The organism is Deinococcus radiopugnans ATCC 19172 (assembly GCF_006335125.1).
In the GTDB taxonomy this organism is placed as follows: Bacteria; Deinococcota; Deinococci; order Deinococcales; family Deinococcaceae; genus Deinococcus; species Deinococcus radiopugnans.
In genome coordinates this window covers 287999-345669 of record NZ_VDMO01000001.1, presented here as the reverse complement: position 1 = coordinate 345669, position 57671 = coordinate 287999, and the positions used below count along the sequence as shown (strand labels likewise).

The following is a 57671-nucleotide window of genomic DNA, read 5'->3' as shown; positions in this document are numbered from 1 at the left end:
TGACTGGTGACGCTGCCGAGGGGTTCGAGCGGGTGGCCCGCACCTTCCGGAGCGCTCTGGGGGGGCAGCGCTCGCGCGACGTCCCCCGGTGACGGGCCGACCCTCAGGGTTCCTGAACCCTCACGCCCATCGGCCGCCCCGCATCACCGGAACGCGCCGCCCATCTGAGGTCAATGCCGTGACGTCCAGCTCGGGAGAACCCACCATGAAGTCGAGGTGCACCTGACTGTGGTTGCCCCCACGCGCTAGAAATTCGGCTGCCTCCACGTCCGCACCGCCCTTTAACGTCACCGGGTAGGCGCGGCCCAGCGCCAGATGACACGAGGCGTTCTCGTCGATCAGGGTGCTGTAAAAGGTCCGGTGTTCGCGTGACACCCGGCTGTCCTCGCTGACCAGCGCGACCTCACCCAGGCGGGCCGCACCCTCATCGGTGGCCAGCAAGGCGCGCAGCAGGGCCTCCCCCGAAGGACTGTGCAGCCCGGTCACCCGGCCACCTTCAAAGGTCAGGTCCATCGTCTCGATCAGGTGCCCGTGCACCACCAGGGGGCGGGTCATGCGGACCCGGCCCTCGGCCTGCAGGCGGTGCGGCAGCGTGGAAATCTCCTCGGTGGGCATGTTGGGAATGCCCCGCAGGCCCGCGGCGCTCGGCACCAGCGGCCCGAACCATTGATGGCCTTCCGGCAGGCCCAGCCGCAGATCGGTGCCCGGCCCTTCGAAGTGAAGCTCCGTGATGTTCAGGTCGTCCAGCGCCGCGCAACGCTGCATCAGGCGCTCAGCGTGGGCCTGCCAGGCCTCCCGCGGATCCGGGGCGTCCAGCCGCATCAGCCGGGCCAGCACCTGCCACAGCCACTCGAGCGCGTCAGCCTCCGGCAACTCGGGGCGCAGCAGCCTCGCCCAGCTGGCGGTGGCCACCGCCATCACGGACCAGTTGAACAGCACCTTCGAGCGCCGCAGGCCGTATTCCTCCAGCGCGGCGTTCCGGGCGCTGGCCGCCACCGCCGCGCGTGCGTCTTGCTCCCGGCGCGTGTGCGGCTGGGGCGCGTGCAGGCTGAGCATCGGCTGACCCGCGCGGGCGTGGGCCGTCAGGGCGTCGGCGGTCCATGGAGAAAACCTCTGGAGTTGCGCCGTGGCCGCGCGCTGCACCTTCAGGCTCAGCACCTGCGGGTCCTCGTAGAGGATTTCAACCTCGGCGGCCCCAACGTCGTACGCGGCAGCGGCGATCTGCCCGGCCAGTTCGAAGGTCTCGGGAGGACTGACGATCAGCAGGCGTTGCCCTGGCTGCAGCGGCACAGCCACCTGAACGGCCAGCCGGGCGTACCGCTGGTCAAACGCAAGATCTGGCATGGGTGGTGTCCTTTGGGGGGGGCGGCCCGTCCGGGCGAGCCGGACTAGACGATGCGGGGCGGCGTACTCATGGTCAGGATGCGCGCGCGCTCCCTGGCGGCGTTGGCCAGGCAGTGCGGCAGCGCGCTGGGATAGTAGGCACTGTCGCCGGAGCGCAGGGTCCGGGTGGGCGAACCGTGGACGGTCAGCTGAAGCTCGCCTTCGAGCACGTACACGAACTCCTCGCCGGCGTGGCCGGTGTCGTTGCGCTGCTCGGTGGCCGGTTCAAGCACCAGCAAGACCGGCTGGATCTTTTGCAGCAGATCGTTGAACAGCACCTGCACCTGCACGCCGGGCCCGAGTTCCACCACGCGCGGGGCCTCGCCGTGACGCACGATCTTCAGGGCGTCGGTGTGTCCCTCGCCCGGCAGCAGGTCGGCGGCGCTCAGCTCAAAGGCGGCGGCCAGACGCTGCAGCAGCGTGGCCGAAACGTCGGTCTGGCCACGCTCGAGCATGCTCAAAAAACTGCGCGAGCACTGCGACGCCTCGGCCAGTTGCTGCAAGGTCATCCCTCGGGCCTGCCGCAGGGCCCGCAACCGTTCCCCGAGCCGCGACTGGCCGGCGTCTGCCTTACTTTTCACGGGGGTTGAATGTATCACGCAGCCCGTCTCCCAGAAAATTAATCGCCAGGACCGTCAGCAGGATGGCCAGACCCGGCGGAAGCCACAACCACGGCTGCGACTGAAGAACCGTGATGGTGCGGGCGTCCGAGAGCATGTTGCCCCACGAGGCGATGGGTTGCTGAACGCCAAGGCCCAGAAATGACAGTGCGCTCTCGGTCAGGATGGCCTCGGCCACGCCCAGCGTGGTCTGCACGATGATCGGTGCGGCGGCGTTGGGCAGGATGTGCCGGAACATGATGCGCGGGTCACCCGCGCCCAGTGCGCCCGCCGCCTCGACGTACTCCTGATGACGCAGTTTGAGGGTTTCGCCGCGCATCAACCGGTAGGTGGGGACCCAGCTGAGCAGACCAATGATGGTCACCGTGGTCAGGAGACTGGGTTTGACGAAACTGGACACGGTCAGGATCAGGAACAGGCTGGGAAAGGCAGCGACCGCGTCGGTGAAGCGCGACAGGACGATGTCGGTCCAGCCTCCCCGGAAGCCGGCAAGCACGCCCAGGACCACGCCGATGACCAGGGCCAGCAGGGCGGCGCTGATCCCGATGGTCAGCGAGACCCGGGTACCGAAGATCAGGCGTGAGAGCACGTCGCGGCCCAGGGCATCGGTGCCCAGCCAGAACGCCACGCTGGGCGGACTGGTGAACTGGATTTCACCGCCCGGACCGGCGGCCAGGTCATAGGGATCGTAGGGTGAGAGCAGCGGCGCGAACACCCCGATCAGGATGAAGACGATCAGCACCAGCACGCTGATCAGGGCCAGCCGGTGCCGGGTGAAACGCCCCAGGCTCCGCCCCCCTGCCGGACGCAGCGGTACGGCCGCGGCGCTCATCCGTCGAACCTGACCCGGGGATCAATCAACCCGTACAGCACGTCGGCGACCAGGCTGCCCACGATGACCAGGACCGCGGTGATGGTGTTGATCGCCATCGACACCGGGTAGTCGCGGGCGAACACCGAGTCGACCAGCAGGCGGCCCATGCCCGGCCAGGCGAAGATGGTCTCGGTAATGACGGACCCCGCAAAGAACGCAGGCAGCGAGAGGCCCAGCAGCGTGACCACCGGAATGAGGCCGTTGCGCAGCGCGTGCTTGACCAGGATGGCGCGCTCGCCGACGCCCTTGCTGCGGGCCGTGCGGATGTAGTCCTGCCTGAGCGCTTCGCTGACCGAACTGCGCACATGACGCAGGATGCCGGCGATGCCCGTCAGGGTCAGGACGCACACGGGCAGCGCCATGTGCCAGACGCGGTCCAGGAACAGCTCCAGACCCTGATGGTCCGCGCTGTAGCTTTCGAACCCCGAGGTGGGAAACCACCCCAGTTGCACCGAGAACAGATAGATCAGGGTCAGGCCGAAGAAGAAACTGGGAATGCTGATCCCGGCGAACACCAGGGTGGTGCTCAGGTAATCAATCAGCGAGTATGGTCTGGCCGCGCTGTACACCCCGATCACCAGGGCGATGCACACGATCAGCAGGAACGAGGTCGCGGTCAGCAGCAGCGTCGGTCCCGCCCGCTGCTTGAGCAGCGCGGTGACACTCTCCCCGTTGCGCACCGAATAGCCGAAGTTGCCCTGCAGCAGATTCGAGGCCCAACTCAGGTACTGCACCGGGATTGGCTTGTTGATGCCCAGGGCGTTCTCAGCGCGCGTGATCTCCTGCGGACTCATGCGCGGGTTGATAAAGGTCTGCATCGCGTTGCCGGGCGCCAGATTCATCACGACGAAGCTGATGAACGAAACCATGATCAGCAGGACCACGCCCTGGAGCCCCCGCTTGGCGATGAATGGCAGCACGGGGCTACTGCACCCACCAGCGCGTGACGTTGACGTTGACCCCCCGGATGTCCGGCGCGAAGTTGTGGAGCTTGGTCTGGTTGCCGTACAGGGCCTGCGCCTGCGTCAGCGGAATCCACGGCAGCTGATCACGCATCATCAGGCCGAACTGGTTGTAGAGCGACTTGCGCGTGGCCTGATTTACAGTTTCCTGACCCTTGACGAGCAGGTTGCCGCCGGCGGAGTTGGTGTATCCGGTGAAGTTGTAGCCGTTCGGGGGCTGGCCCTCGGCGGTGAAGTACGACAGGTACTCGCTGGGATCACGCTCGATCCCGAACCCCAGGATGAACAGATCGAAATCCGAGGCGTTGACGGCGCGCGGCTGTCCCTTGCCGTCCTTGGGCAGCAGGAACGTGACCAGCGTCGGGAAATCCATGCTCTGCAGGTCCACCTGGATGCCGATCTGGCGCAGATTGGCCTGAATCAGGGCGGCGCCGCGCTCCCGGACCGGGTTGCCCGTGGTGTAGAACATGCGGAACTTCAGCGTCTTGCCGCCCTTGCTGCGCACGCCCCCGCTCATCTTCCAGCCGGCGTCGTCCAGGGTCTTTTGCGCCAGGGCCGGGTCGTACGGAATGGCTTTGACGTTGGCCGGGTAGGCCCAGTGCGACTTGGGAAACAGGGTGTCGACCACGTTGCCGTACCCCGACATCAGGCCGCTGACGATGGCCTTGCGGTTGATGGCGTAGGCCATCGCCGTGCGCACGGCCGGATCGGCCAGCAGCGGGTTGCGCAGATTGGTGCCGACGTAGTCGAAGCTCAGCTGATCGACCACCGTCAGTTTGACATTGGGGCTGCTCTTGACACTCGCCACACTGGGCACCGGCACCGGCGCAGCGTCCACCTCGCCCTTGACCAGCGCGGCCAGCATAGTGTTCGCGTCGCCGAAACGCACGATCAGGCGGTCCAGGCAGGGCCGCCCGGCGAAGTACGTCTTGTTGGCCTCCAGCTCGATCAGTTCGCCGCTGCGGAACTGTTTGAACTTGAATGGACCGCTGCCCACCGGATTGCGGTTGGTGGCGTCCTTCTGCCAGTTTTCCACCGGGATCTTGCCGTAGATGTGCTGGGGCAAAATCATGATGCCCGCCATGGTGGCCAGAATCGGGGCGTAGACCTTGTCGGTGGTCACCGCGACTGTGCGGTCGTCAATGACCTTGATGCCGCTGATGGATTTTGCCTTGCCGTCGTGGTAAGCGCCCGCACCGGTAATCACTTCCACCTGGCTGTAGGCGCCGCCGTTGTATTTCGGGCTGGCGATGGCCGTCAGTGTGAAGGCCACATCCCGGGCAGTGAGCGCCTGCCCGTCGTGCCACTTGACCCCGGGCTGCAACTTAAACGTGATGGTCTTCTTGTCGGCGGAAAAAGTCCAGGACTGCGCCAGATCCGCCTGATAGTCCAGATCGGCGGTGGGCTTGACCAGGGCGTTAAAGACCAGTTCCTCGATGTTGGTGTCATAGGTGGTGGGAAAGATCAGGGGGTTGAGGTTGCCCGGCTCGCTGTTCTGGGCGATGGTGGCCGTGCCGCCGATCTTGGGGCATGCGGCCGTCTGGGCAGAGGCGCTGGCGAGGACAAGGGCGGCGGACAGGGTGAGTAGATGACGCATGGCGGGCCTCCTGGGCGAGATGGACGATGTGGATGAGGGCTGGTTTGAATACACTAGCGGGCCGTCCAGAGGTGCTGCTGACGCTGGCTGAGGTAACGCGCGCCGTCGCCGGTGACCACCACGTTTTCCTCGACGATCATGCTCGGATCGGGACTCATCAAGACGGTGGGTTCGAGGGTAAAGACCATGCCCTCGTCGGCCTGCAGTCTGGGTGCCCGGCGCTTGCCGTCCCACAGCGGTCCGAGAACGGCGCCGCCGTCGTGGACGTGCCGCCCGATCTGGTGACCGGTGGAATGCTGGATTTCCGGATAGCCCCGATCCAGCAGGTGTTGCCGGGCAGCGGCGTCGACCTGATAACCAGGGACCCCCGGTTTCAGCGCCGCGAAGGCGGCGTCGATCGCGCCGTAAATGGCCTGGAAGACCCGCTGTTCGCGTTCGGGCGGCTCGTGTTCGCCGTCCTTCAGAAAGTAGATGGTGCGGGCGATGTCGGAATAGTAGCCCTCAGTTTCCAGCGCGGTGTCCAGGATCAGCAGGTCGCCTGGCTCGATTGCCGTGTCGGTGGGGGCGCGGTGAGACATGCCGACGCGGTTGATCAGCACCAGTGGCCCCCCGAAGTCGCCCAGATCGGGGGTGGTGCCGAGCTCGGCGGCCAGGGTATTCATGCGGGCCTGGATCTGGCGTTCGGTCTGCCCGGCGTGCAGGGTGGGCAACAGGCGGTCATAGAAGGTGATGGTGCGGTCGATGGCCTGCTGCAGGCGGCGCAATTCCTCGGGCGTCTTGATGGCCCTGATCCGGCTGAGCTGCGCCTCGCTGCTCGCGATCCTCGCCTGTGGCAGGGCCTCTCCCAGCAGACGCTCGACGGCGAGGTACTGCCCGTGGGTGAGACCGTCGCAGCGGATGTCGTCCTCACTGAAATTCAGGAGGACGGTGTGGGGGCTTAACTCGCGCAACCAGTCGATCAGATCGGTTTCAAAAGACGTGGAATAACTGCGCGTCTCCAGAAAAGCCGCATGTTGCTCAAAATGTCCGGCGTCGATGCGCGAGACCAAGGCCTTGGGGCCGCTGCCGTGCAGCATAAAGGCCGCCTTGCCCACCGAGTTGGTGCCAAAGACCAGAGGCACGCTGGGGTCGCTGCCCTCCTGAGTCAAAAAGAGCCACAGCTCACCGTCCTGAAGCTGTTCCGTGGCCTGCTGCGCCTTCTGTTCGCCCAGTCCTGACATTCCGCCCTCCTGACTCTGACACCGTGATTTGAGTGGCTCAGTGTTAGCACGGCCGCAATCTGGAGTCAAGATATTGAACTGTCCACTGGAACCTCTGGAGATCAACTGCCTATGATCATGCTGAATTGCATCCAGCCCTGTTATCTCTGATTGAACTAAGTTCAATAGATTGACCCTAAGCGGCAGAGTCCCTACACTCTGGGCATCAATTGACCGGAAATCGCCCCAGGAGGAGACATCACTTTGGATACCCTCGCTCGACAGAAGATCGCTCAGGCCCTCGCCACCTTGCAGCTGCACGAGGTGTGGATCTTCTTTACCCAGGAAGGCAGCGACCCCAGCGTGCCTCTGGTCTTTGGCACGGCCCTGAGCGGGCGGGCCGCCCTGATGCTGCACCCGGAACGCGGCGCGCTGGCCCTGTGCGCCAATTATGACCGGGGCCATCTGGAACACCAGGGGCAATTCGATGAGATTCGCGCCTATACCACCGATTTTGCCGAGGCCTTCTGTGGCTGGCTGGCTGAACTCGCTCCCCGGACGGTCCTGCTCAACTTCAGTGAACACGACCCACTGGCCGACGGCCTGAGTTACGGTCAATACCTCGTGCTGGACCGGCTGATCCGCCGCGTCCTGCCGCAGGTCCGGCTGGAGAGCAGCCAGACGCGGCTGGGCGCGGTGCGGGGTGTCAAGACGCCCGAGGAGATGCGCCGCCTGCAGCAGGCCATCGACCGCACCATCACCTTCTATGACCGCCTGTTGCCCACCCTGCACGCCGGGCAGACCGAACGCCAGATCCAGGCCCGCATGAATACCCTGGCCGCCGAACTCGGCACCACGCCCTATCTGGGTGGGCATGGCGGCCCGCTGGTGTGCATCAACCGGATCGGACTCGCCCACCGCGGCCCCACCGACGAGGCCCTGCGCCCCGGAGATCTGCTGGTTCTGGATACCGGCCTCGGCGTGGATGGGTATTTTTCCGACATCGCCCGCACCTGTTATGTCCGCGCCCCGGGAGAAGATCAGGCGCCTTCAGAGGTGCAGGCCGTCTTCCAGGCGATCCACAGCGCGATCGACGCGGCCTTCGGCGCCCTGAAGCCAGGCGTCCAGGGCAGTGAGGTCGACGCCGCCGCGCGCGCGGCCCTGCGGCAGGCCGGGCAACCGGAACTGAGCCACGCCACCGGCCATCAGATCGGGCGGCACGTCCACGACGGCGGCACGCTGCTCGGCCCCGTCTGGGAACGGTATGGGGCGGCCCCGCACGGCACCGTGAAGGCGGGCGAGGTCTACACGCTGGAACCGACGGTGGTGCAGTCACCGCTGCCCAGCATGATCGTCGAGGAAAACGTGGTGGTCACGGACGACGGGGCGCGCTGGCTGAGCCGCCGTCAGGAGCAGTTGTGGCTGATCTGAGGCCCGACCGCCTGACCGCCTTGCGGGCCCACCTCGCTGAAGTGGACGCCGTGCTGATCACCGCGCCGTACCAGCTCCGCGCGTTCTGCGGCGCTGAGGTGTCGGCAGGAACGCTGGCGCTGACCCCACAGGGTTCTTTCCTCCTGCTGGACCCCCGCTATCACGACGCCGTGACTGCCCCAGCACAGGTTGACATCAAACCCTACGCCAACGGCCCGCAGCGCCTGCAGACGCTGCGCTGGGTGCTGGGGGGTGCGCGGCGTATCGGCGTCTACGCCCAGGCCCTGACCCTGGCTGAGATGGATGCGCTGAGTCCAGGCGACGAGTTGTGCTTCGTCCCCATCGACGGTGTGCTGGACAGGTTGACCAGTCTGCTCACCCACAGCGAGATCGCCAGTCTCCAGCGCGCCGAGACGGTCACGCGGCGCGCACTGGAAGCGGCGTTTGCGGCGCTGCGGGCCGGGGTCAGCGAGCGTGAGATCCGGCAGGTGCTGCTGGGCGTCATCGAGCGGGACAGCGAGGGGCCCGCCTTCGCACCGATCGTGGCCTTTGGCGTGCGCACGGCGCTTCCCCATGCCCATCCCAGTGTGGCCACCCTGCAGCCAGGCGACCTGGTCACCATGGACGCCGGAGCAGTGGTCGACGGCCTGCACGCCGACCTGACCGAAACCCGCATCTTCGGTGCCGCGCCGGGTCAGGACCCACAGGCCCAGGCCCTGCTGTCGGTCGTCCGCTGTGCGCTGGACGCGGCGCGGCGGGCCACCCGTGCGGGAGCCACCGCCGAGGAGATTGACGAATCGGCGCGCGCGCCGATCCGCGAGGCGGGGTTCGATAAGCAGACCCTGCGCGGGATCGGCCACGCCTTGGGCTACCAGACGCACCAGCCTCCGATTCTTCGTGAACACGCCCAGGACCGGGTTCAGGTGGGTCAGGTGCTGGCGCTGGAACCCGGCGTCTACCTGCCGGGTGTGGGCGGCGTGCGGCTGGAAGAGATGGTGGTGGTGGGCGAAACCAGCGCCATGCCCATCGCCGAGTGGCAGAGCGCTGCACACCCGTCAAGCGCCGCCAGAGGTGCGCAGTGAGTCTGAGCCCCGCGGCCTTCCGTGCCCACTTTCCTGGACTGGGCACCTACGTCCACGCCAACAACTGCTCGCGGGGGGCACTCAGCCTGGACGTCGAGGGCGCGCTGGGTGAGTACCTGCAGTCCTGGCGGGCTGGCGGGTCCCCCTGGGGCGAATGGATGGGGGTGTGGGAGGAAGCCCGCGCCGCGCTGGCGCAACTGATCGGTGCCCGGCCTGACCAACTGGCACTGACCGACAGCGCGAGTCACGCGCTGGCCGTGGCCCTGCGCGCCCGGAGCGCGGCGGACGGCCCGGTGGTGATTGAGGAGCACAACTTTCCGAGTGCGTACTATCTGGCCGACGCCCTGCGGCGGGACGGCTACCAGGTGCGCTTCACGGCCGACTTTCCAGGTCAGACCCCCCTCGAGCGGACGTGTGCGGCCCTGTCAGGTGCCGCCACCCTGGTCCTGGCGCAGGTCAGCTTCCAGACCGGCGAACTGCTCGACGTCGCCCGCTACGTGGAAGCGGCCCAGGCGCAGGACTGCCAAGTGATCCTCGACGGCTACCAGGCCTTGGGCATCGTGCCCACCGATGTCGCGGCGCTGGGGGTGGAGTATTACCTGAGCGGCACGCACAAGTACCTGCTGGGCACCGAGGGCTTCGCGTTCCTGTACGCCGCCGGCGGGGGCACGCCCCACGCCCCGGGCTGGATGGCCGCGGACGATCCGATGGTCATGGACCTGATCGGGCGGGACCTGAGTCCGGCGGCGCGCCGTTTCGAGTCGGGAACACCGAATGTGGCCGGGGCCTACGCGTGCCGGGCCTCACTGACCCTGCTCAGTCAGCTCCCCGCGCCGGTGCGGCTGTCGCAGGTTCACGCCTGCGTCTCGGTGGTTCGCCGGGCGTGTGATCACGCTGGACTGGGGGTGGTCACGCCCAGGGAACCGGCCCGCCACGCCGCCATGATCGCGCTCAGGGCCCACGACGCCGGAACAACGGCGCCGGCCATGCTGGAAAGTGGCCTGCTGGTCAGTGCCCGGGGGCCAGTGGTCCGCATCAGTTTTCACGCCTACAACACGCTGGACGAGGCTGGCCGCATCGCCGAATGGGTGGCCGCCCATCCCCACCATTTTCAACAGGAGACTCCATGAAGCAGCATGTCCTGGTCGTCGGGGCCGGCATCATCGGTGCCTGCATTGCGCTGGAACTGAGCCGTCAGAACAAACGCGTCACCCTGCTCGAAGCGGGGGCGCCGGGCAGCGGCATTACCCGCTGGTGTCCGGGCGGGGTGCGCCAGCAGTGGGGCAGCGACCTGAATATTGTGCTGGTCCGGGACAGCCTGCCCTTTTTCAACAGCGTCGAACAGCTGGACGCCGGGCTTCACTTCGAGCGCTGCGGCTACGTCTTTCTCGGCTACAGCGAGGCGGGTGAGCGCTCGGCCAGGCAGCTGGCCGAGCGTCAGCAGCGGCTGGGGGTGAACGCACAGGTGATCGGGGAGGACGCCTTGCAGCGGCTGTGCCCGGACATCGTGACCCGGGGGCTGCGGGCGGCAAGTTACGGGCCGGACGACGGGTTCATCAATGATCCGGTGCGCCTGACGCAGGCGGTCGTGCAGGCCGCGCAGGAGAGCGGCGCGCTGCTGGCTCATGGCCGCGCCACAGCGCTGCGGACGGACGACGGAAGAATCACAGGGGTCCAGACCGAGGGCGGCCCACTCACGGCGGACGTCACGGTGCTTGCGGCCGGCCACGGTGCCGGCGAGCTGGCCTCCAGCGCCGGGCTCAATCTGCCGCTGCATGCCGAGGAGCGCCGGCTACATTACCTGGACCGTGCACCGGCCCAGTACTGCACGCCGTTTCTGGTGTCGCCAGACCACCAGTGGGCCGGCAAGCAACTGGGCCACGCCTTCTACATGAGCGCACTGGGCACCCTGCCTGAAAGTGATGACGTGTTCAAGGCACAGACCTTCGAGCGGGGCGCGCACGTTCTGGCCGACCTGGAGCAACTGCGCAGCACGCACATCGTCCGCGGCTACTACAGCTCCACCCCGGATTTTCAGGCGATCGTGGACGCGCCCATCACCCATCCCGGGCTGGTGTTGAGCGTGGGCTTCAACGGCAACGGCTTCATGATGGCCCCGGCCAACGCCCGACTGGTGGCGTCGCTCGTCACGGGCGACACGCCGGCGTACGATCATGCCGATTACCAGCTCGGCCGCTTCAAACAGCAGGTTCACATGGAAACGGCGGTCATCTGATGCTGGTCTTTACCTTTGCCGCCGGTGAACTGCACGCCCGGCTCGAGCCTGGGCTGGCCCCGGTCACCTGCGCCGCCCTGCGTCAGGCGCTTCGCACGCCCGTGACCGTCCGGGTGCGGCACGCCATGTTCACAGGTCCGGAGATGTCGATGCAGCTCCCCACCAGGCCGCATCCACAGCTGCTCCAGACCCCTCTCGAAGCGGCGGTGATCATGCCCCTGGAAGGACAGGTCCTGTTTACGGTGCTGCCGCCGCATGTGTGGCCGGGCACGACGGACGCGGTCTTTGATCTCGGCATCTACTACGGCCCTTACGGCAGAACCTTTTTCCCGAGTGGCTGGCTTCCGGGCAACGCGTTTGCCCGGATCATCCCCGAACATCACGGGCTGATGAAGAAGATCGGGCGCTCTCTGCTCGAGGACGGCGCGCAGGACGTGACCATCGTCATGCGGGGGCAGGAAGCCGCAAGGTAAAAGAACGGGGGCCATTCCCGGTTGCTCCGGTGAGCGAATGCCGACCCCGGCGTCACACCCCGTCCACAGCCGCGGTAGATCAGTCCTGACGCGCATCGAAGGATCTGGAATGCGTCTCTTCGAGAATCCTCAGGCGTGTCCTGGACCGCCCACCATCAGGCTTCCCCTGCGGACTGCGCCTGCCCAGCTTCGTCAAGGGCCACGGGGTCCTTGATCATGAGATCCGCGACCTCTAGCCCGGAGATCAGGGAGATGGGCAGGCGGTCTTTGGCCTGCGCTTCCATCCGCGCCCCCTCGCTGTACCCACCTGTGGTGAAGAACCAGCCCACCTCGCCGTGCGACAGGCTGCCGCGCAGCTTCTGAATGTCCGGCCGGGAGACGTGGCCCGAGTACCGTTTCACCTGCACGGCCACCCGTACCCGCATGAGCTCCTCGATCACCAGCACGCCGCACACGTCCACCCCGGCGTCGTTGGTAAGCGGCGTCCGGCTGACATCGTGGACTCCGAGGGCCACCAGCAGGCGCTCGATGACTCCTCCGGAGACCATTGGGGAGAGCTTCAAGAGACGCCTCACCAGCGCGGCGCTGCCCGGCCGAGGCCGCGATTTGCCCGGCGCTACAGCATCTGGACGTGTGCTGGCCCGCCGCGCTGAAGGCGCAATGGGCGTGACTTTGGAACCCGTCTTGGGCGCAGCCTTCGGCTCCGCTTTTTTCAAGGCCGGTGACGGTGTTCGACCACCCAGCAGGATGAGATATACGGACTTTCCACGCCAGCCGGGCTTGTGCGTCGTCTTGAACCTGGCGGGAAGCTGCTGGGCAGCGCGCTGGGCAACGTCTTGCTTGACGGCCGCTTCCACCTCGGACGACGTGACCGTGCAGACGGCGCAGCACGTCCACCATCGGCTGGGATCCCGTCGAGGCGCTCATCACGCAGACGAGCACCTCGATCAGCTGCTCGGCCCCGGAGCCTGACCTGGCATCCCCTGCGCGAGAACCCCTCCTCGCCGGCTTCAGGAGTTTCGGAGCGGCCCGGCGAGCCACACGACTTCGCTGGTTTTCCGGAACATGCCGCTCAGCCTGGCGTCCGCCATTCCGCGTGAAGCTGACAAACACGGCAGAACGCCCCCTCCCTGCTGGCCGACTGGCCCCTTCAACCCAGCAGTCCCTCTTCCAAGGAGGCCGGCGGCCACTCGGGCAACTTCAGGACCGCTGTGAACGGGGCACTCCCCTGGACCTGCTCCACGTCGACTGGCCCCAGATAGAAATACAGGCCTGCTCCAACAGGCTGGACGAACAGGTGCAGGGTGTAACCCAGCCGGCGGTGATCGGCAATGGCCTGCCCCGGGCACCGGTCCGGCACCATGCGGTTCTGACTTTCCCAGGAAAAGAAACGCCTGTCCTGCAGGAAGCGGTTCTGGTACTGGTGGCTGGTCTGCACGTCACGGGTGTCCAGTTGCGTGAGCAGCGCGATGTCGCTTCCCATCTGCACGACCCCGGTATTGTGCCGCGCGGGATCGTACTGGACGCCCAGATGGTTGACGATCTCGCTGCGGCGGTAGCCGTGGTACCGCGTCAGGTCGCCGGGCGTCCGCAGCACTCCGCCGTGCCGCTCGGCGTAATCGCAGGCCAGGAGGTATTCCAGGCGGCGTTCGGCCTCCTGGGCGAGCCGTGGGTCGGTGCGCAGCCGGGCTCTCAGCGCCGGAGCGAAGGCTCCACCACGCAGCAGCGCAAGCCGGCCAGGTTTCTTCTCCAGGGTGGTCCGCGCCCGGACCAGATCGACGTCCTGCTCGCTCTGCCACTGCGGGAAACGCACGAAAAACGTGCCCACGCCGTGCGCTGGATCCTCCGGAAAGAACACCACGGCGTATTCCCCGACACGCTGCAGTTGCAGGTTGGTCTCTACCGCCCTCAGCAGCGCGCTGACCAGCGGGTCATGCACCAGGAGCCGCTCCCACCGCAGCGGAACGTCGCCCGCTCCCCGCTCGGCCACGGGTCAGGTCATTCCTCCGGCGCGCCGTCAATGCAGGTATTTCTCCAGGTCAGCTCGGGAGCGCGGCCCCGGAACTTCCGAAGGGAGCGTGCCCCGTGCGGCCACGCGACTGAGGCGGCCTGAAGGGCAGGGCTCGGCGCAGCCTGGCCAGGCCGACCGACGTGCCCTGCCCCACTCTGGCCGAGTTTGAAGGTGCGCTGGACGGGGACTTAGCGGCGCGTGTTCCGGGGGCGACGGCACGCCCTGGCTGAGTAGCCCGCCTGGAATGGACCAGCGGAATCAGCCGTGCTGTAGACAGCGGCTTCACACCGTCCTAAGCTGTGGCTCATTAAAGAAATCCACTTCAGCTTCCCAGGTGAAGGCTTTCCTTTATGGCTGCGGAACGGCTCCGCAGGCATCGGCACTCCAGAGTTGAAAGGCAGATTTCCCGGAGGCTTGACCATGAAGCGAACGAAGACGGCAGTGGGTGGGTTGGTGTTGCTCTCGCTCTTCCTTGGGGCCGGCGCCCAGGCGCAGGACACGATCAACGTCGGGGCCAACATCGGCAACGTGCCCTGGGAATTCCAGGATGCCAGCGGCGCCAACGTGGGGTTCGAGATCGAGCTCGTCACAGAGATCGCCAAGAACCTGGGCAAGAAGGTCAACGTCGTCAACACCCCCTTCAACGGCCTGTTTGCCGCCGTGCAGTCCGGCCGCATCGACGTGGCCATCTCCAGCATCACTGTCACGAAAAAACGCCTGGAAACCGTGGCGTTCACGCAGCCGTATTACGATTCGGACCAGTCCCTCACGGTCGCCAGCGGCAGCACGCTGGGCAACGTCAGCGCCTTTAAGGGCAAGACCGTGGGCGTGGACACCGGCTCGACGGGGGCGATGTGGGCCACCACCCATCAGGCTCAGTACGGGTACAAGATCCGCGAGTACACCGGTCTGAATCCGGCCATGCTCGACCTCAAAGCGGGACGCATTGACGGCTACATCTCCGACATTCCGGCCCTGCAGTACTACGCCAAGGTCACCGGCGGCGTCAAGGTGGCCCAGCGCCTGAAGACCGGCGAGCAGTACAGCATGATGTTTGCCAAGGGCAGTCCGCTGGCCGCGCAGTTCAACGCCCAGCTCGACGCCCTGAAGAAGAGCGGTTACCTGTCTAAACTGCATCAGAAGTGGTTCGGGGCCGTGCCGGAAAAGGACACTTCAACCGTGACCGTCCTGCCGATGCCCAAATAATGGCGTCCCGCTGACGATGGGCCAAAGCAATGAAACTGCTTGACACCTTTTTCAATCTCAATGTCCTGGACTCGGCCCTCCCCGCCCTGCTGCGCGGTCTGCTGATCACCCTCGAACTGGGGGTGGTGAGCGCCGTGGTGGGCACGCTGCTCGGGCTGGTGGTGGCGTTGCTGGGACTGTACGGGCCGCGCTGGCTGAGGATGTTGGTGCGCTTTTACATCGACGTTCTGCGGGCCATGCCGCTGCTGGTCTTTATGGTGCTGATCTACTACGCCCTGCCATTCGTCAAGATCCTGCTCCCGGCCTTCACCTGCGCGGTGCTGGCGATCTCGCTGATCGCCTCGGCGTACGTGGCCGAGATCTTCCGCTCGGGCATCGAGGCCATCCCCGCCGGACAGTTCGAGGCCGCCCGCTCGCTGGGCCTGCACAGCTGGGACGTGATGCGCTCGGTGATCTTGCCCCAGGCCCTCAAGATCGTGGTGCCGCCGCTGACCGGCAACGCGATCTCGATCATGAAAGACACCGCCATCGCCTCGGTGGTGGCGCTGCCCGAACTGCTTCAGCAGGCGACGTCGCAGCAAGCCCTCTCGGCCAACCCGACGCCGCTGGTGGGCGCGGCGCTGATCTACGTGGCGCTGCTGTTTCCGCTGGTGCGCCTCGTCAGCCGCTTCGAGGCGCGGGGCAAACTCCGGTCCGGCCGTTGAGCACGGACCAGCCGCGTTCTCTCCCTGCCCGGACCTGTTGACAAGGAAGGTCTCATGACCACATTGCCCGTCTCGACTCCCTCCACCGTCTCCCCGCTGGAGCCACACCTGGGCTTCATCCGCTCACAGTTTCCCGCCCTGGACAGTCCCTGGGCCTTTTTCGACAACGCGGGCGGCTCCCAGGTGTTGCGCGGCGTGGCCGAACGGGTCAGCGCCTACCTGCTGAGCACCAGCGTGCAGCTCGGGGCCAGTTACGCCGTGTCGCAGGAGGCCAGCGCCCGGGTCGAGGCGGGCGTGCAGGCGGCGGCCAGGTTCATTCACGCCGCCGATCCGCGCGAGGTGGTGCTGGGCGGCAGCTCGACACAGCTCGTCGCCAACCTGGCCTCCGCCATGGGCGAGTGCCTGAAACCGGGCGACGAGATCATTGTCACCGACACCGATCATGAGGCGAACGTGGGGGCCTGGACGCGGCTGGAGTCGCGCGGGATCCACACCAGGATCTGGAAGGTCAACCCGCAGACGCTGCACCTTGACCTGGAAGCGCTGGACGCCCTGATGACAGAACGCACGCGGCTGGTCTGCTTCACCCACGTCTCGAACGTGCTGGGCACCATCAACCCGGTGGCGGAGATCACCCGCTTCGTTCACGAACGCGGCGCGCAGGTGTTCGTGGACGGCGTGGCCTACGCACCCCACCGGAGAATCGACGTCCAGGCCTGGGACGTGGACTATTACCTGTTCAGCTGGTACAAGGTCTACGGCCCACATATCTCGCTGCTGTTCGGCAAGCTGGGGCACCTGCTGGCGCTGCCCAGCATCAACCACTTCTTCGTCTCGCCGGACGCGGCGGCGTACCGGCTGCAACCCGGCAACCTCAACTACGAGCTGACCTACAGCCTGACGGGGGTCAGCGAGTACATGGCCGCCTTGCAGACGCGACTCGGCGTGGACGGTCTCGGCGGGGTCTTTGACGCCTTCGCCGCGCACGAGGCGGCGCTGGCCGGACGGCTGCTGGAGTACCTGGCCACCAGGCCCCGGGTCCGGGTGATCGGGCATCCCTCAGCAGACCCCACGGTGCGGGTCGACACCATCAGCTTCGTGGTGGACGGCGTGGCCTCGTCTGAGATTCCTAAATTTCTGGACGGGCAGCACGTTGCGGTGCGCTACGGGCATTTCTACGCCTACCGCCTGATCCAGACACTGGGCCTCGATCAGACCGAGGGCGTGGTACGCGTCTCGATGGCCCACTACAACACCCTGGAGGAGGTGGACCGTCTGATCGCCGGACTGGACGCCTTCGGGCTCTAGAGTGGAGGGGTTGTCGATGTCATGCCTGTGGCCCATCTTCCCCGCTGAGCGGCCCCTTCGGAGGTCAGAAGCTGGCGGGGGGTGCCGCTCATGAGCCTGATCATCAGCGGCGGCACCGTCGTCACGGCGGAGGGCCAGTTTCAGGCCGACGTTCGCGTGGACGGTGGACAGATCGCGGCGGTGGGGCGCGGTCTGGCGCAGGCGGGCGACGAGGTCATCGACGCGGACGGCAAGCACATCCTGCCGGGCGGCATCGACGTCCACACCCACCTGTCGATGCCCTCGATGGGCACGGTGACCTGCGACGATTACTACACGGGTCAGGTTGCGGCGGTGATGGGCGGCACCACCACGCATCTCGATTTCTGCATTCAGCCGAAGGGCAGCAGCCTGAAAGCAGCGCTCGACACCTGGCACGGCCGGGCCAGAGGACAAGCGGTGATCGACTATGGCTTTCACGTGGCCGTGACCGATCCATTGCCCGAGGTGCTGGACGAGATCGCCACGCTGCCGGACCAGGGCGTCACGTCGATCAAGCTGTTTCTGGCTTACAAGGACACCCTGCAGGTCGACGATACGGCGCTGTTCCGCTGTCTGGAACGGGCGCGTGACGCCGGCGTCCTGACGCTGGTGCATGCCGAGAACGGCGACGCCATCGAGGTGCTGATGGCCGAGGCCGTGGCGCGGGGCGAGACGGCCCCCAAATACCACGCCCTGACCCGCCCCCCGGAACTGGAGGCCGAGGCCACGGGACGGGCCGTCGCGCTGGCCGAGGTGCTGGGCGCGCCGCTGTACATCGTTCATTTGAGCTGCCGCCCGGCGCTGGTGCGGGTGCGTGAGGCCCAGGCGCGGGGCGCGCGCGTGACCGCCGAGACCTGCACCCAGTATTTCTTCTTTACCAAAGACGATCTGGACCGTCCCGGTTTTGAAGGCGCCAAGTGGGTGTGCAGCCCGCCGCCCCGCGAGAAGGAGGACCAGCAGGCGCTATGGGCCGCGGTGGCCGACGGCACGCTCAGCGTGATCAGCACCGACCACTGTCCGTTCCGGTTCGACAGCCAGAAAACCCTGGGGCGGGACGACTTCACCCTGATTCCCAACGGCGTCCCTGGCATCGAGGAGCGTCTGATGGTGCTGCATCAGGCCGGCGTGCGCGGCGGCCACTTCAGCCTGGAACGCTTCGTGGCCCTGACCGCTACCAATCCAGCCCGCAGTTTCGGTCTGGGCGGCGTAAAGGGCAGCGTCGCGCCGGGTTACGACGCCGATCTGGCGCTGTGGAACCTGGCGCGCCCCCACATGATCACGGCGGCCACGAACCACAGTGCCGTCGACTACAGCCTGTACGAGGGCATGGCCGTCCAGGGCAGGCCAGTCACGGTGCTCATCCGTGGGCAGACGGTGATGCATGAGGGGCGCTTGCTGGCCGAACGGGGCAGTGGTCAGTTCTTACACCGTCAACGCATCTGATCGTCTGAACTCCAGCTGTGGGGCGTTCGGCGGACGCCCAGGACTGGCCCGGCTGAAGACCTCTCACGCCTGTTCCAGAGCTGAGCACCCTCTCCCACGGCTTGGCAAGGCCTGGGGGCTTTCTTGCGGATCGCCCCTTCGGGCGACAGGGTGGGCTCGAGCGGCTGGTCCCCTCGTGCTCAAGCACGGCACTGACGGCGAGCGATCTGTGTGTTCTGCAGCGCCTGGACGTTGACGCGGTGATGTACGGCGTGCTCGTGACCAGCGAACAGGCAGAGCGAGCGAGTGGCCAGGCAGTTCCGTGGCGTGTTCGTCAAATGAACTTTCGCCTGGGCCTGATGGGCCGCGCCTTGGAGTGCAATGTTGTACCGGCCGGAATACTGTCTAGAACGACGGAGTTCTGACCCTGCCAGTTGTGCGCTTGGCTCGATCTCTGTACCCTCCAGGACAGCGCCTACCGCCTCCCACGTCGTCAACGTGACGCTGAGGAACTGCCGCATATTCAGCGCTAGACAAAGAGGAGATCCATGACCGAATCTACCCCCACCGCTCAGCCTTCCCCCCTCCCCTCCGTCATGAAGCACCTGCGCGCGCTGGTGGAGGCCACGGGACCCAGCGGCTCCGAAGAAGACGTCGTCCAACGGATAGCAGCGGCGGCCCGCCCGTATGCCGACAGCCTCGACGTGGACGCTTTCGGCAACGTAATCGCCGTGCGCAACGCGGCCCAGGAAAACGAGCGGCGCTGCGTTCTCTCGGCGCACATGGACGAGGTGGGTTTCCGCGTCTACAAGATTGGGGCTGATGGGTTTTTGCGCCTGGAGAAGCTGGGCGGCTTGGATGACCGGATTCTCCCCGCGCAGCGCGTCTGGATTCGCACCGAGAACACTGGGAAATTGCTGGGCGTGATCGGCACCAAGAGCGCCCATCTGCTGGGCGACGCTGACCGCGCAAATGTCGTCCCATACGCCAGTCTGTACGTAGACGTCGGCGCACGCAGTCAGCAGGAGGTTCTCGAGATGGGCGTGGCGGTGGGCGATCCGGTGGGCTTTGTCGGCAGCCTGGAAGAACTGGGCCGCCAGAGTGGCCGCTACACCGCGCACGCCCTGGACGACCGGGCGGGCTGCGCCGTGCTGCTGACCCTGCTCGAACGTTTTCACGAAACGCCCCCGCCGGTCACACTGATCCTGGTGTTCTCGGTGCAGGAAGAAGTTGGCCTACGCGGCGCATCGGCGCTGGCGCGCCACCTTCGGGCCGACGTGGCGCTGGCGCTGGATATGACGGCCGGCGACGACACGCCGGAGTTCTCCGGCGCGCACCTGCACCTGGGCGCTGGCCCCACCGTCAAGATGATGGACGCCTCGACCCAGGCGCATCCGGCCATTCGCCGGGGGCTCTTGGGGGCGGCCCAGAAGCGGGGCCTGGCCGTGCAGCGCGAGGTCCTCAAGGGCATCGGCACCGATGCCGGGGCCTTGCAGTATCTGGGTCAGGGCGTGCCGACGGGAGCCGTTTCGGTGGTCAACCGCTACACCCACAGCCCCGTCGAGGTGCTGGACAGCCGCGATCTGGAAGGGGCCGTGACCCTGCTTGAAGGTTTCTTGCATGACCTGCCTGGCCTGGACCTGCGCTTCACGGCGCTGCCTGACCAGTCACCAGATGGGAAGGCGTCGGGCTGAACGCCCACCCATACTGCAAGGAGCGTAGGTCACGAGTTCAGCCTGGGCGCGGTGATGGGCAGCCCAGATGGGTCTGAAGGAGGGCCACTGTCTGCGAACGGGTGTCCGTCCTGTGCTCAGGGGCTCTACGGCCAACTGGGGCGTGCTGATCGAATGATTCAATCCGATGTCGTTGGACAGATTGACCGCGCTGGCGGGGCAGCGTCTCTGCCCCGCCAGTATTGCTTAAACCACCAGGATGCTCCCCTGGGCTTCGAGTGAACACGGCAGGGTGGGATCGAAAGTAATGCTGATGGCGCTGGCCACGAAGAAGTCCCCAATATGCTGAGCGGCGATCTCTGGCGGCGTGCCTGGTTTGGTCTGGTTAACGTCCTGGGCAAACACGTAGACCCGCCAGACGCCGCGCGCGTCGAGCTGATACTTCAGCAGCCGGCGGTACGCCCGTTCCAGGTCGAGGGACCCGGCATACGTGCCGTCGTTGGCCGCTGGATCAAAGTCCAGTCCATCATCGCTCAGGGGCACGACGAAGTAGAGGCCGCCCGGCGCGACGCGGTCTCGCTGGACCTCAGTTTCCGCACGCACGCGGGGCTGGTGGGCACGGCCAACCGGGTTTTTGCGGCGCTGCTGGGACCCCTTCACGTGCCGCTGAGCGCCGAGCGGGATGGTGGCCCGGGGCCATCGATCGAGGCCTGGCAGCTGGAGGAGACCAGACCCAAAGCCCGCACGCGCGCTGCCGAGGCGGCACATCTGGCGGCCCGGGTGCGGGCGCTGCTGGACGGACCGGCCACGGTGCACGAGGCGGGCGGCGGTTCCCTGCTGGATACGCCGGAAGCCCGGGACGGGCTGGCGTTGCTGGCGGCGGTGGCCCTGCATGACCCGGCGGCGCTGGTGACCACGTTGCGCTCCCCGCTGTGCGGCGTGAGTGACGCGGCCATCGCGGACCTCGCCCGCACCCGTGATGAGGACGACGACTGGTTCCGCGCGCTGGAGTGCTCGGCAGATCAGCGGCTCGGACGAGCCCAGGAGCTGTTCCGTGAGTTGCAGCGGCGGTGCCGATCCGAGCCGCCCAGCACCCTGCTGCAATGGGCGAACCGGCTGACAGGCTACACGGCGGTGCTGGCCAACCTGTGGAACGCCGGGCGGCGGCTGGCGGACTGGCGGGGCCTGACCGAACTGGTGCGGGAGCTCGAGCGCGGCAGCGACGAGACGTTCAGCGTTGTGCTGGCCCTCCGCGAGACGCTGCGCGCGGGCGTGGACGTGCCCCGTCCAGTCCTGGAGGCCGGTGACGCCGTTGTGCTGTCCACCATGCACTCGAGCAAGGGGCTGGAGTGGCCGGTGGTGATCGTGGCCGATCTGGGCTGGAGCGCGCCGCATGGGGCGGGCGATGTACTCGTGGACAGCGAACTGGGGGTGGGGCTGCGCCAGGGCGACGAGCCGACGGTCGCGTGGACGCTGATCGCCGCGCGCCGACGCGCCCGTGAGGAGGCCGAGGCGCGCCGGCTGCTGTACGTCGCCCTCACCCGCGCACGCGACGCGGTGGTGCTCAGCGCCAGTGGTCCGGCTGGACCGGGCTCACTGCTGGAACTGCTTACGCCTGGCTTGCAGGCGGCCGGGGTGGAGCTGCGTGAGGTGGCCACGCCGGAGCTCGACACGAGGCGGGCCACCTGGCCGGATCCGGCGCCAGCGCCGCTGCCCACCGTGCTGTGGCCGGATCCAGTGGACCTGCAGACATTGGATGGGGACCTGGGATCTTTCCATTTGATGTGGAACGTATCTGAGCTGCCCTAGCGGTAGAGCCGGATGGCGACACGACGGGCGTCGGTGAACTCGCCGTACGAGCTGACGCACGACAGCGTGAAACGGCCTACCGACCTCTTGCCCGTCGGCCTGAGCGCAGCGCCCTTCGAGCCGGGACAACGTGACCTCGGTGACGGCCGTACCCGAGGCGAAGGTTAAGGCCCGGGCCAGCACCGAGACCGGGAACCTGGCCTCGCAGCGTGCTTTGTGGCTGCCCGTCGGCCGCCCACCTAGAGCATTTGTCCGAATTGCTGCACCAGAAAAAAGACTTCTGATGCCTCCATTCTCCCAAATGCTCAGCAAAATTCACTCACTCCGTTCGGTCAAAAGCAGACAGCACTTTTGACAAATGCTCTAGTGACCAGCCGGACAGACGGGCCGTGTCAGGTTCCTGGCGATGTCGGCGGCAGGTCACTCCTGAGCGCCTGTTCCACGGACGTCTCTGCCCTCCCCCGTCTGCGCTGGCCCTCACCAGCACCACGCTGATCATCGGCTTGACGGCATGAAGTCCACCATGACGCAGGTGGCGTCCTGCGCGACGTACAGGTCCGGGCCGATTCCCGTGGTGACCTGAGAGCCCGCTCCATCAATTGACCGGAGCAGGCCGAGTCAGCTGCGCCTGTACACGTAAACTTGCCCTCGTTCATCCTCCAGGAACAGCAGGTGATTGGACCCGTCCCGTTCATCCGTGCTGAGGTGCAGGTCATAGCGGCGGTAGCGGTAGGTATGGGTTTCCAGCGGCTGCTGCTGGGTGGTGCGCGTGGTCTCACCGCCAGCAGAAGACAGGGCGGCCAGACACTGCGTGTAGATACTGGCCTGCTGGGCGGCAGGCAATGACGCGGTCACCATCTGGCACTGCGCTTTGGTCTCGGCGGTGACGGCCCCCGCCTTGCTGGCCCCGGTGCATTCAGTGGTCAGGGTTCTGGCCGTATCACGGAACTTCAGGACGCCGCCCGCCGTGTCGAACTGGCCTTCGAGCTTCAGGGACTGGCGTTGACAGCCGGCCGGTGGCGCGGGCAGATCGAGCATCAGCAGGTACCGCCCCTTGAACCGGTCCTGAAAACCGACATTCATCAGCGGCCAGGCGGCGTCCGGGCGCAGGGTGGCGGGCTGGCTCCAATCGCGCGCCTGGGGCAGCGGGCCAGGGACAGCGCCGATCAGCAGCCAGGTGCCGTTGAAGCTGCCGCGCGCAGGCGAAGTGCTGGGCTGTGCCGGACCAGCCGTCACAGGAATCTGCGCCAACGCGGGCATCGGCCCCTGGGGCGGCAGCGTCCCCAGCGTTTCAGTCTGGTACAGGTCATCGAGCCGCTTGCTGCCCAGGAACGCCTTCCAGTTGCCGTCGTAGCGGCCCAGACGGCCCTTCAGTGGATCCACGTGGTCAAACCGCTGAGCTTCGTCGCGCGGGAACGCAAGGGGCTGGTCCAGCCGGCCATCAAGGTGCGTGGGCGCGGGTACCTGCGGATCATCTACGGTCCGGAGTACACCCTTCCAGAGCATCTGATCCGGCTACGTCAGCGAGGATTGAGCGCGAAACGGACGCTGGCGTTGCGGGAATTCGCGGTGGGCCTCGAGGGCCTGAACCGTTTCGTGGAGGGAGAGTCCCTGTGGCGCGTTCACGAGTGCGTTTTCGGGGTGAGTGCGCTGGAGAGCGAGGTGCTCGATCCCCGGCTGTAGCCCGTGAGCTGGCGCCCGTCACCGGGCAGGCGGAAGGCAGCTCCGCCTCCTTACTCGAAGATGCTCCTGGGCAGGTAGAGGCTGACCAGCCAGTTGGGCGCATCCACGATCTCGCTGATCCGTAGGTCCGCCGCCACGCTGCACAGCACGTACGCGTCCTGCGGGCTCAGGCCGTACTCCCCGGTCATAAACTCAACCATAAAGCGGGTGGCGTCCTGTGCGGCGGCATACAGATCCGGGCCAATGCCCGTGGTGACCTGATAGCCCGCCCCATCGATGTGTCCCGTGACAGAGCCCGGTGTCGAGAAGCGCGGCGTCTTTAAATGAGCTGCTTTCTTCAGGGTAAAACGCAAGGTCACGTGCATGGCCGATTCAATGGCGGTGCCACAGACCTCGCCGTCGCCCTGAGCCGCGTGGGTGTCACCCACCGAGAACAGCGCTCCAGGCACGGCAACCGGCAGGTGCAGCGTCGAACCTGCCGTCAGATCCCGAATGTCCATGTTGCCGCCCACGATTCTGGGCGGCACAATCGAGTGCGGCCCCGTCTCGGCGGGCGCGTTGCCGATGGTGCCGGGGAAGGGCCGCACCGGTACCTGAATCCCTGGCAGGAACTCCGCCGAGGAGTCGCTGTACTGCCACAGCTTGAGATAAGGATCAGCAAATTCATCGGCCAGCAGACCGAAGCCGGGAATGATGGCCGTCCAGCCGAAACCCGAGGGCCGGAATTCCAGAATATCGACCTGCAACGCGTCGCCCGGCTCCGCGCCGTGCACGTAGACCGGGCCGGTCACCGGATTGATCCTCGAGAAGTCCAGCGCGGTCACATCGGCAGAGGTGGAAGACGGTGTGAACTGTCCGCCGCCGGAGTCGATGACCTCGAATTCGATGGTCTCGCCACTCTCGACTTCCAGCGCAGGGGACAGGCTGTTGTCCCAGCCGTAATGGTGGTCATGGATGGTGCATCTGGGTCTGGTGGTCACTGGAATCCTCCTCCTACTTCTTGACCGAGAGCCGCTCGTAGTTGATGAAATGCGTCGGGTCGAGTAGATCGTCCACGCCGCCTACCAGGCGGTCGGACTTCATGGTGTAGCGCACCTCGTGGAACACCGGCACCCACACCGCCTGCTTGTTCAGGGCCGCGAAGATGCTGGCGTATTCCTTCAGGCGGGCGGCCTGCTGGGCCGGGGCCACCATCCGGTCGGCCTTCTCTGCTCGGGCGTCCAGCGCCTTGTCGCACACGAAGGGCCAGTTCCAGCCGCCCTGCACGGCGCTGCGGCACGACAGGATCGGCCAGTAGAAGTCGCTGGGATCCGGGTAGTCCTGCGTCCAGGCCAGTCCACCTGACCAGACCATGGCCGCCGTTTTGGGCGTGCTGGCCGCGTCGATCACGCTGCTCTGGGCCAGGCTCTTGAGCTGCACCTTCACGCCGATTTGCGCCAGATCCTGCTGGATGCTTTGGGCGATGCGCGGGTTAGGATCGGTGGAGGTGGTGTAGAGGGTGGTCGTGAAGCCGCCTTTCAGTCCTGCCGCCGCCAGCAGCGCCTTGGCCCTGGCCGGATCGTAGGCGTAGCCCGCCTCGGCCTTATCGTAGCCGGGCATCAGCGGCGGCAGCACGCCCCGGGCCACCACCCCACGTCCGTTGATGATGCGCAGAATCTTGGTCTTGTCGATGGCCATGTTGATGGCCTGCCGAACTCGCACGTCCTTCAGCGGCCCGACGCCCGTGTTCAGGCTGAGATACGTCGTGTTGACCGACGTCTTGGAGAACACGTTGGCCTTGAGTTTGGGATCGCGCGTCACCTGGAGGAACTGGGCGGGCGGAATGCCGTCGCCGAGCAGGTCGATCTCGCCGCGCTGGAGGCTGAGGTAGGCGACGCTGGGATCGAGGCCCACCTTGACCGTGACCCCGTCCAGATACGGCATGCCCGCCATAAAGTAGTTCGGGTTGCGCTCGAATTGAAGCTGCTGGCCGCTGACCCACGACTTCAGCTTGAATGGCCCGGTGCCGACGGGTTGATGCCCGAAGTCCTCACCCGCCTTGGCGACTGCTTCTTTGGGCACGATGAACGCGAAATTCATCGCCATGATGTTCAGGAAGGCGGCGTTGGGGGCGTTCAGCGTGATCTTGACCTTTTCGGGGGCCAGCACCACGATGCCTGAAACAGCCTTGGCCTTGCCGTCTACGAACGCCTGCGCGCCGGCGATATCGGTGTAGAAACTCTGCCCCGGACTCTTGGTCTTGGGATCAAGCACGCGTTCAAGGCTGTACTTCACGTCGTCGGCGGTCATGACCCGGCCATTGTGGAACTTCACGCCTTTTCGCAGGGTGAAGGTATAGGTCTTGCCGTCCTTGGAGACGTCGGGCATCTTGGCGGCCAGGCGCGGCGTCAGCGTGGTTCCGCCGGGGGTGTAGTCCAGCAGGGCATCGAAGACCATCTTCTCCATCGGCCAGTTCTGGTAGTCGTAGCCGACAGCCGGATCCAGGGTGGTCACGTCGTCCTTGTACGACACCGTGATGGTGCCGCCCTGCTGCGGCGCGGCGTGAGCGGCTCCGAGAAGCAGTGCTAGGCCAAGCAGCGACGAACCCATCAGCGACTGTCCAGTGGATCTTTTCATGGCTCTCCTTTCCAGCAAAAGAACGTGCCGCACCAGACCGTCCAGCACAGCATCACGAGTAGCGAATCCGGGGATCGAGGGCGAGCTGCACGAGGTCGGCGAGCAGGTTGGCCAGGGTGATGACCACCGCGCTGAAGATCACCACGCCGACGATCACGGGAATGTCCACCACGCGGATGGCGTCCCAGACCAGGCGGCCCAGGCCCGGCCAGCCGAAGACGCTCTCCACCACCACCACCCCGCCCATGAAGACGCCGATGTCCAGGCCGATCATGCTGATGATGGGCGGGGCCGCGTTGCGCAGCGCGTGACGCACCACGACGCGGCTCTGTGACAGTCCCTTGGCGCGGGCCGTGCGCACGTAATCGCGCGCCAGCACTTCCAGCAGGCTGGAGCGGATCACGCGGGCGTACCACCCGGCCCCGCCCAGGCCCAATGTCAGCGCCGGCAGAAACAGGTGCGAGAGGCCGCCGTAGCCGCCCAGCGGAAACAGGTTCAGCCCGTAGGCCAGCAGGTACACCAGACTCAGGCCCAGCCAGAACTGCGGCGCGGAGGCCCCCAGAAAGGCGAAGCCCATCACCAGCCGATCCGGCCAACGCCCGCGCCTCAGCGCCGCCCAGATGCCCAGCGGCAACCCCAGCAGCAGTTCCAGCGCCACGGCCCCCAGCATCAGCTGGAAGGTGGGCCACACCCGCGTGGCGATCAGCGGGCGCACCGCCGTCTGCTGCTTGTACGAGCGGCCCAGATCGCCGCGCAGCAGGTTGCCCAGGTACAGCGCGTACTGCGCGGCGAAAGGACGATCCAGCCCCAGCTCCTGCCGGATGCTGTTCACCGTCTGCACGCTGGCGCTTGGCCCGGCCACCAGCCGGGCCGGGTCGGCGGGCAGCAGGAAGATCAGGCTGAAGGTGAAGACCGACGCCACCAGCAGCACGCCCAGACTCTGCAAGACCCGCGAGGCGGTGAAGGTCAGCATTACCCTCCCCCATTGGGGTCGAGGGCATCGCGCAGGCCCTCCCCCAGCAGATTGAAGCCCAATGAGGTGAGCAGGATGGCCGCGCCGGGGAACAGCACCAGCCACGGCGCGGTGGTCAGGTAACTCTGCGACTCGTTGATGATGCCGCCCCAGCTGGGGGTGGGCGGCTGCACGCCGACGCCCAGAAAAGAGAGGGTGGCCTCCAGCAGCACGGTGGTGCCGATGCCCAGCGAACCCCAGACCAGCGCGGTGGGCAGCAGGTGGGGCACGATGTGCCGGTACAGGATGCGGCTGCCCGAAGCTCCGACGGCCTGGGCCGCCTCCACGAACTCGCGCTCGCGCAGCGAGATCACCTGGGCGTATACCACCCGCGCCACCGCCACCCAGTTGAGCAGCGCGATCACCAGCGTCACGATCCACAGGCTGGGGCGCAGTACCGCCGTGAGCGCAATAGCCAGGAGCAGCACTGGAAAAGCCATCATCACGTCGGTGAAGCGCATGATCAGGGTGCCGATCACGCCGCGCGAGAGTCCCCCCAGCGCTCCCAGCAACACGCCGATCACGACGGCAATGCCGTTGGCGACGATGCCCACCAGCAGCGAGGCCCGCGCCCCCCACAGCAGCCGCGAAAGCAAGTCGCGGCCCAGCAGGTCCGTGCCGAGCAGGAAGGCCGTTCCCGGCGGTTGAGGTGCCCCTTCCAGCGAGATGCCGTCTGGAAACTGAAAGTTGGGATCGTGCGGCGCGATCCATGGGGCCAGCAGGGCGGCCAGAATGATCAGGGCACATAGGCCAAGGCCGAGCAGGGCGGCTCTGTCACGGGAAAAGCGTTTCCAGGCCACGGAACGCGGTCTGGGAGTACGCGCCGGTGGCGCCGTGGGCAGCGCAGTCACAGCTGTCTCTGCAGCCGGGCACCGCACAACGGCCACCCACTCCCAGACAACCGGACCTCACTGCGCCAATGTCGCCGCGAGGTGTGTGTGTTCTCCTTCGTGCACCTACCGCCGTCCAGCAGCCTTGCGGGCGAGACTGGATTTGAAGCGTGTGATTCGCGGAGGCTGTCCACCAGGGGGCCCAATGAACCGGTGAGATGAGCCACTTCGGAAGACCAGCTGTGACGCGCAGGCACCTGGACACCCGGGAAGAAGGCCGACACGGCGGCAGAACGCACGGAAGATTGTGCCGAGCCCAGATCCATCAATGTGGCGGGGTACACGCCAGCAAGATACTCCCAAAGCTCGGCGGGATGAAGAAGCTTGCCGGACCGCCAAGCCGGCATCACAGCGCCTCAAACCTGGACAAGAACAAGGAGAGGGCAATCGCTGGCCCAGCGTCTTTTGCGGATGGCAGCGGCGACAGCGCGTCCGCCGAAGAGGTCCCGATACGTTGACTGTCCAGTGGCAGTTCGTCCCTATTCCAGGGTGCGTCCACAACGCCGTCTTCAGCGCCGCGCTCTTGGCTGGGACATCAGTTCGGCCACACGACGTTCAACTACTCAGTCCGTCCACGTCGGAATCCAATGCCTGCGTACAGCCGGCGGCCCCACAAGGTCCGGAGGCTCCGGTGGCTGCCGGGCACTGCCACAACCAGAAACGTGAGCGGGGCAGTCCGGTAGGAGGCGCGCAGCGCATTGTTCTCCTGCCACTCCTCGCGGCGGAGTTCCACAGCACAGGCTGTGTTGCCCAGCACCGTGGGGCCCATCGTGACCAACAGCAGCGGCTGACCAGGGATGGATGGCCGCTGCCACGCGCCACAGCCGGAAAAGTCTGTCGTCCGAAAGACATCGGTAGAAGGGCAGGCTGAGGACACCTCACCCTCTCCCCGGCCCACGCCGCCTCCAGCCCGGCGCGCCGGCCGTCAGCTGGCCGTGTCAGGCGCTCGCCGGGGTGCCGGAGCATCCCCCTCTGAGCAGCTGCCCTGGTCTACCACGCGCCGCCCGATTTACCCTGCAGCGGCACCTGCGGGAGTGACCAGAGCTGGACAGGCCGGTGAACAATGTCACCGTGACCAGTGACGCCGCGTAGATCTCGAGCGGGTGCCCCGGCAGGACCAAAACGTACGTGACGAGTTGGGCCAAGAACGGGTCAGGGCAGGTCCCGATGTTGCCCTGGAGGCTGAATCACCCGTGACCGCAGGCAATCTCAGATTCCAGAAGGATAGAAATGTCATTGACAACTCAATTTTTTTGAGTAGATTGGTGTCACGAAAATCGTGTCTGGCAACTGTAAAGGACCATGGGAGGTCTTATGCGTAAGCGTGTCCTGCTTCTCAGCGCACTTCTGTTTCCCGCGCTCTCGACCGCCTCGGCCCAGCAGAAGATCACCCTGACCTGGTGGATCAATCCCTGGCGCATCGCCCCACCCGGGTTTCCCGAAGGCAAGACACCGACTGGCGAAGAGTTCCCAAAATACATCTCGGACCAGTTCATGAAGAAGTACCCGAACGTCACCGTGAAGTACGAGGTGGTTCCCAACCAGGGTTTCCGCGAGAAGGTCACGGCGTCCATCTTTGCCGGGAACCCCCCCGACGTGCTGCGCCCCATCGGTTTCGACACCAACCTGGTCAAACAGAACCTGCTGGAGCCCATCGACAAGTACCTCACCGCAGAAGACCGGCTCGACTTCCTGCCCTACGCCCTGAACGAGGGCAAGGTGAACGGCAACTACTACATGTGGCCGTGGAACAACTCCAACAATGGCATGGGCTCCACCATGCTGCTCAACCCCAAGATCTTCGCGGAGCGCAAGGTGGCGCTGCCCAAGGCGCCGTACCGCAACTGGACCCTCGAGCAGTGGCTGGCCGCCGCGCAGAAGCTGACCTTCGACCGCAACGGCGACGGCAAGACCGACGTGTACGCCATTACCCTGGCCGCGCAGGACACCGAGAACATGCTGGGCTGGCTTAACCGTTTCGGGGGCCAGCTGGTCAACGACCAGGGCACCGCCTTCGTGATCAATTCCAAAGAAGGCGTCGCGGCCCTGCAGTTTATGGTGGACCTGATTCACAAGTACAAGGTGGCGCCCGACGGGGCCTCCGGTCTGGGGGTCTACGACACCATCGACAACCTGCACCAGGGCCGCGCCGCCATGGGCTACGGCGGCATCTACGAGATCGGCCGGATCGACCGTTACGTCAAGGAGGGGAAGCTGAAAGACCCCATCAACGTCCTGGTGGCCCCGTTCCCGAACGACCCCAAGACCGGGCCTGTGGCCTACCAGACATCGGGCGGCTTCGTGGTGTTCAAGCAAAAAGACCCGTACAAGCAGAAGATGGCCATGGAACTCGCCCGCTTCATCACCAACAAGGAAAACGACAAGTTGCTCGAAGACCTGCTGTATTTCTCCGCCCGCAAGAGCGTGAACAAGGGCTTCGACTTCAAGGGCATCGCCGCGTACACCGACGTGCGGCCGCAGGTCACGGTCTACCTGAACGCCATCAAATCCGGCAAGCCTTACTACGGACCGTCCAGCATCGACGTGCAGCCCGCGATGAAGTACTTCACGGCGGCCATGCAGGCGGCGCTGTCCAAGCAGAAGACGCCCAAGCAGGCCCTCGACGACTTCGTCGCGCAGGCCACCCCGCTGGTGTTCAAGAAGTGAAGCCGCTGCCGTCCCGGTCACCGCACAGGCCAGGACGGCGCTTTTGTGGAGGGCGTCCATGATCAAGGCGCGCATCACGCCGGCCAGCCGTCCAGGCGGGCAGTGGCGCCGGGCGCAGACCATCACGGCCTACCTGTTTATCCTGCCCAACTTCATCTTCTTTTTCACGTTCTTCCTGATTCCCGTCGCCGGCGCGGTGGCGCTGGCGTTCATGGAGTATCTGCCAGGCAGTCAGCGGTTCGTAGGGCTGGACAACTTCAGGGCGGTCTTCGCCGATCCGCTGTTCGGCGTCGCCCTCAGGAACACGGCCGTCTACACCTTCTTCGTGGTGCTGTTCTGGCTGGGCAAGGCGCTGCTGATCGCGTACCTGCTTGATCCCCTGAGCAAGTTCACCCAGACCTTTTTCAAGTCGGCCTTTTACCTGCCGAGCGTCACTTCGGGCGTCATCATCTCGCTGGTCTGGCTGTGGATCTTCAACCCCACCTTCGGGCTGCTCAACGCCCTGCTCAACCTGCTGGGCCTTGATTCGGTGGCGTGGCTGGGCAACACCAGCACGGCCCTGCCCGCCCTGATCTTCATGCATGTGGTGATGGGCGGTGGTTCGAGTATCGTTTTGCTCTCGGCGGCGCTGGCGCGCATTCCCAGGGAGCTGTATGAGACGGCCCTACTCGACGGCGCGTCCAGGCTGGGCGTGTTCCGCAACGTCATTGTGCCGCTGATTCAGCCCACCCTGCTGTACCTGGTGGTCACGGGCACCATCAACACCTTCCAGGTGTTTGAGAGCGTTTACATCATGACCCAGGGGGGCCCGCAGTTCTCCACCACCACCGTGGTCTACCTGATCTACGAGACGGCCTTCGTGCAGTTCCAGCTGGGCACGGCGTCCGCGCAGGCCATGATCCTCTTCCTGTTTACCTTCGTGCTGGCCGCCGTGCAGTTCAAATGGCTGGGAAGGAGCGTCGAGTACTGATGGCCACCCGCCGAGTCCCGTTGATGGTCGACGCCGACCACCCGGCCCGCCCCACGCCCACCGGCACCGTGGTGATGATCGCCCTGCTGGTCGGGCTGGCGCTGCTGACCCTGGTGCCGTTGTACTGGATGGTCGTCACGGCCCTGACCCCGTCGGCGCTGACCGTCAAATTCCCACCGGACCTGTGGCCGAAGAACCCGGACTTTCAGAACTTCCAGGAGGTCCTGGGCCGCCCGAACTTCTGGCGCTGGGTGAGCACCACCACCATCGTGGCGTCGGTGGTCACAGTCTTTGAGCTGTTCACCGCGAGCATGGCGGCCTACGCCTTTGCCAAGGTGTCCTTCCGGGGCTCCAAAAGCCTTTTCTGGCTGTACATCCTGTCCATGATGCTGCCCTTCCAGGTCATCCTGGTGCCGCTGTTCATCATGAGCAGCCGCCTGGGCCTGGTGGACAGCTACGCCGGACTGATCCTGCCGGCCCTGGCCAGTCCCTACAGCGTCTTCCTGATGAAACAGTTCATCCAGACGCTGCCCAGCGACCTGATCGACGCGGCGCGGGTGGACGGCGCGCACGAATTCACGATCTTTACCCGCATCATTCTCCCGCTGGTCAAGCCGGGCCTGGCCTTCTTGGGCATCATCACCTTCATCGCGCAGTGGAACAGTTTCCTGTGGCCGCTGATCATCACGCGCTCGGCCGAGATGCGCACCCTGCAGGTGGGCCTGGTGCTGCTGCGCGAGGAGGTGCCGCTGTCCTACGGCGTTCACATGGCCGGCGCGCTGCTGGCCGCTGTCCCCATCATCATCGTTTTCCTCAGTAGCCAGAAGTACTTCCTGCGCGGCACCACGGTAGGGGCAGTGAAGGGATGAGCGGTCAGGCGAAATCCACCGTGACACTCGATCTCGACGGCGTCCTGATCCAGAATCCATTCGGCAGCTACGTGGTGCCCACCGTGCTGGGCCACCTGGAGCGCAGTGCGAGACTGGCCGGCCGCGAGCGCGCTGCCGCGCACCGGGAGCTGCGCGGGGCCATCAGCGCAGAGTGGCAGCGGCGCATGGACCGCCGAGACTTCGTGGCGGCCTACCACTGGGACGAGATCTACGGCGTGGTGGCTGAGGCCTACGGTGTCAGCGGTCTGCCAGACGTCACCCGCCTGGTGGAAGAGGGCTCGGCGCAGGGCCACGTCCACGCGCTGCCCGGGGCCCATCAGGCCCTGCACCTGCTGCGGGAGCGCGGGCTGCGCACCGTGGCCCTGACCAACGGCTACCGCCGCTACCAGTGGCCGGTCCTGGAGGCGCTCGGCCTGGCCCCACTGTTCGACGATCTGGAGTCGCCCGAGGCCCACGGGTACGCCAAACCCCAGCCAGAGCTGTTCCATGCGGTCGGCGAGGTACTGGCCCACGTGGGCGACACGCTGGAGCACGACGTTCTCGGGGCCAACCTGGCAGGGGTCCGGGCGGTGTGGGTCGTGCCCGAGTTGCCGGGACCGGATCCTGTGGTGGCGGGCGAGGCGCTGGCTAACCCCGACTTCTCCACCTTCTTTGGCGAGATGCAGGACCGGGCCATCTACCTGCGCCACCACCCGGAAGCCACGGCGGCGCTGCTCACGCCCTGGGTGGCGGTGCGCAACGTGTTGGACGGGGCCCGGGCGATCGTCGAGCAGCTCACCTGAGCCACATTTCCCAGGTTTCCAAGAACTGAGCGCCGTCCGGCGTTGTTTTTCATGTCCTTCACGCGCGCGCGCTGCGACCACAGGCATCCAGACGCTTGTGCCCGCCTCCATTCAGCAAGACCAACAAGGAGACCTGCCCCATGCCCAGCCACCCACGTTCTTTTTTCCTTATGCTCGCCCTGACCGTGACTTCTTTTGCCGCCGCCCAGAGTGACCCTGCCGCCGTCCTGCAACGCGGACCCCTGAAAGCCGACGGCACGCCGGCCGCCTTTCGCGCCCACGCAGGCGTGCTGGTACAGGACGCCGGGACCGGCGAGACGCTGCTGGCCCTGAACGATCAGGACGCCTTCACGCCCGCGAGCACCACCAAGGCCGTCACGACGGCGGCGGCCCTGTACACCCTGGGCGGGGCGTTCACCTTCAAGACCCACGTGCTGGCCTCGCCGGTCATCGGCGGCCGGGTGGAGCGCCTGACCCTGCGCGGCAGCGGGGACCCCACGCTGCGCGGGCAGGGGCCGGGCAACTCGCTGGAGGAGCTGGCCCAAGCGGTGGCGGCCTCGGGCATCAAGACTGTCGATACTCTGCAAATCGACGACTTCGCCTTCGGCCAGGCCCGCTGGGGCAACGGCTGGATGTGGGACGACACCGAGTCCCCGGTGGGGGCGCTGCGGCTTGACGGGGACGACGCCACCTACCTGCGCTTGGTGGTGGGCGGGGATGAGGCCAAGGAGGGCATTCAGCCCAACCCGGCCCTGCTGACCGATCCCGCCAGCCTGGCCCTGAGCGTGGGCCAGCGCTTCGCGGCCCTGCTGAAGGGCAGCGGCGTGACGGTATCCGGGATAGTCACGCGCGCCCGGGCCACCACCGGGGACCGGCAGGTGGCCAGGGTGCAGTCCGCGCCACTGGCCGATCTGGTGCGCCAGACCAACAAGCCCAGCAACAACATCTACGCCGAGCAGCTGCGCGCCGCGCTGGGCCTGGGCCAGGGCGGTGAATCCAGCGACGAGACCCGCGTCTCGGCAGTCCTCGCCACTTTCCTGAAGACGGCCGGCGTGGAGGATGACGGCTACCGCCTGCGCGACGGCAGTGGCCTGAGCCGCTACAACCTGATCACACCCCGGCAACTGAATGCCGTGATGCGCTACGCCTACCTCAACCCCCTGGGCACCACACTGCCGCCCCCCGAAGCCTTCAGGACAAAACAGAACGTCTTTATCGAGAGCCTGCCAGTGGCCGGGACCGGGGACGCCACCCCGGACGCCAAGGCGAACGGCGGCACGCTCCGCAACCGGCTGAAGGAGACTGGCCTGGATGTGCGTGCCAAGACGGGCAGCATGACGGGCGTGTCCAGCCTCAGCGGTTTCCTCACGGCAAAAAGCGGGCGGCTGCTGGTCTTCACCATAATGATGGACAACTACCCGGCGGGCGTCAGCGACCTGAACCGCTGGCAGGACGAACTGCTCAAGAGCCTGGCAGTTAGATACTGACCCTGCGCCAGCGGGCCAGTCTGAGAGACACGTCAAGGTTCAGCACGCCCGGTCCTGACCGGCGGAGCCATACGCTGACAGTTCATCACTGAACGCCCGTTCCACACTCCCCCGCTTTCAAAAGGACTCCTGACTATGCGTACTTTCCTTCGGTCCCACCGCGCCCTTCAGGTGCTCGCCCCTCTGCTGCTGGGCAGCGCCGTGGCCGCGCCGTACCAGGTGCAGATCCAGCGCACCGCCTACGGCATTCCACACATCCTGGGCGCGGACCTGGGCAGCGTCGGTTACGGGGCGGGCTACGCCTACGCGCAGGACAACCTGTGCCTGCTGGCCGACCAGATCCTGACCGTGCGCGGCGTGCGCTCCAAATATCTGGGCGCGCAGGGGACCACGGTGGTCGGCTTTCAGACGGTGAGCAACCTCGACAGCGACTTCTTTTTCAAATCCATGATCGACCTGACCGCGCTACGCCGGGGCTACGCGGCCGGCCCAGCAGAGCACCTGAAACTGATGGCAGGCTACGCGGCGGGCTACAACCGTTACCTGCGCGACACACCTCCGGAGCAGCGGCCCGAGGCCTGCCGCAACGCCGCATGGGTGCAGCCCATCTCCGAGGACGACGTGATGCGCATGCTGGAGGAAAAGGCCATCCAGGCGAGTGCCGGCTCGTTCGTGACAGCACTGGCCAACACCGCGCCCCCGCAACCTGGCAAGACCTCGGGCCTGCCAGCGGTGGATCTGGCGGCCTTCGACGCCACACACCAGCTCAACCAACTGCCCATCGGCAGCAACGGCTGGGCCCTGGGAGCGCAGGCCACCGAAAACGGACGTGGCCTGTTGCTGGGCAACCCGCACTTTCCCTGGCAGACCACCAACCGCTTCTACGAGCTGCACGTCACCATTCCGGGGCAACTGGACGTGATGGGCGCGAGCCTGGGCGGCATGCCGGTGATCAACATCGGCTTCAACCGGGACGTGGCCTGGACGCACACCGTCTCCACCGACAAGCGCTTCACGGTGTCGGCGCTGCAGCTCGATCCCGGCAACCCGCTGCGCTACCTCAAGGACGGCGTGAGCAGGCCGATCCACCCGCGCACGGTGGTGGTGGAGGTGGGGGGCGAGAAGGGCGTCACCCTGCAGGGCCGCGTACTGTACACCACCCCGGACGGCCCGCTGCTCAACCTGCCGCAGGCCGGGCTGAACTGGACGGCCAAGAACGCCTTCGTGCTGCGCGACGCCAACCGCGACAACACCCGCATGATCGCCACCTGGCTGGGCATCGGCCGGGCCAGCAGCGTCGCGGGCGTGCGCGCGGCCCTGAATGAGCAGGGCATTCCCTGGGTCAACACCATCGCCGCGGACCGGGCCGGCCACGCCTTTTACGCCGACATTTCCACTTCGCCCAACGTTTCGGCGGCCCAGCAGGCCCAGTGCACGCCGCCCCCGTTCGTGCCGCTGTTCGCGGCGGCTGGCGTGGCGGTGCTGGACGGCAGCCGGGCCGCGTGCGATTGGGCGGTGGACCCGGCTTCCAAAGTACCGGGCCTGCGCGCGCCGGCGGCCATGCCCGCGTTGGTCCGTCAAGACTACGTGGCCAACAGCAACGACAGCGCGTGGCTGGCGAATCCTCACGCCCGCTTCGACACCCTTGATCCCCTCGTGGGGGCCGTGAACGTGCCGCAAAGCCCGCGCACCCGTATGGGTCTGACCGAGATTGCGCGTCGCCTGAACGGAACCGACGGCCTGCCAGGCCAGACCTTTACTCCTGAAAACGTGCAGCAGATTCTGTTCAGCGACCGCAACTTCACGGGCCTGCTGCTGGCCGACGACGCGGTGGGGCTGTGCCAGGCCGAGCCGAAGGTCAGGCTGAAGTCGGGCGAGACGGTGGACCTGCAGGGAGCCTGCGCGGCGCTGGCGGTCTGGGACCGCCGCAGCGACCTGACCAGCGTGGGCGCGCACGTCTGGCGCGAGTTCTGGAAGCGGGCACGTCTTATTCCCGGCGTGTACGCCGTGCCCTTCGACGCGGCCGATCCGGTGAACACGCCCAGGGGCCTGGCTGCGGATCAACCCGCGGTGCGGGCACAACTGCTCCAGGCAATGGGCGAGACTGTGCAGTTGCTGGCGAAAAACGACATCGCCCCAGACCGGCCTCTGGGGGAAATTCAGGGGGTCACCCGGGGCGGCGTGCGCATCCCGTTGCACGGTGGGCAGGAGTTCGAGGGTGTGCTGAACAAGATCGAGCCGGGGCCGCTGACCCCGCAGGGCTACGTCGACGAGGACGTGTCGGGGTCCAGTTACATCCAGACCGTGACCTTTGACGACGCGGGCCCGGTGGCGCAGGCCATCCTGACGTACTCGCAGTCCGTCAACCCCGCCTCGCCGCATGACTCGGACCAGACGATCCTGTTCTCTCAGAAGCGCTGGGTCACCCTGCCGTTCTCGGCGGCGGCCATCGCGGCGGACCCCGCCCTGACCACCCTGAAGCTCTCGGAATAAGATTCAGATGCTTCCAGCGTGGTGTATCGCGTGGCCTGAAGGTGGTGCATTCGCAGGACGTAGGGGGACAGCAGAGGCAATAGAGCGAAGAGGCGAGCACCTCACGCCTCTTCGCCTGCCCTTCCGAACAGTCTCTTTTGGCGCATCCTGATGGACTCGGACCACTGACCGCAGCAAGAAATTGCGGACCGACAAGACATGCTTCCGGCGCAGGGCCGCACCCATAGCGTCATCTGGGGTGTGCGGCTGGCCCCGCCCCCTGCCACGAGCACCGCCGCCCATGGCCCTGTGTTGACCCCTGTCGTGCCGCGCACCGAATCCTGGAACGGGATAGGGCGGGATGCCACACATCATAAATGCCCGGTGAAAAACCTTTAAAGGTTCTTTCCGAAGATTCATTTGACAACACCTGACGCCAGACCTACAGTCTTTATGTCGCAATACGACAAAAGCTGAATCGGGAGCCACTCTGGCACGGCTGATCCAAAGCGGAGGATCCCAGGTGACGTATTTCCAAACAGTCTATTCAGCACGCCCGATTCACCGTCCACGTCGTCCTGACACCTGAGGACGACGCACTGGGTGGCACGGTGGCTGGTGAGCGCACTGCCGCACTGAGATGGACACTGACAGTGAACGGCCTATCGTTTCTCATTCCAGACGTTGACCCTGGTGCCAGAGGCCCACAGCAGCAGGGCAGTTCAAGCAGACCGAGGTGGTCATGATTGTCGGTGAACCAACTGCCCCGCCCACCCGGGTGATTGTGACCAGACCTTGTCTTTTCCAGGGTGGAATCAAGTGGCGGCCCAGTCCGCCGGGCGCGGAGACGCACGCTCAGCTTGGTGGATTCAACTTGTCTGACTCTGGTGTCGTTCACCTGGCACCGCCCCACGCCGTTCAGGTGTGGCCGCCGAGCGTGCAACGCGGGCGTGATCACCCTCACGAAAGGGCCGCAGCGAGATGCTAAAGCAGGGGCCCTCCCTCCTCCTGGCCAGCGCGCCCGCCGCCCTGCCCACGTTGCAGCCGGCCTCGCCGCTGGCGGCGCCCATCACCACCCTGACCTACGTGACCCTGGGACTCGGGCTGGCGATCTTCGCCCTGGTCACTGGCCTGACGTTCTATTTCGTGTGGCGCTACCGGCACCGCGGCGCGGAGGGCGAGCCGCCCCAGATTTTCGGCAACGCCCGCGACGAGGTCGTCTGGATGCTGATGGCAGGGGGCATCCTAGTGTTCCTGTTTATATTGACCTGGATCACCATGAACCGCATTGACCCGCAGGCCGGGCAGGACGGCACCCCCGACGTGATCGTGACCGGCCACCAGTGGTTCTGGGAGGCCAGTTACCCACGCGCTACTAATCCGGCGGGCCTGGGTGTGGTCAGCACTGCGGGCGAGATTCACATTCCCACCGGCAAGAAACTGCTGTTGGAGGTGGGCAGCGCCGACGTGATCCACGATTTCTGGGCGCCGCAACTGGCCCGCAAGATGGACGCCATTCCGGGCCAGGGCAACCGGCTGTGGATTCAGGCCGACAAACCCGGCACGTACCTGGGGGCCTGCTCTGAATTCTGCGGCGCGCAGCATGCCTGGATGCGCTTCAAGGTGATCGCCCAGACGCCGCAGGATTTTCAGGCGTGGCTGGCGCGTCAGGCCCAGCAGGCCGCGCCGCCACCGCCGGCCCAGGCCGAGGCGTTGGCCGGCGCGGCGCTGTTCGTGCGCCAGGGCTGCGGCGAGTGCCACACACTACGCGGCGTGGGTGCACGCGGCACCGTCGGCCCCGATCTGACCCATTTCGCCTCGCGCGGGATCATCGCCGGAGGGGTCTTGGACAACACGCCGGACAACCTGCGGCGCTGGCTGCACAATCCGCAGGCCGTCAAGCCCGGCGTCCGCATGCCCAATTACCGCCTGAACGACGCCCAGTTGCGCCAGCTCACCGCCTACCTGGAGACGCTGCAATGACCACCGCGCCCCTCCCCACCGAAACGGCGCCGGCCCCGGCCAGCCGCCCACGCAACTTCACCCGCTGGCTGTCCACCACCGATCACAAGGACATCGGGATGATGTACCTGGCGCTGGGGGCGCTGTTTTTCCTGATCGGCGGCGTCGAGGTGCTGATGATGCGCCTGCAACTGGCGCGGCCCGGCAACACCCTGCTGCAGGCCACCACCTACAACGAGTTCTTCACGCTGCACGGCACCACTATGATCTTTCTGGCGGTGATGCCGATCCTGCTGGGTTTCTCCAATTACCTGCTGCCGCTGCAGATCGGCGCGAAGGACATGGCTTTTCCGCGTCTGAATGCTTTCGGCTTCTGGCTCACGGCGTTTGGCGGCGTCATCCTGTACCTCAGCCTGCTGGAAGGGCCGCCCGACGCGGGCTGGTTCGCCTACGCGCCGCTGTCCGAGCGCCCCTTTAGTTCCAGCCTGGGCACCGATTTCTGGGCCGCCGCCCTGCTGATGATGGGCATGGGCACCACCCTGACCGCCCTGAATATCATCATCACCACCGTGCGTTACCGCGCCGTAGGGATGGGGCTGTGGAAGATGCCGCTGTTCTCGTGGATGGTGTTCGTCAACAGTTTCATCATCGCCTTCGCGCTGCCCTCGCTGAGTGCGGCCCTGATCATGCTGGAAGTGGACCGGGCGCTGGGCGGACGCTTTTTCCAGGGCGGCGGCAGCCCGGTGCTGTGGCAGCACTATTTCTGGCTGTTCGGGCACCCGGAGGTGTACATCATGGTGCTGCCCGCCTGGGGCATCATCAGCGAGGTCATCCCGGTGTTCTCGCGCAAGCCGATTTTTGGGTACAAGTTCGTGGCGGGGTCGACCCTGGCCATCGCCGTCCTGAGTTTCGCGGTGTACGCCCACCACATGTTTGCGGTGGGGTTTGCGCGCCCGGTCAACCTGGCCTTTGCCGCCAGCACCATGCTGATCGCCATTCCCACCGGCATCAAGGTGACCAACTGGGTGGCGACGCTGTGGAAGGGCAGCATCCGCCTGACCGTGCCGATGCTGTACGCGATTGCCTTTATCGTGCAGTTCACCTTCGGCGGCATCACCGGGGTCAGCTTCGCCGTGCTGCCCATCGACTGGCAACTGACCGACAGCTACTACGTGGTGGCGCACTTTCACTACGTCCTGATGGGCGGCACGCTGTTCGCGCTGCTTTCAGGGCTGCACTTCTACTTTCCCAAGATGACCGGGCGCATGCTGTCCGAGGGTTTCGGCAAGATTGCGTTCTGGATGATCACGCTGGGCTTCAACGGCGTCTTCCTGGTGCAGCACGCCCTGGGCATGATGGGCATGCCCCGGCGCGTCTACACCTATCCCGACTTGCCCGGCTGGGGGGCGCTGAACCTGTTTTCCACCGTCAGCGCTTTCGTGTTGGCCCTGGGGCTGGTGCTGACCCTGATCAACATCGTGATCAGCTGGCGGCTGGGCCGGATTGCGGGCGACAACCCCTGGGGGGCCTGGACGCTGGAGTGGGCCACCACCAGCCCGCCGCCGAAGGGCAATTTCGTGCGCCTGCCGCCGGTGAAGTCCAGCCGCCCGCTGTGGGATCTGGCGCACCCCGAAGACCCGGATCACCAGCGCCCGCCGCGCCATGACCAGCAGGGCCACATCCGCCCGGAGGAGAGGAACCATGAGCGATAATCCCGCCTCCATTCCGCCGATTCCACGGGTGTCGCAGGCGCTGGACGTGTCCAGGCTGCCGCTGCCGCCCGGGCACATGGACGCCAGCCCGCGCAGCAACGGCTTCTGGGGCATGGCGGTGTTTCTGGTGACCGACACGGTGATCTTCCTGCTGCTGCTGGTGGCGAACATCTACCTGCGGCGCTACTCGCAGGGGCCGGCGCAGGGCGCGTTGGATCCCGGCACGACCGTCTGGTTCAGCCTGGGCCTGTGGGCGTCGAGTGGAGCGCTGGTGCTGGCCGACGTCTTCAGGAAGCAGGCGAAACTGTCCGGGCTGCTGTACCTGCTCACCGCCGCCCTGGGACTGGTCTTCCTGTACGGTCAGGCCCAGGAATACCTCCACTTGAATGCCCAGGGCGCGACGGTGGACGCCGACTTGTTCTTCACCGGCTTCTACACCCTGACCGGGTTGCACGGCCTGCACGTGGCCTTCGGGGCGCTGGCGCTGCTGGTGACGGGCGCGCTGCGCTTCGGGGGCCATTTGGGCCGAGGAAGAGAGGGCTTCACGGCGGGCCTGGGCCTGTACTGGCATTTTGTGGACGCCGTGTGGGTGGCGCTGTTCTTGCTGCTGTACGTGTGGGGTGGGCCATGAGACAGGCGTATCTCATCGGCGCAGGTGCGGCCATTCTCGGCGCGTCAATCTTCTACGCCTCCGGCATGGGCCTGCGCCCCGGCAGTTTCAGCCTGCACATGGGCGCGCACCTGCTGCTGTCACTGGGGGCCGCGCCGCTGCTGGTGCTCGCGTTTCCGCGCTGGCGTCCGAACGTCGGCGGGCCGCTGGCCTTTGTGGCCTTCAACCTCGTAACCTACGGCGTTCACCTTCCAGCTGTCTACGCCCGGCTGATGACGCCCGGCGGGATGTTCCTGGAAAGCCTGCTGTCTCAGATGGCCGCGTGCGCGCTGCTGGGCGCGGCCATCACCTTCAGCCGGGACGCCTACGCCATGACCGCTCCCGACGACACCGCCCTGGGCGGCGTGCTGATGTGGGTGGTGGGCGGCTTCGTGGTGATGGCGGGGGCCTTTTCCCACTTCATGCAACTTCTAGGCACGGCGGAGGCGCGAAATGAACCGACCCACTGATCTGCTGGGCGCGCTGCTGCGGGTGCTGGGCTTTCCCGTGTACTGGCTGCTGCGGCGGCTGGGCTTCCTCCCGCTGAGGGCCGAACCCGCCTCCATTCCTGCCCCCGAACCCCAGCTGCTGCCCGACGACGTGCTGCTGCCCCCCGGCTGGTCGCGCCCGCGTGAAATGGCCGAGGCCCGCCCCACCCTGGCCCCCGTGCTGCTGGCCTTCGGGCTGGCAGGCACCGCGCTGGGGCTGCTGGTGTCGGCGCTGGGCATCGTCGTGCTGGGGGCACTGGTGGCGGCGCTGGGCGGCGGAATGTGGGCCTGGGACAGCTTTCAGGCCACGGCGCCACACGGCGGGCCGCAGGAGGACGCATGAGCGACACACACGTCAGTCCTGAAACTGCCGGCCAGGACGAGACCAGGGAACCCTCCCGCCGCAAGCTGCTGATTGGCCTCAGCCTGGGCTCGGGGGCGCTGGCCGCCGCCGCCGCCGGTTACCCGGTGGCCAAGGCGGTGCTGGATCCCGCCTTTCAAAAAGGGGGCCGGGGCGGCTGGCAGCGAATCGGCACGCTGGCCGACTTTCCCACCGGCAAGACCGTGCTGGTCACGTTTATCCGGCCCGGCGCGCGGTCTTACGGCGGCGACATCAAAAAGGACACCGCCTACGTCACGCGGCGGCCCGGCGACTGGCTGGCGCTGCACAACGTCTGCATGCACCTGGGCTGCCCGGTGCGGCACCAGGAGGGTTCGGGGCTGTACTTCTGCCCCTGCCACGGCGGGGTCTACGACGCCGAGGGCGTCAACGTGGCCGGGCCGCCGCGCATTCCGCTGCAGCGGCTGGGGGTGCGCGTCCAGGGCCAGGAGGTGCAGTTGCAAAGCGCCGCCATGCCGCTGCCCACGCTGACCTGGCCGGGGGGGGAGTCGTGAGCGATCAGGCCAGGATCGACGAGGCGAACAATACGCCGCCCGCCGTCACCGAGAAGCACTACGGTTTATTTCTCGGTTGGATCGAAGACCGCACCGGGTTGATCAGCCGCCTGAACGCCGTGGCAGGCCACCGGGTGCCCCGGCGCAGCCGGTGGGCTTTCGTCTTCGGCAGCGCCACCCTGTTCGCCTTCATCCTGCAGGTGGTCACCGGAATCACGCTGGCGATGTTCTTCGAACCGTCGAGCGCCACGGCGTACCAGAGCCTGCAGCGCATTTCTACCCCTGGCACCGCCGAGGCCGTGGTGCGTGGGCTGCATTACTTCGGCGCCTCGCTGATGGTGGTGATGATGGGCATTCACCTGATCCGGGTGTACCTGACGGCGGCCTACAAGTACCCGCGCGAGATGCAGTGGATCAGCGGCGTGGTCATGCTGTTCCTGGTGCTGGCGATGGCCTTTACCGGCCAGACCCTGCGCTGGGATCAGACCGCCGTGTGGAGCGTGGTGGTGGGTGCGGAGCAGGCGTCGCGTTTTCCGTGGCTGGGCCCGATCCTGGCCCGCTTTCTGATGGCGGGGGACACGCTGAACGCCGCCACCCTGTCGCGGCTGTACGCCCTGCACACCTACTGGTTTCCGGCGCTGCTGTTCGGATTGATCGGGTTGCACGTCTTTCTGGTGCTGCGAAACGGCATCAGCGAGCCGCCGGTGCCGGGGCGCCGGGTTGATCCGCGCACCTACAAGCAGCAGTACCAGGCCCGCGTGAGGCGCGACGGCGTGCCATTCTGGCCGGACGCGGCGTGGCGCGATACGGTGTTCGGCAGCGCATTGATCCTGCTGACGGTGTTCCTGGCCTGGAAATTTGGCGCACCAGCCCTGAGCAAGCCGCCAGACCCCAGCCTGATCAACGCCGATCCCAAGCCCGACTGGTACCTGATCTGGTACTTCTCGATCCTGGCGCTGTGGCCGTACGGCATCACCAACCTGATGATCATTCTCGCGCCGCTGCTGGCGATTGCCGGGCTGATCCTGCTGCCGCTGGTCAGCAACAAGGGGGAACGTGCGCCCAGCCGCCGTCCCTGGGCCATCGGCATCGTGATCGTCGCCATCGGGATGATCTTCAGTCTGACGCTGCTGGGTTACCGCGAGCCGTGGCTGCCGCGTTTCGCCGCGCCGCCGCTGACCGCGCAGCAGGTGAACAGCACGGTCCCCAGCGTGGTGCGCGGCGCGGCGCTGTTCCATGACCAGTCGTGCATCCTGTGCCACCGCATCGACGGTCAGGGCGGAATTCGCGGCCCCAACCTCAGCGAGATCGGGGAACGGCTGACCCGGGATCAGCTCAGTTGGCGCATTCAGAACGGCGCGGCCAGCATGCCGCCGTACGCCGGGGTGCTCACCACGGATCAACTGCGCGACCTGGTGAATTTCCTTGAAACTCGCCACTGATATCGCAACGGCCGCAGATTTACCTCAATAAATCTCAGAGAAGCGATATAAAACCGATAAACTTTATTCATCTTCAAGTTTAGAGTCAATTTTAGGAGTAGCCTTTGTGTATTGCCTGTGATGGCCCGAAACGGTCACCGGAAGCAAGTCTCGCTGCTCAGAACTTAAAGGGTGGCCCGTAAATACAGTGATTCCAGCCGGAATCGATGGAGGAAGAGCATGACCAACGTCAGCGATTTTGTGATTGACCGCATTCAGCAGTGGGGCGTCACCCGCGTCTTCGGCTTTCCCGGCGACGGCATCGGGGAATTTGACGGTGCGCTGGGCCGCGCCGACCGCCAGGGTGAGGGCCTGAAATACGTCCGGCCCACCCACGAGGAAATCTGCGCCCTGATGGCCACCGCGCACGCCAAGTTCACCGGCGAGGTGGGGGTGTGCATCGCCACCTCCAGCCCCGGCGGCTTCCACATGCTCAACGGCCTGTACGACGCCAAGATGGACAACCAGCCGGTGGTGGCCATCGTGGGGCAGCAGGGGCTGAACTCGCTGGGCACCTTCACGCAGCAGGAAAACAATCTGGAACGCACGTTCGCCGACGTGGCGTGCTACGTGCAGACCATCGTGTCGCCCGAACAGGCGCAGGCCGTGGTGGACACCGCCTTCCGCACCGCCCGCACCCGGCTGGCCCCCGCCGTGATCATCCTGCCGCACGACGTTCAGGGCATGGACATGCAGCAGCCGGGCCGCGAACACTGGGTCTCGCGCAGCAGCGCCGTGGCGCCGTCCACGGCCATCACGCCGCCGGACGAGGAACTGAAAAAGGCCGCCGCCATCCTGAACGCCGGCAAGAAGGTGGTGCTGATGGTGGGCCACGGCGCGAACGGAGCCACCGACGAGGTCTTGAAGGTGGCCGAACTGACCGGCGCGGGCATTATCACGGCCCTGCGCGGCAAGCAGGTGGTGCCCAGTGACGTGCCGTACCACACCCAGCAACTGGGCCTGCTGGGCTCACGGCCCAGCCTGGAGATGATCAAGGACTGCGACACCCTGCTGCTGCTGGGCACCAACTACCCCTACGCGCAGTTCCTGCCCAAGACCGGACAGGCGCGGGCGATTCAGGTGGATCTCAAACCCGAGCAGATGGGCCTGCGCTACCCCACCGAGCTGAACCTGTGGGGCGACGTGAAGGCCACGCTGACGGCGCTGATGCCCTACCTGGAGGCCACCACCGATCTGGAGTGGCAGCAGGGCGTCAGCCGGGGCATGGTGGAGTGGGAACAGGAGATGACCGCGCAGGCCGAGACGGAATACGAGAAACTCAACCCCCGTCTGGTCTTTCACGAGCTGAACCGGCGGCTGCCTCCGCAGAGCATCGTCACCTGCGACGCGGGCACCACCGCCGACTGGTACGGCCACCACATCCGGCTGCGGCGCGGCATGATGGGTGACCTGTCGGGGCTGCTGGCCACCATGCTGGCGGCCATGCCCTACGCCACGGCGGCCAAATTCGCCTACCCCGAACGCCCGGTGATCTGCACCATCGGCGACGGCGCGTTCCAGATGCTGGGCATGAACGAGCTGATCACCATTAAGAAGTACATGGACGGCTGGGACAACCCGCAGTTCATCATCCTGGTGCTGCACAACGACGATCTGGAGCAGGTGTCGTGGGAGATGCGCACCGAGGACGGCAACCCGCTGTGGGACGGCTCGCAGGACGTGCAGAGCGTGGACTACGCCGGGTACGCCGAGCTGCTGGGGTTCAAGGGCATCCGACTGAAGAAGGGCGACGACGTGGGGGCCGCCTGGGACGAGGCCTTCGCGCACCGCGGCGTGACCCTGATCGACGCCTACACCAGCAAGAACGTGCCGCCGCTTCCCGCGCACATCAGCCTGGAATACGCGGTCAACACGGCCAAGGCGCTGCTCAAGGGTGACCCGGAGGAGGGCAACGTGATCGTCGACTCGGCCAAGGCGCTGGTCACCGAGGGCGTCTCGCGGGTCAAGGGCGCGCTGCACATCGGGCAGGACGAGAAAGAAAAAGATGAATGACGCCCGGGTCACGCGGCTGTCCGTCCGAGCCTATAGCGTCCCCACGCTGGCTGAGGCCGAGACGGACGGCACCGCCCGCTGGGACAGCACCGGCGTCCTGATCGTGACGGTGGAGGCGGGCGGCAAAACCGGGCTGGGCTACGCCTACGCCGACGCGGCGGCCGCCGGGGTGGTTCAGCGCACGCTGTGGCCGCTCGTGCAGGACCAGGACGCGCTGGACACGGCGCGCCACTTCTGGACGATGGCCGGGGCCGTCCGCAACCTGGGCTGGCCGGGCATTGTGGCGGGCGCAATCTCGGCGGTGGACGTGGCGCTGCATGATCTGAAGGCGCGGCTGTTGGACGTCCCCCTCGTGCAGCTGCTGGGCGGCGCACGCCAGAGCGTGATGGCCTACGGCAGCGGCGGCTTCACCAGCTACAGCATTGAACAGCTGGAAAAGCAGCTCGGCGGCTGGGCACAGCAGGGCCTCAAGGCCGTCAAGATGAAAATTGGCAGCCGTCCCGAAAATGACCTGAAGCGCGTCCAGGCTGCCCGCGCCGCCATCGGCAACGGTGTGGCGCTGTTCGTGGACGCCAACGGTGCCTACAGCCGCAAGCAGGCGCTGGGCTTCGCCGAGAAATTTGCCGATCTGAACGTTTCGTGGTTCGAGGAGCCCATCTCCAGCGACGATCTGGCGGGGCTGCGGCTGCTGCGAGACCGTGGCCCTGGCGGCATGCAGATCGCGGCGGGTGAGTACGGCTATACGCCCACCGACTTTCATCACCTGCTGGCGGCGGGGGCAGTGGACACCCTGCAGGCCGACGGCACGCGCTGCGGCGGCGCAACGGGCTTTCTGAACGCGGCGGCCCAGGCCCAGGGCGCGAATGTTCCCTTAAGCGCCCACACCGCCCCGGCCCTGCACGCCTCACTGGCCTCCGCGCTGCCTAACGTGGTGAACGTGGAGTATTTCTTTGACCACATCCGCATTGAAAGCATGTTCTTTGACGGCGTTCCCGAACTCAGGGACGGCTCTCTTTACCCAGACCGCAGCCAGCCGGGCCTGGGCCTGACGTTCAAGGCGGCGGAGGCCCAATCCTATCTACAGAGCGAATGGAGGTCATCATGACCAGAAGTAAAAGACCGAGAATCGTTGTCGTCACGGGCGCCAGTGCCGGGGCGGGCCGCGCGGTGGCCGTGGCGTTCGGCAAGCGTGGCGACACCGTGGCGTTAATCGCACGCGGCCGGGCCGGGCTGGAAGGCGCGAAAACCGAGGTGGAATCGGCGGGCGGCCAGGCCCTCGTCGTGCCGTGCGACGTGGCCGACGCCGACGCGGTGGAGGCGGCCGCCGAACGCATCGAAACCGAACTCGGCCCCATCGACGTGTGGGTCAACGTCGCCATGACCGGGGTGTTCAGCTACGTCAAGGACATGAAGCCGGAGGAATACAAACGCGTCACCGAGGTCAATTACCTGGGCTTCGTCTACGGCACGCTGTCGGCCCTGCGGCGGATGCTGCCGCGCGATTCGGGGCGGATCATCCAGTTCGGCTCGGCGCTGGCGTACCGGGGCATTCCCCTGCAAAGCGCGTACTGCGGCAGCAAGCACGCCATCCAGGGCTTCTGCGACTCGCTGCGGGCCGAACTCCTGAGCGAGAACAGCAAAGTCACGGTCAGCATGGTGCAGATGCCCGCCATCAACACGCCGCAGTTCGACTGGCTTAGGACGCGCATGCCGCGCAAGGCCCAGCCCGTGCCGCCGATTTTCCAGCCCGAGATTCCCGCCGCCGCCATCCTGTACGCCGCCGACACCGGACGCCGTGAGATCTTGGTGGGCGCGTCGACGTGGGTGGCGGTGTGGGGCAACAACATTCTGCCCGCCGTGGGCGACTGGTATCTGGCAAAGACCGGCATCAATGGCCAGATGACGGGTCAGGCCCAGCCCGCAGACGCGCCCGACAACATGTTCCACCCGCTGGACGACGACCGGGACTGGGGCATGCACGGACGGTTCGACGACAGGGCCAGGACCACCAGCTGGCAGCTGCCGCTGGACGAGCACCGCGCGTTGTTCGCCGGGGCGCTGGCGGTGGCGGCGGCAGGCGTCTGGGGGTTGAGCCGTGCGCTCCGCAAATAAAGTTGCCACTGTCGCCACCGTCACGGCGCTGGCCTCGCTGGCGGTCATCAGCGCGCGCCAGCTTGATCTGATTCACCACCTGCCGGAGCTGCCGGGCAAGGTGTTTCAATCCAACAAGCTGACCACCTCCGAGGCCAGCAAGGTGCTGGGCCTGCCGGACGGGCCGCTGGGCCTGGGCAGCTACGCGCTGACGCTGCTGCTGGTGGCGCGCGGCAGTTCGCTCGCGAAATACAAGGTGGGCCTTGACCTGCTGTACGCCGTGTCGCGTTCAGGCGGCACGTACCTCAAGAAGAAGCAACTGTGCGGCTGGTGCCTGGTGGCGCTGGGCGCGAGCGCGGTGAGCACGGCGGCGCTGTGGAGGTCAGATGACGCAGATGACTAGGCTGGAACAACGGCTGGAAAACGACGTGAAGGTCATCCTGCGCGACGTGAACCACGGGCGGTTCGAGCGGAGCATGGCCGGGGTCACGGCGGTCAGCGCCCTGCTGGTGTGCGCCGAGGTGTACTACGAGCATTACAAGGGGAGCTTTGGCAACCGCGTGATGTGGTCTCCGATCATCGTCACGCCGCCGATCGTGGCCGCCGGCATCGCGGGCATCTTCAGCCGGCGGGCGGCGAAAACGGCGCTGCCCGCCGCCTCGCTGCTGTACATGCTGACCGGGGCGGTGGGGCTGGTGATGCACGCCCGCGGCGTGGCCCGCAAGCCGGGCGGCTGGCGCTTCGCGGCCTACAACCTGGTGATGGGGCCGCCGGTGATCGCGCCGGGGCTGTTCGCGATGGTGGGCGGCATGGGCCTGCTGGCCTCGCTGGTGCGGCGTGAGGGCGAAGATGACGACTAAGACGCGTCCTGACGTTTCCCCCTTCCGCTCGGCAGATCACCTGCCCAAGCGGCGCGGCGGCCAGGCGCCCGATCCGGCGTACCTGCCGCGCCAGCGTGCCGGCGTGACGCCGCAGATGCACGGGCGCTACCCCGATTTCGACATCCTCTCGCAAGAGGACGCCTGGGACGAGGTGACGCGCCGGGTGGTCTTGAAGCGGCTGGAGCCTTACGGCGAGCCGCAGTTCTTCAGCGCGGACGAGTGGCGCACGCTCAGCGCCTTCTCGGACGTGCTGCTGGCCCAGCACAGCGCGCCAAAAGTGGACGTGCTGGCGCATGTGGACGCCAAGCTGGCGGCAGCGCGCGGCGGCGGCGTCAACGGCTACCAGTACGATGACCTGCCCAGCGAGCAGGAGACGTGGCGGCGCTCGGCGGCGGGGCTGGACGAGACGGCGCAGGCACGCGGGGCCGCCGACTATGCCGAGGCCCCCACCGAAGTCCAGGCCGCGATCCTGAGCGACTTCATGGATGGCCGGCTGCGGGGCGGCGCCTGGGCCGGCATGAACGTCGTGCGGGCCTTCCAAGTCATCGCGGGTGACCTGCTGGAAGGGTATTACAGCCACCCGTGGGCCTGGAACGAGATTGGCTTCGGCGGCCCGGCCTACCCGCGCGGTTACATGCGGCTGGGCATGGCGCTGGACGAGGACGGCGATCAGCGCGAACCGTGGGAGAAGCCGGAAACACGCGACATCGATGCCGCCCTGCTGAAAGACAACGAGGCCCATCTGGGCAGCAAGGTCAGGGCCGAGGAGCCGGTCAACCTCGACTGGCTCAAGACGGAGGCCGCCCGCGCCGCACAAGTGGCGGCCGAACTCGCCGCCAACCCCCGCCCGTTCCGGGCCAACAGCTACAAGCGGCTGCTGAAGGGGGCCATTCAGCCGCGGGAGAACGACAGCTTCCGCCTGCTGCATGTCCACAGGCGGGCCGTGCCGCAGGAGAACATGCGGCGCTATGCCGACGACGACGAGGTGGATCTGCTGATCGTCGGCGCGGGCGCGGGCGGCGGGGTGCTGGCGCAGCGCATGGCCCGCGTGGGCTGGCGGGTGGTGGTGCTGGAGGGCGGCCCCTTCTGGGATCCCGATGCCGACTGGGTCAGCGACGAGGCGGCCTCGCACCACATCTACTGGAACGGCAAACGCATCATCGGCGGCAACGATCCGGTGGCGCTGGGCAAGAACAACAGCGGCCACGGCGTCGGCGGCAGCATGGTGCATTACGCGGGGTACGTGCCGCGCTTTCACCCGTCGGACTTCATGACGCAGTCGCTGGACGGCGTGGGGGCCGACTGGCCCATCAGTTACTGGGACGTGACGCGCCACTACGAGGCCTGCGAGACCGAACTGCCCGCCGCCGGGCAGGACTGGCCGTGGGGCCACGTCCACCGCTACACCCACAGCCCGCACCCGATCAGCGGCGCGGCGGAGCGGCTGATCGTCGGGGCCGGTAAATTCGGCATGGCCATGCGCGTCGGTCCGGTGGGCATCGCCAACGGCACTTTCGGCAACCGCCCGCACTGCATCTACCGGGGCTTTTGCCTGCAGGGTTGCAAGGTGAATGCCAAGGGCAGCCCGCTGGTCACCCACATTCCCGACGCCATCGAGCACGGCGCGGAAATCCGGGCCAACAGCACGGCGCTGCGGGTGCTGATGGACGGCGCGCGGGCCACCGGCGTGGAGTACGTCAAAGGCGGCCAGATTCGCCGTCAGCGGGCCAGACGGGTGGCAGTGGCCGGCTACGCCATCGAGTCGCCGCGCCTGCTGCTCAACAGCGCCCAAAAGGACTGGGAGGACGGCGTGGGCAACCGCTTTGACCAGGTGGGCCGCTACGTGATGGTGCAGGGCGCGCCGGTGGTGATGGGCCGCTTTCCCGAGATGCTGCGCACCTACAAGGCCCCGCCGCCCGAGGTCAGCACTGAGCAGTTCTACGAGACCGACGCGGGCCGGGACTTCAAGCGCGGCTTCTCGATTCAGACCACCGGGCCGCTGCCGATTGGTTTCTCGCACAGCATTCTGGGTGAGGGCCACTGGGGCGACGCGCTGCGCGAGTACGGGCGCGACTACAACCACTGGGCCAGCCTGGGGGGCCTGTGCGAGTTGCTGCCGCACCCGGACAACCGCGTGACGCTGGCAGACGTAACCGATCACCACGGCCTGCCGGTGGCCCGCTTTGACCACTCGCTGCACGACAACGACAAGAAGAACATCGCCTACGCCAAGCGGTTTATCCGGGGGCTGCTGGAGCAGTCCGGGGCGCAGGACATCATCGCCGTGGACCGCTTCGCCCACCTGATCGGCGGCAACCGCATGGGCTTTGGCCCCCAGGACAGCGTGGTGAATTCGGACCACAAGGTCTGGGGCACCGAGAACCTGTTCGTGACCGACGGCAGCGCCTGTCCCACCCAGGGCAGCGCCAACCCCGCGCTGACCATCATGGCCCTGAGTTCGCGGCTGGGCGAGCGCTTCAGCCGCAATCAGGTGCCGGACGATCAGCCCACGCCGCAGCCCAGACGCCAGAAAGACCGGGCGGAACTGTTCGGGCCGGTGGGGTAGGGGCCGGACAAGACAGAAAGCAGAGAACCCTGCCCATCATCCCCAGCGCTCAAGGAGAATTCATGTCCACATCCCCAAATTCCGACATCGGCAAACTGGTCTGGGCCATTCCCGAAGGCTGGATTCCCGGCTGGAGCCACGGCCCCGAACCGGAGCTGCTGTCGCACGAGGCGGCCTGCATCCTGAATCCCAATGACCGCGACGCGCACGTGGAACTCACCGTCTACTTCGAAGATCGCGAACCGATCGGGCCGTACCGGCTGACCGTGGGCGCGCGGCGCACGCTGCACCAGCGCTTCAACACCCTGACGGATCCGGAGCCGATTCCGGTCAGCACCGCCTACGCCTCGGTGATTCGCTCGGACACGCCGGTCATCGTGCAGCACACCCGGCTGGATTCGCGTCAGGCCGAGAACGCGCTGCTCAGCACCATCGCCTACACCGAATGACCCCAGGCCCCTCCCGGCCACGTCCCCCCGAACAGCTGTGGCTGGAACACTACGGCCTGATCGGTGACCTGCGCAGCGCCGCCCTGATCGGCGCGGACGGCAGCGTGGCGTGGCTGTGCCTGCCGCAGCTGGACAGTCCCAGCGTGTTCGGGGCGCTGCTTGGTCCGGGGGCCGGATTCTGGCGGCTCCAGCCAGCGGATCATGCCGGGCTGGGCACCCAGCGCTACTGGCCGGGCAGCAACGTGCTGGACACGCTGTTCAGCGTGCCCGGCGGAACGGTCACCGTGACGGATTTCATGCCGCTGGGCAGCGACGCGCTGCAAACCGACGTGGGGCACCTGCGCCTGATCCGGCGCGTGACGGTCGCGGGACAGGCCACTGCCGTCACCTCGGATTTCGCGCCGCGTCCAGGCTACGGGCAGGCCGCCAGGCTGGGAGAAGAGGAGGGCGGCCTGCGGTTTACACGGGGCCAGCAGTCTTGGTTTCTGTGGGGCAGCCAGCCTCACGTCCCTGACAGGCACGCCGCCCAGGCGCATTTCACGCTGTCGCCCGGCGAGGAGGCGTGGTTTGCCGTCGCCGAGCAACCGCTGCACCTGGAGCCGGAAGTGCTGGCCGAGTGCCTGGCCGACACCCACCGCACCTGGACGAACTGGCTGGCGGCGGGGCAGACGCGGCGCACGCTGGGCGATCATCCCCACCGCGAACTCGAACAGCGCTCGGCGCTGGCCCTCAAGCTGCTGAGCGCACCGGACGGGGGCATCGTGGCGGCGGCCACCACGTCGCTGCCCGAGGTGCTGGGGGGCAGCCGCAACTGGGACTACCGCTACTGCTGGCTGCGCGACAGCACCTTCACGGCCCAGGCGCTGCACCATCTGGGCCACCGCGAGGAGGCCGCCGATCTGCTGAAGTGGTTTCAGCGGGCCAGCCGGCGCGCCAGCCCCCGACAGCTCAAGATTGCCTACACCGTCGCCGGAATGCCGGTGCCCCCGGAACGCTCCCTGAAGCTTGCGGGCTACCGGGGTTCACGCCCGGTTCACGTGGGCAATGGGGCACGCAACCAGCGGCAACTGGACGTGTACGGCGAGGTGATCTCGGCCTACTTCGACGGGCTGCGCGTCGGCCAGACGGAAATGGAGGACGCCGTGTGGCAGGAGATCAGCGGGCTGGCCGGCGCGGTGTGCGGGCTGTGGAGCAAGCCCGACAAGGGCATCTGGGAGGCGCGAAAGCCAGGGCAGCACCACACCTACAGCAAACTGATGTGCTGGGTGGCGCTCGACCGCGCGGTGCGGATGGGCGAGCAGTGCGGGCGCACGGTGCCGCCGCGCTGGAAGAGGGAGCGGGGCGCCGTGCGGGGGGCCATTCTGGACAAAGGCTTCAATCCCGAGCTGAACAGCTTTACCCAGACCTTCGGCGGCACGGCGCTGGACGCCACCGCGCTGATGATCCCGGTCATGGAGTTTTTGCCACCGGACGACCCGCGGGTGCTGGGCACGCTGGAGGCGGTGCGCCAACACCTGGCCGACGGCGCATTGGTGCGGCGCTACACCACCGACGACGGCCTGGGCGGCCAGGAGGGGTACTTCCTTCTGTGCAGCTTCTGGCTGATCAGCGCCGAGGCGCTGTGCGGTCAGGTGGAGCTGGCCCGGCAGCACCTGGACGAGCTGATCGGGCACGTCTCGCCGCTGGGCCTGCTGGCCGAGGAAATCACGCCCGACGGTCAGCACCTGCTGGGCAATTTCCCGCAGGCGTACAGCCACGTCGGCCTGATCAACGCGCTGGCTTACCTGCAAGACGCGCAGGGCAAGCTGACAGCGGAAACAGCCGGACACGGCTCCGGCCAGCCGCTGAGCGGACGGGGCAAGAGCCAGCAGATGGGCTGACGCCCTGCCTCCCTCCCAGCGCTTCTCCCCAATGCCTTCACCCCAGTGTCTCCACCCAAGGAAGTGATCCCCTGATGTCCCACGAAGCTGCTGGCCCCCGCCCTCTGCTGCCCACGCCGTTCCCATGACGCCCGTCAGCCCGATTCATCCGGACCCCCAGGCGCCCGAAGCGCCGGGCCGCCCTGGCGTGCCCCCCACCTGGACCAGCAGCGCCAAGGACGCCGTGACCGGCGCGCTGGGCGGGGGGCGGGTGCGCGCGGCGGTGGGTTTCGGGGTGGTCAACGAGGTGTACTGGCCGTCCAGCGGCGATCCCCAGGTGCGCGACCTGACCTTTCTCGTGGGGACCCCGGACGGCTGGGTGGACGTAAAGCGCGACTGCATCTATATCCTGACCCCCTGCGAGGACGGGCCGCTGATCGGCGTGGAACACCGTCTGGCAGATGATCCGACCTTCCGTCTGCGGCTGGAAATCATGCCGTCCATCGAGAACGATTCGTTGCTGATCGACTACGCACTGGAGGGCGGCGGCACGCTATACGCGCTGCTGGCCCCGCACCTGGCCGACTGCGGCCAGAACAACACCGCCTGGGTGCAGGACGGCATGCTGTACGCCACGCGCGACGACGCGGCACTGGCGCTGTCCTGCAGCGGCGGCTTCGGCGCCATGAGTGCCGGCTTCGTGGGGGTCAGCGACGGCTGGCAGGACTTTCACCAGCACGGCGGCATGACCTGGCAGTACGCGCGGGCCGAGGGCGGCAACGTGGCGCTGACCGGCGAGCTGAAGGAAAGTCGCGGCACCCTGGCGATGGCCTTCGCGCGGCATGCGGGCGGCGCGGCGATTCATGCGCGCGGCAGCCTTCAGCGCCCCTACCCGCAGCAACGCGCTGAATTCCTGAAAGCGTGGCAGACCTGGACGGGCCGCCTGCGCCTGCCGGCGGGAGGGGACGAGGAACGCGCCCGCGCCCGCCTGAGCGCGCAGGTCATCCGCGTTCACGAGGGCAGCGACTTCTCGGGAGCGATTGTGGCCAGCCTGAGCGTGCCGTTCGGACAGGCCCACAGTGACCTGGGCGGCTACCACCTGGTCTGGCCGCGCGACATGGTGGAGGCCGCCACCGGACTGCTGGCGGCAGGGCAGCCGCACGACACCCTGCGCAGCCTGAACTACCTGCTGGCCTGCCAATCACCGGACGGCCACTGGCCTCAGAATCTGTATCCCAACGGCGAGCCGTACTGGTCGGGCGATCAGCTCGACGAGACGGCTTTCGTGCTGCTGCTGATGGGCAAACTGCGCGAACTGGGGCTGGACACGGCCCTGCGCCCCGAGGCCCTGACCTGGGCCGCGCGGCGGGCGGCCGGCTACCTGGCCCGCAACGGCCCGGTCAGCCAGGAAGACCGCTGGGAGGAGAACAGCGGCGTCACCGCCTACACCCTGGGCCTGATGATCGCCGCGCTGGTGGCCGCCGGGCCGTGGCTGGACGCGGAGGAGGCCGACTACGCCCTGGCCCTGGCCGACGACTGGAACGCCCGCCTGGACGGCTGGTGTTATGTGACCGGTGACGACGCCCCGCTGGCCGGACAGTACGGTGTGGACGGGTACTACATCCGCATCGCGCCGCAGGCCGGCCCGCAGCCTGGGCGGCAGGAGGTGCCCCTTGCCAACACCGCTGGCCTGAAAGTGCAGGCAGGCGCACTGGTCAGTCTGGATTTCGGCTATCTGGTGCGCGTGGGGCTGCGCCGCGCCGACGACCGGCGCATTCTCGATACCCTGAAAGTGGTGGACGGCGAACTGCGTTACGACTCGCCGGCCGGCCCGCTGTACTACCGCTACCAGCACGACGGGTACGGCAACACGGCGGACGGCGGCCCGTACCTGGGCCAGGGCATTGGCCGGGCGTGGCCGCTGCTGGCCGGCGAGCGCGGGCATCTGGCGCTGCTCGCGGGCGAGTCGCCGCAACCCTACATCGATGCCATGCTGCATTCGAGCGGCCCCGGCGGCCTGTTTCCCGAACAGGTCTGGGACGCGCCTCCTACCAGACGGTTTCAGCCGGGCAAACCGGCGGGCAGCGCCATGCCATTGGTGTGGGCGCACGCCGAGTACCTGAAACTCCTGTGGGCGCGCGAACACGGCCAGCCTTATGAGGCGCTGCGGGCCGTGCAGGAGCGGTATCTGGCGGGTAAGCCTGTCCCCCAAATTCGTTTCTGGCGCACCGACGCCCCCGCCTTCGAGCTGCCCGCCGGCCTCGCCCTGCGGGTGGAAGACACCCGCCCCTTTACCCTGCACTGTGGATTCGGGGCGGCGGACGCCTGGGACAGCGTGCAGGAGCGCGGGGCACAGGCCGGCGTCTTCGGATTGTGGCGCGTGGAGTTCACGGCGCAGGAGTTGTCGAACCAGTCGGCGTTGAATTTCACCCGACGGTTTGAAGACGGCTGGGAAGGCCGCGACCACCGGGTCGTCTTGCGCGGCTGACTCAGGGCTGCCGCACGGTATCTGGCGCGACGACGCTGTAGGCGTCTGGCCCGAAATGTCCGCTGAGCTTCAGGAGCAGGACAGGGGCGGGGTGCTGCGCGTCCCACTGGTGCCGCTTGGACGAGTCGCGGTATGGATCGAGGGCGAGTTGGAACTCATCGACGCTGTGGGAGAGCTTGAAGTTCTGCACGCCGTTGTCGATCCGGAAGTCAAGCTGCCCTGATTTGGCCTGATTGATGTTGGTCTTCAGAACGATGCTGCCGCCGTCCAACCGCTCCCCTCCCGCCGTCTGTGAGAACCATTCGCTGAAGACAGGCATCACGAGGGCGTAAATGCCCTCCGGTGCGAAAGCGCCTGTGAAGGCCACTGCCCCCGTGTTGCCATTGGGTTCCAGGCGGGACAGAATCTCTCCCCCGTTGAGCTGCGGGCCAGATTTGCCCAGGGTCTCGAAATACACTTCATTGAGGATCCGCCAGTCCTGGGTTTCCAGAGCGATGCGCGCCTGCCCGACCTCAAGGATGGGATTGTTCCAGCCGCTCACGCGCACGTCCGCGCCTGTATTGGACAGACCGGCGAGCAACGTTCCCAGGCTCAGAAACGTCGTTCCATCCTGCGTCAGGGTGGTGTTCGGGGCTTGAGCGGTATTCAGCGGGTAGCT

At 66.7% G+C, this 57671-nt stretch carries 50 protein-coding genes (2 of these 50 running past the window's edge); 35 read left to right on the top strand and 15 right to left on the bottom strand.

Annotation, left to right across the window (positions count from 1 at the left end; all coding sequences use genetic code 11):
- Nucleotides 1-92, top strand: partial view of a hypothetical protein gene (locus FHR04_RS01430; protein WP_139400194.1) — the final stretch only. The gene continues 298 nt to the left of window position 1, outside the view; the window shows 92 of its 390 coding nt (coding positions 299-390); its start codon lies beyond the left edge, outside the window; it ends in the stop codon at nt 90-92.
- Nucleotides 93-120: 28 nt separating this feature from the next.
- Here FHR04_RS01430 and FHR04_RS01425 read toward each other — a convergent pair whose 3' ends face one another.
- From FHR04_RS01425 to FHR04_RS01400, 6 genes are read right to left on the bottom strand one after another with little or no spacing between them, the layout of a single operon-like run.
- On the bottom strand, nt 121-1344 hold the full coding sequence (locus FHR04_RS01425) for an aminopeptidase (protein WP_139400192.1): 1224 nt from the start codon (nt 1342-1344) through the stop codon (nt 121-123).
- Between the two features lie 44 nt (nt 1345-1388).
- A complete protein-coding gene (locus FHR04_RS01420; RefSeq protein ID WP_139400190.1) occupies nt 1389-1964 on the bottom strand; it encodes a helix-turn-helix domain-containing protein in 576 nt (191 codons plus the stop codon).
- Nucleotides 1954-2835 carry an oligopeptide ABC transporter permease gene (gene opp4C, locus FHR04_RS01415; RefSeq protein ID WP_139400188.1) on the bottom strand — a complete coding sequence of 294 codons (882 nt, stop codon included), beginning with the start codon at nt 2833-2835 and terminating at the stop codon, nt 1954-1956. Before opp4C ends, FHR04_RS01420 begins: the two co-directional genes overlap by 11 nt.
- On the bottom strand, nt 2832-3797 hold the full coding sequence (locus FHR04_RS01410) for an ABC transporter permease (protein ID WP_139400186.1): 966 nt from the start codon (nt 3795-3797) through the stop codon (nt 2832-2834). The genes opp4C and FHR04_RS01410 overlap by 4 nt, the downstream gene beginning before the upstream one ends.
- Nucleotides 3798-3801: 4 nt before the next feature.
- The gene (locus FHR04_RS01405; protein WP_139400184.1) at nt 3802-5436 is read right to left on the bottom strand and encodes an ABC transporter substrate-binding protein; all 1635 of its coding nucleotides are present in this window, start codon (nt 5434-5436) and stop codon (nt 3802-3804) included.
- Nucleotides 5437-5489: 53 nt separating this feature from the next.
- Nucleotides 5490-6656 carry a M24 family metallopeptidase gene (locus FHR04_RS01400; protein ID WP_170213805.1) on the bottom strand — a complete coding sequence of 389 codons (1167 nt, stop codon included), beginning with the start codon at nt 6654-6656 and terminating at the stop codon, nt 5490-5492.
- Between the two features lie 243 nt (nt 6657-6899).
- On the opposite strand from FHR04_RS01400, the gene FHR04_RS01395 reads away from it, so the two are divergent.
- From FHR04_RS01395 to FHR04_RS01375, 5 genes are read left to right on the top strand one after another with little or no spacing between them, the layout of a single operon-like run.
- Complete coding sequence (locus FHR04_RS01395) at nt 6900-8066, top strand: M24 family metallopeptidase (RefSeq protein WP_170213804.1); 1167 nt, start codon at nt 6900-6902, stop codon at nt 8064-8066.
- Complete coding sequence (locus FHR04_RS01390) at nt 8054-9148, top strand: M24 family metallopeptidase (RefSeq protein ID WP_139400177.1); 1095 nt, start codon at nt 8054-8056, stop codon at nt 9146-9148. Before FHR04_RS01395 ends, FHR04_RS01390 begins: the two co-directional genes overlap by 13 nt.
- The gene (locus FHR04_RS01385; RefSeq protein WP_139400176.1) at nt 9145-10278 is read left to right on the top strand and encodes an aminotransferase class V-fold PLP-dependent enzyme; all 1134 of its coding nucleotides are present in this window, start codon (nt 9145-9147) and stop codon (nt 10276-10278) included. The genes FHR04_RS01390 and FHR04_RS01385 overlap by 4 nt, the downstream gene beginning before the upstream one ends.
- Nucleotides 10275-11384: an NAD(P)/FAD-dependent oxidoreductase gene (locus FHR04_RS01380; RefSeq protein ID WP_170213803.1), complete on the top strand. Its 1110-nt coding sequence runs from the start codon at nt 10275-10277 to the stop codon at nt 11382-11384. The genes FHR04_RS01385 and FHR04_RS01380 overlap by 4 nt, the downstream gene beginning before the upstream one ends.
- Nucleotides 11384-11857, top strand: coding sequence for a DUF3830 family protein (locus FHR04_RS01375; RefSeq protein ID WP_139400172.1), 474 nt, complete (start codon nt 11384-11386; stop codon nt 11855-11857). The genes FHR04_RS01380 and FHR04_RS01375 overlap by 1 nt, the downstream gene beginning before the upstream one ends.
- A gap of 155 nt (nt 11858-12012) precedes the next feature.
- Here the strand turns inward: FHR04_RS01375 and FHR04_RS01370 are convergent, their stop codons facing one another.
- Both FHR04_RS01370 and FHR04_RS01365 read right to left on the bottom strand, forming a co-directional pair.
- The gene (locus FHR04_RS01370; RefSeq protein ID WP_139400170.1) at nt 12013-12420 is read right to left on the bottom strand and encodes a restriction endonuclease; all 408 of its coding nucleotides are present in this window, start codon (nt 12418-12420) and stop codon (nt 12013-12015) included.
- 587 nt (nt 12421-13007) lie between these two features.
- Complete coding sequence (locus tag FHR04_RS01365) at nt 13008-13847, bottom strand: DUF3427 domain-containing protein (protein ID WP_139400167.1); 840 nt, start codon at nt 13845-13847, stop codon at nt 13008-13010.
- Nucleotides 13848-14288: 441 nt separating this feature from the next.
- On the opposite strand from FHR04_RS01365, the gene FHR04_RS01360 reads away from it, so the two are divergent.
- From FHR04_RS01360 to FHR04_RS01340, 5 genes are all read left to right on the top strand, one after another.
- On the top strand, nt 14289-15074 hold the full coding sequence (locus FHR04_RS01360) for an ABC transporter substrate-binding protein (protein ID WP_139400165.1): 786 nt from the start codon (nt 14289-14291) through the stop codon (nt 15072-15074).
- Between the two features lie 29 nt (nt 15075-15103).
- Nucleotides 15104-15778 carry an amino acid ABC transporter permease gene (locus FHR04_RS01355; protein WP_139400163.1) on the top strand — a complete coding sequence of 225 codons (675 nt, stop codon included), beginning with the start codon at nt 15104-15106 and terminating at the stop codon, nt 15776-15778.
- A 54-nt stretch (nt 15779-15832) separates the two neighbouring features.
- On the top strand, nt 15833-17086 hold the full coding sequence (locus FHR04_RS01350) for an aminotransferase class V-fold PLP-dependent enzyme (RefSeq protein ID WP_139400161.1): 1254 nt from the start codon (nt 15833-15835) through the stop codon (nt 17084-17086).
- 90 nt (nt 17087-17176) lie between these two features.
- Nucleotides 17177-18550, top strand: coding sequence for a dihydropyrimidinase (hydA, locus tag FHR04_RS01345; protein WP_139400159.1), 1374 nt, complete (start codon nt 17177-17179; stop codon nt 18548-18550).
- Between the two features lie 527 nt (nt 18551-19077).
- Nucleotides 19078-20223 (top strand): M42 family metallopeptidase, encoded by a 1146-nt coding sequence (locus FHR04_RS01340; protein ID WP_139400158.1) that lies wholly within the window; start codon nt 19078-19080, stop codon nt 20221-20223.
- 225 nt (nt 20224-20448) lie between these two features.
- On the opposite strand, the gene FHR04_RS01335 is transcribed toward FHR04_RS01340, so the two are convergent.
- Nucleotides 20449-20805: a choice-of-anchor X domain-containing protein gene (locus FHR04_RS01335; protein ID WP_139400156.1), complete on the bottom strand. Its 357-nt coding sequence runs from the start codon at nt 20803-20805 to the stop codon at nt 20449-20451.
- Between the two features lie 9 nt (nt 20806-20814).
- Here FHR04_RS01335 and FHR04_RS01330 point away from each other — a divergent pair, with 9 nt between their 5' ends.
- Entirely contained in the window at nt 20815-22011 is a 1197-nt protein-coding gene (locus FHR04_RS01330) for a 3'-5' exonuclease (RefSeq protein WP_139400154.1), read from the top strand.
- A gap of 618 nt (nt 22012-22629) precedes the next feature.
- Here the strand turns inward: FHR04_RS01330 and FHR04_RS21280 are convergent.
- Complete coding sequence (locus tag FHR04_RS21280; protein WP_249038916.1) at nt 22630-23394, bottom strand: hypothetical protein; 765 nt, start codon at nt 23392-23394, stop codon at nt 22630-22632.
- On the opposite strand from FHR04_RS21280, the gene FHR04_RS21275 reads away from it, so the two are divergent.
- Nucleotides 23395-23694: a hypothetical protein gene (locus FHR04_RS21275; RefSeq protein ID WP_249038915.1), complete on the top strand. Its 300-nt coding sequence runs from the start codon at nt 23395-23397 to the stop codon at nt 23692-23694.
- Nucleotides 23695-23744: 50 nt separating this feature from the next.
- Here FHR04_RS21275 and FHR04_RS01320 read toward each other — a convergent pair whose 3' ends face one another.
- Genes FHR04_RS01320 through FHR04_RS01305 form a run of 4 tightly spaced genes read right to left on the bottom strand, consistent with a single transcriptional unit; the run spans nt 23745 to nt 28122 of the window.
- Complete coding sequence (locus FHR04_RS01320) at nt 23745-24674, bottom strand: acetamidase/formamidase family protein (protein ID WP_139400149.1); 930 nt, start codon at nt 24672-24674, stop codon at nt 23745-23747.
- Nucleotides 24675-24687: 13 nt separating this feature from the next.
- Nucleotides 24688-26310 (bottom strand): ABC transporter substrate-binding protein, encoded by a 1623-nt coding sequence (locus FHR04_RS01315; protein WP_139400147.1) that lies wholly within the window; start codon nt 26308-26310, stop codon nt 24688-24690.
- Between the two features lie 52 nt (nt 26311-26362).
- Complete coding sequence (locus FHR04_RS01310) at nt 26363-27283, bottom strand: ABC transporter permease (protein WP_139400145.1); 921 nt, start codon at nt 27281-27283, stop codon at nt 26363-26365.
- On the bottom strand, nt 27283-28122 hold the full coding sequence (locus tag FHR04_RS01305; RefSeq protein WP_249038914.1) for an ABC transporter permease: 840 nt from the start codon (nt 28120-28122) through the stop codon (nt 27283-27285). Before FHR04_RS01305 ends, FHR04_RS01310 begins: the two co-directional genes overlap by 1 nt.
- Before the next feature lie 1404 nt (nt 28123-29526).
- Here FHR04_RS01305 and FHR04_RS01300 point away from each other — a divergent pair.
- From FHR04_RS01300 to FHR04_RS01195, 22 genes are all read left to right on the top strand, one after another.
- A complete protein-coding gene (locus FHR04_RS01300) occupies nt 29527-30879 on the top strand; it encodes an ABC transporter substrate-binding protein (protein WP_170213802.1) in 1353 nt (450 codons plus the stop codon).
- 58 nt (nt 30880-30937) lie between these two features.
- A complete protein-coding gene (locus FHR04_RS01295; protein WP_139400139.1) occupies nt 30938-31849 on the top strand; it encodes a carbohydrate ABC transporter permease in 912 nt (303 codons plus the stop codon).
- Nucleotides 31849-32718, top strand: coding sequence for a carbohydrate ABC transporter permease (locus tag FHR04_RS01290; RefSeq protein WP_211344160.1), 870 nt, complete (start codon nt 31849-31851; stop codon nt 32716-32718). The genes FHR04_RS01295 and FHR04_RS01290 overlap by 1 nt, the downstream gene beginning before the upstream one ends.
- Nucleotides 32715-33521, top strand: coding sequence for an HAD family hydrolase (locus tag FHR04_RS01285; protein ID WP_139400137.1), 807 nt, complete (start codon nt 32715-32717; stop codon nt 33519-33521). Before FHR04_RS01290 ends, FHR04_RS01285 begins: the two co-directional genes overlap by 4 nt.
- 185 nt (nt 33522-33706) lie before the next feature.
- Nucleotides 33707-35008, top strand: a complete 1302-nt coding sequence (gene dacB, locus FHR04_RS01280) for a D-alanyl-D-alanine carboxypeptidase/D-alanyl-D-alanine endopeptidase (RefSeq protein ID WP_170213801.1) — start codon at nt 33707-33709, stop codon at nt 35006-35008.
- 135 nt (nt 35009-35143) lie between these two features.
- Entirely contained in the window at nt 35144-37501 is a 2358-nt protein-coding gene (locus FHR04_RS01275; RefSeq protein ID WP_139400133.1) for an acylase, read from the top strand.
- A gap of 960 nt (nt 37502-38461) precedes the next feature.
- Complete coding sequence (gene coxB / locus FHR04_RS01270; protein ID WP_139400131.1) at nt 38462-39463, top strand: cytochrome c oxidase subunit II; 1002 nt, start codon at nt 38462-38464, stop codon at nt 39461-39463.
- Nucleotides 39460-41154 (top strand): cytochrome c oxidase subunit I, encoded by a 1695-nt coding sequence (gene ctaD, locus FHR04_RS01265; protein ID WP_139400129.1) that lies wholly within the window; start codon nt 39460-39462, stop codon nt 41152-41154. The genes coxB and ctaD overlap by 4 nt, the downstream gene beginning before the upstream one ends.
- Nucleotides 41144-41785 carry a cytochrome c oxidase subunit 3 gene (locus FHR04_RS01260; RefSeq protein WP_249038913.1) on the top strand — a complete coding sequence of 214 codons (642 nt, stop codon included), beginning with the start codon at nt 41144-41146 and terminating at the stop codon, nt 41783-41785. Before ctaD ends, FHR04_RS01260 begins: the two co-directional genes overlap by 11 nt.
- Complete coding sequence (locus tag FHR04_RS01255; protein ID WP_139400128.1) at nt 41782-42273, top strand: cytochrome c oxidase assembly protein; 492 nt, start codon at nt 41782-41784, stop codon at nt 42271-42273. Before FHR04_RS01260 ends, FHR04_RS01255 begins: the two co-directional genes overlap by 4 nt.
- Nucleotides 42257-42634 (top strand): hypothetical protein, encoded by a 378-nt coding sequence (locus FHR04_RS01250; protein WP_249038912.1) that lies wholly within the window; start codon nt 42257-42259, stop codon nt 42632-42634. Before FHR04_RS01255 ends, FHR04_RS01250 begins: the two co-directional genes overlap by 17 nt.
- Nucleotides 42631-43185 (top strand): QcrA and Rieske domain-containing protein, encoded by a 555-nt coding sequence (locus FHR04_RS21270; RefSeq protein WP_249038911.1) that lies wholly within the window; start codon nt 42631-42633, stop codon nt 43183-43185. The genes FHR04_RS01250 and FHR04_RS21270 overlap by 4 nt, the downstream gene beginning before the upstream one ends.
- A complete protein-coding gene (locus FHR04_RS01240; RefSeq protein WP_249038910.1) occupies nt 43182-44627 on the top strand; it encodes a cytochrome b N-terminal domain-containing protein in 1446 nt (481 codons plus the stop codon). The genes FHR04_RS21270 and FHR04_RS01240 overlap by 4 nt, the downstream gene beginning before the upstream one ends.
- Nucleotides 44628-44846: 219 nt before the next feature.
- The gene (locus FHR04_RS01235) at nt 44847-46679 is read left to right on the top strand and encodes a thiamine pyrophosphate-requiring protein (RefSeq protein ID WP_139400125.1); all 1833 of its coding nucleotides are present in this window, start codon (nt 44847-44849) and stop codon (nt 46677-46679) included.
- Nucleotides 46672-47784 (top strand): enolase C-terminal domain-like protein, encoded by a 1113-nt coding sequence (locus tag FHR04_RS01230; protein WP_139400124.1) that lies wholly within the window; start codon nt 46672-46674, stop codon nt 47782-47784. Before FHR04_RS01235 ends, FHR04_RS01230 begins: the two co-directional genes overlap by 8 nt.
- The gene (locus tag FHR04_RS01225) at nt 47781-48791 is read left to right on the top strand and encodes an SDR family oxidoreductase (protein ID WP_139400122.1); all 1011 of its coding nucleotides are present in this window, start codon (nt 47781-47783) and stop codon (nt 48789-48791) included. The genes FHR04_RS01230 and FHR04_RS01225 overlap by 4 nt, the downstream gene beginning before the upstream one ends.
- On the top strand, nt 48775-49173 hold the full coding sequence (locus tag FHR04_RS01220; protein WP_139400120.1) for a hypothetical protein: 399 nt from the start codon (nt 48775-48777) through the stop codon (nt 49171-49173). The genes FHR04_RS01225 and FHR04_RS01220 overlap by 17 nt, the downstream gene beginning before the upstream one ends.
- On the top strand, nt 49157-49630 hold the full coding sequence (locus FHR04_RS01215; protein ID WP_139400118.1) for a hypothetical protein: 474 nt from the start codon (nt 49157-49159) through the stop codon (nt 49628-49630). Before FHR04_RS01220 ends, FHR04_RS01215 begins: the two co-directional genes overlap by 17 nt.
- Nucleotides 49620-52217 (top strand): GMC family oxidoreductase, encoded by a 2598-nt coding sequence (locus tag FHR04_RS01210; RefSeq protein WP_139400116.1) that lies wholly within the window; start codon nt 49620-49622, stop codon nt 52215-52217. The genes FHR04_RS01215 and FHR04_RS01210 overlap by 11 nt, the downstream gene beginning before the upstream one ends.
- 62 nt (nt 52218-52279) lie before the next feature.
- A complete protein-coding gene (locus tag FHR04_RS01205; RefSeq protein WP_139400114.1) occupies nt 52280-52666 on the top strand; it encodes a sensory rhodopsin transducer in 387 nt (128 codons plus the stop codon).
- Entirely contained in the window at nt 52663-54546 is a 1884-nt protein-coding gene (locus tag FHR04_RS01200; protein WP_139400112.1) for a glycoside hydrolase family 15 protein, read from the top strand. Before FHR04_RS01205 ends, FHR04_RS01200 begins: the two co-directional genes overlap by 4 nt.
- 124 nt (nt 54547-54670) lie before the next feature.
- Nucleotides 54671-57013 (top strand): glycoside hydrolase family 15 protein, encoded by a 2343-nt coding sequence (locus tag FHR04_RS01195; RefSeq protein WP_139400110.1) that lies wholly within the window; start codon nt 54671-54673, stop codon nt 57011-57013.
- A 1-nt stretch (nt 57014) separates the two neighbouring features.
- On the opposite strand, the gene FHR04_RS01190 is transcribed toward FHR04_RS01195, so the two are convergent.
- On the bottom strand, nt 57015-57671 hold the 3' portion of the coding sequence (locus tag FHR04_RS01190) for a permease prefix domain 1-containing protein (RefSeq protein WP_139400108.1). It continues 447 nt past the right edge of the window; 657 of the gene's 1104 nt are visible here — the last part of the coding sequence; the start codon falls outside the window, past its right edge; its stop codon occupies nt 57015-57017.

What these genes read in the sequence shown, in the direction of transcription:
- FHR04_RS01425 (WP_139400192.1), bottom strand. Translation starts at nt 1,344, where the DNA reads ATGCCAGATCTTGCGTTTGACCAGCGGTACGCCCGGCTGGCCGTTCAG.
- opp4C (WP_139400188.1), bottom strand. Translation starts at nt 2,835, where the DNA reads ATGAGCGCCGCGGCCGTACCGCTGCGTCCGGCAGGGGGGCGGAGCCTG.
- FHR04_RS01405 (WP_139400184.1), bottom strand. Translation starts at nt 5,436, where the DNA reads ATGCGTCATCTACTCACCCTGTCCGCCGCCCTTGTCCTCGCCAGCGCC.
- FHR04_RS01400 (WP_170213805.1), bottom strand. Translation starts at nt 6,656, where the DNA reads ATGTCAGGACTGGGCGAACAGAAGGCGCAGCAGGCCACGGAACAGCTT.
- FHR04_RS01380 (WP_170213803.1), top strand. Translation starts at nt 10,275, where the DNA reads ATGAAGCAGCATGTCCTGGTCGTCGGGGCCGGCATCATCGGTGCCTGC.
- FHR04_RS01375 (WP_139400172.1), top strand. Translation starts at nt 11,384, where the DNA reads ATGCTGGTCTTTACCTTTGCCGCCGGTGAACTGCACGCCCGGCTCGAG.
- FHR04_RS01360 (WP_139400165.1), top strand. Translation starts at nt 14,289, where the DNA reads ATGAAGCGAACGAAGACGGCAGTGGGTGGGTTGGTGTTGCTCTCGCTC.
- FHR04_RS01355 (WP_139400163.1), top strand. Translation starts at nt 15,104, where the DNA reads ATGAAACTGCTTGACACCTTTTTCAATCTCAATGTCCTGGACTCGGCC.
- FHR04_RS01350 (WP_139400161.1), top strand. Translation starts at nt 15,833, where the DNA reads ATGACCACATTGCCCGTCTCGACTCCCTCCACCGTCTCCCCGCTGGAG.
- hydA (WP_139400159.1), top strand. Translation starts at nt 17,177, where the DNA reads ATGAGCCTGATCATCAGCGGCGGCACCGTCGTCACGGCGGAGGGCCAG.
- FHR04_RS01340 (WP_139400158.1), top strand. Translation starts at nt 19,078, where the DNA reads ATGACCGAATCTACCCCCACCGCTCAGCCTTCCCCCCTCCCCTCCGTC.
- FHR04_RS01315 (WP_139400147.1), bottom strand. Translation starts at nt 26,310, where the DNA reads ATGAAAAGATCCACTGGACAGTCGCTGATGGGTTCGTCGCTGCTTGGC.
- FHR04_RS01310 (WP_139400145.1), bottom strand. Translation starts at nt 27,283, where the DNA reads ATGCTGACCTTCACCGCCTCGCGGGTCTTGCAGAGTCTGGGCGTGCTG.
- FHR04_RS01300 (WP_170213802.1), top strand. Translation starts at nt 29,527, where the DNA reads ATGCGTAAGCGTGTCCTGCTTCTCAGCGCACTTCTGTTTCCCGCGCTC.
- FHR04_RS01295 (WP_139400139.1), top strand. Translation starts at nt 30,938, where the DNA reads ATGATCAAGGCGCGCATCACGCCGGCCAGCCGTCCAGGCGGGCAGTGG.
- FHR04_RS01290 (WP_211344160.1), top strand. Translation starts at nt 31,849, where the DNA reads ATGGCCACCCGCCGAGTCCCGTTGATGGTCGACGCCGACCACCCGGCC.
- FHR04_RS01285 (WP_139400137.1), top strand. Translation starts at nt 32,715, where the DNA reads ATGAGCGGTCAGGCGAAATCCACCGTGACACTCGATCTCGACGGCGTC.
- FHR04_RS01275 (WP_139400133.1), top strand. Translation starts at nt 35,144, where the DNA reads ATGCGTACTTTCCTTCGGTCCCACCGCGCCCTTCAGGTGCTCGCCCCT.
- coxB (WP_139400131.1), top strand. Translation starts at nt 38,462, where the DNA reads ATGCTAAAGCAGGGGCCCTCCCTCCTCCTGGCCAGCGCGCCCGCCGCC.
- ctaD (WP_139400129.1), top strand. Translation starts at nt 39,460, where the DNA reads ATGACCACCGCGCCCCTCCCCACCGAAACGGCGCCGGCCCCGGCCAGC.
- FHR04_RS01260 (WP_249038913.1), top strand. Translation starts at nt 41,144, where the DNA reads ATGAGCGATAATCCCGCCTCCATTCCGCCGATTCCACGGGTGTCGCAG.
- FHR04_RS01255 (WP_139400128.1), top strand. Translation starts at nt 41,782, where the DNA reads ATGAGACAGGCGTATCTCATCGGCGCAGGTGCGGCCATTCTCGGCGCG.
- FHR04_RS01250 (WP_249038912.1), top strand. Translation starts at nt 42,257, where the DNA reads ATGAACCGACCCACTGATCTGCTGGGCGCGCTGCTGCGGGTGCTGGGC.
- FHR04_RS21270 (WP_249038911.1), top strand. Translation starts at nt 42,631, where the DNA reads ATGAGCGACACACACGTCAGTCCTGAAACTGCCGGCCAGGACGAGACC.
- FHR04_RS01235 (WP_139400125.1), top strand. Translation starts at nt 44,847, where the DNA reads ATGACCAACGTCAGCGATTTTGTGATTGACCGCATTCAGCAGTGGGGC.
- FHR04_RS01230 (WP_139400124.1), top strand. Translation starts at nt 46,672, where the DNA reads ATGAATGACGCCCGGGTCACGCGGCTGTCCGTCCGAGCCTATAGCGTC.
- FHR04_RS01225 (WP_139400122.1), top strand. Translation starts at nt 47,781, where the DNA reads ATGACCAGAAGTAAAAGACCGAGAATCGTTGTCGTCACGGGCGCCAGT.
- FHR04_RS01215 (WP_139400118.1), top strand. Translation starts at nt 49,157, where the DNA reads ATGACGCAGATGACTAGGCTGGAACAACGGCTGGAAAACGACGTGAAG.
- FHR04_RS01210 (WP_139400116.1), top strand. Translation starts at nt 49,620, where the DNA reads ATGACGACTAAGACGCGTCCTGACGTTTCCCCCTTCCGCTCGGCAGAT.
- FHR04_RS01205 (WP_139400114.1), top strand. Translation starts at nt 52,280, where the DNA reads ATGTCCACATCCCCAAATTCCGACATCGGCAAACTGGTCTGGGCCATT.
- FHR04_RS01200 (WP_139400112.1), top strand. Translation starts at nt 52,663, where the DNA reads ATGACCCCAGGCCCCTCCCGGCCACGTCCCCCCGAACAGCTGTGGCTG.
- FHR04_RS01195 (WP_139400110.1), top strand. Translation starts at nt 54,671, where the DNA reads ATGACGCCCGTCAGCCCGATTCATCCGGACCCCCAGGCGCCCGAAGCG.